General features: G+C 34.5%; 50 protein-coding genes (2 of these 50 running past the window's edge). 22 read left to right on the forward strand and 28 right to left on the reverse strand.

The features are described from left to right. A protein-coding gene (locus ACFO3N_RS13295; protein WP_379798427.1) for a succinylglutamate desuccinylase/aspartoacylase family protein crosses the window boundary here: on the reverse strand, positions 1 to 479 show its start. The gene continues 499 nt to the left of window position 1, outside the view; the window shows 479 of its 978 coding nt (coding positions 1-479); the start codon lies at positions 477 to 479; the stop codon falls past the left edge of the window. 137 nt (positions 480 to 616) lie between these two features. Between ACFO3N_RS13295 and uvrC the strand changes: the two genes are divergently transcribed. The 13 genes from uvrC to ACFO3N_RS13360 all read left to right on the forward strand — a co-directional run bounded on the left by uvrC (position 617) and on the right by ACFO3N_RS13360 (position 17,700). Continuing rightward, positions 617 to 2,410: an excinuclease ABC subunit UvrC gene (gene uvrC / locus ACFO3N_RS13300; protein WP_379798429.1), complete on the forward strand. Its 1,794-nt coding sequence runs from the start codon at positions 617 to 619 to the stop codon at positions 2,408 to 2,410. 7 nt (positions 2,411 to 2,417) lie between these two features. Further along, positions 2,418 to 4,688 carry a patatin-like phospholipase family protein gene (locus tag ACFO3N_RS13305; RefSeq protein WP_379798431.1) on the forward strand — a complete coding sequence of 757 codons (2,271 nt, stop codon included), beginning with the start codon at positions 2,418 to 2,420 and terminating at the stop codon, positions 4,686 to 4,688. Between the two features lie 317 nt (positions 4,689 to 5,005). Continuing rightward, positions 5,006 to 6,163, forward strand: coding sequence for a homogentisate 1,2-dioxygenase (locus ACFO3N_RS13310; protein ID WP_379798433.1), 1,158 nt, complete (start codon positions 5,006 to 5,008; stop codon positions 6,161 to 6,163). A gap of 173 nt (positions 6,164 to 6,336) precedes the next feature. After that, the gene (gene hppD / locus ACFO3N_RS13315; protein WP_198855313.1) at positions 6,337 to 7,497 is read left to right on the forward strand and encodes a 4-hydroxyphenylpyruvate dioxygenase; all 1,161 of its coding nucleotides are present in this window, start codon (positions 6,337 to 6,339) and stop codon (positions 7,495 to 7,497) included. 297 nt (positions 7,498 to 7,794) lie between these two features. Next, positions 7,795 to 8,565, forward strand: coding sequence for a DUF3108 domain-containing protein (locus tag ACFO3N_RS13320; protein WP_379798435.1), 771 nt, complete (start codon positions 7,795 to 7,797; stop codon positions 8,563 to 8,565). Next, on the forward strand, positions 8,565 to 9,506 hold the full coding sequence (locus tag ACFO3N_RS13325; RefSeq protein ID WP_095928425.1) for a tryptophan 2,3-dioxygenase family protein: 942 nt from the start codon (positions 8,565 to 8,567) through the stop codon (positions 9,504 to 9,506). Before ACFO3N_RS13320 ends, ACFO3N_RS13325 begins: the two co-directional genes overlap by 1 nt. A 26-nt stretch (positions 9,507 to 9,532) precedes the next feature. Next, positions 9,533 to 10,756: a M23 family metallopeptidase gene (locus ACFO3N_RS13330; RefSeq protein ID WP_379798437.1), complete on the forward strand. Its 1,224-nt coding sequence runs from the start codon at positions 9,533 to 9,535 to the stop codon at positions 10,754 to 10,756. Positions 10,757 to 10,791: 35 nt separating this feature from the next. Further along, positions 10,792 to 11,412: a hypothetical protein gene (locus tag ACFO3N_RS13335; protein WP_379798439.1), complete on the forward strand. Its 621-nt coding sequence runs from the start codon at positions 10,792 to 10,794 to the stop codon at positions 11,410 to 11,412. A gap of 28 nt (positions 11,413 to 11,440) precedes the next feature. Then, positions 11,441 to 11,773 (forward strand): hypothetical protein, encoded by a 333-nt coding sequence (locus ACFO3N_RS13340; protein WP_379798441.1) that lies wholly within the window; start codon positions 11,441 to 11,443, stop codon positions 11,771 to 11,773. A 112-nt stretch (positions 11,774 to 11,885) separates the two neighbouring features. Next, positions 11,886 to 13,529 (forward strand): glucose-6-phosphate isomerase, encoded by a 1,644-nt coding sequence (gene pgi, locus ACFO3N_RS13345; protein WP_379798443.1) that lies wholly within the window; start codon positions 11,886 to 11,888, stop codon positions 13,527 to 13,529. Positions 13,530 to 13,850: 321 nt separating this feature from the next. After that, positions 13,851 to 16,589 (forward strand): TonB-dependent receptor, encoded by a 2,739-nt coding sequence (locus ACFO3N_RS13350; RefSeq protein WP_379798445.1) that lies wholly within the window; start codon positions 13,851 to 13,853, stop codon positions 16,587 to 16,589. A 108-nt stretch (positions 16,590 to 16,697) separates the two neighbouring features. Beyond that, positions 16,698 to 17,120, forward strand: a complete 423-nt coding sequence (locus ACFO3N_RS13355) for a hypothetical protein (protein ID WP_248728595.1) — start codon at positions 16,698 to 16,700, stop codon at positions 17,118 to 17,120. A gap of 91 nt (positions 17,121 to 17,211) precedes the next feature. Beyond that, the gene (locus tag ACFO3N_RS13360; protein ID WP_379798447.1) at positions 17,212 to 17,700 is read left to right on the forward strand and encodes a septal ring lytic transglycosylase RlpA family protein; all 489 of its coding nucleotides are present in this window, start codon (positions 17,212 to 17,214) and stop codon (positions 17,698 to 17,700) included. A 29-nt stretch (positions 17,701 to 17,729) separates the two neighbouring features. On the opposite strand, the gene ACFO3N_RS13365 is transcribed toward ACFO3N_RS13360, so the two are convergent. Next, entirely contained in the window at positions 17,730 to 18,185 is a 456-nt protein-coding gene (locus ACFO3N_RS13365; RefSeq protein ID WP_379798449.1) for a DinB family protein, read from the reverse strand. Between the two features lie 78 nt (positions 18,186 to 18,263). Here ACFO3N_RS13365 and ACFO3N_RS13370 point away from each other — a divergent pair, with 78 nt between their 5' ends. The 5 genes from ACFO3N_RS13370 (at position 18,264) to nadD (ending at position 21,458) form a co-directional block, all read left to right on the forward strand. Then, positions 18,264 to 18,611: an arsenate reductase family protein gene (locus tag ACFO3N_RS13370; protein WP_095928433.1), complete on the forward strand. Its 348-nt coding sequence runs from the start codon at positions 18,264 to 18,266 to the stop codon at positions 18,609 to 18,611. 95 nt (positions 18,612 to 18,706) lie between these two features. Next, positions 18,707 to 19,567, forward strand: coding sequence for a YicC/YloC family endoribonuclease (locus ACFO3N_RS13375; protein ID WP_095928434.1), 861 nt, complete (start codon positions 18,707 to 18,709; stop codon positions 19,565 to 19,567). 2 nt (positions 19,568 to 19,569) lie between these two features. Beyond that, positions 19,570 to 20,166, forward strand: a complete 597-nt coding sequence (locus tag ACFO3N_RS13380; protein WP_379798452.1) for a hypothetical protein — start codon at positions 19,570 to 19,572, stop codon at positions 20,164 to 20,166. Positions 20,167 to 20,192: 26 nt separating this feature from the next. Beyond that, positions 20,193 to 20,765: a guanylate kinase gene (gene gmk / locus ACFO3N_RS13385; protein WP_250834881.1), complete on the forward strand. Its 573-nt coding sequence runs from the start codon at positions 20,193 to 20,195 to the stop codon at positions 20,763 to 20,765. 111 nt (positions 20,766 to 20,876) lie between these two features. Further along, entirely contained in the window at positions 20,877 to 21,458 is a 582-nt protein-coding gene (gene nadD / locus ACFO3N_RS13390) for a nicotinate (nicotinamide) nucleotide adenylyltransferase (RefSeq protein ID WP_250834880.1), read from the forward strand. A gap of 192 nt (positions 21,459 to 21,650) precedes the next feature. Here the strand turns inward: nadD and ACFO3N_RS13395 are convergent, their stop codons facing one another. The 13 genes from ACFO3N_RS13395 to ACFO3N_RS13455 form a co-directional block, all read right to left on the reverse strand. Next, the gene (locus ACFO3N_RS13395) at positions 21,651 to 23,120 is read right to left on the reverse strand and encodes a nicotinate phosphoribosyltransferase (protein ID WP_320495607.1); all 1,470 of its coding nucleotides are present in this window, start codon (positions 23,118 to 23,120) and stop codon (positions 21,651 to 21,653) included. Positions 23,121 to 23,131: 11 nt separating this feature from the next. Then, positions 23,132 to 24,067 carry an ADP-ribosylglycohydrolase family protein gene (locus ACFO3N_RS13400; protein WP_379798455.1) on the reverse strand — a complete coding sequence of 312 codons (936 nt, stop codon included), beginning with the start codon at positions 24,065 to 24,067 and terminating at the stop codon, positions 23,132 to 23,134. Between the two features lies 1 nt (position 24,068). Beyond that, positions 24,069 to 24,800 carry a metallophosphoesterase family protein gene (locus tag ACFO3N_RS13405; protein WP_379798457.1) on the reverse strand — a complete coding sequence of 244 codons (732 nt, stop codon included), beginning with the start codon at positions 24,798 to 24,800 and terminating at the stop codon, positions 24,069 to 24,071. A 2-nt stretch (positions 24,801 to 24,802) separates the two neighbouring features. Continuing rightward, positions 24,803 to 25,345, reverse strand: coding sequence for an RNA 2'-phosphotransferase (locus ACFO3N_RS13410; protein ID WP_379798459.1), 543 nt, complete (start codon positions 25,343 to 25,345; stop codon positions 24,803 to 24,805). Positions 25,346 to 25,397: 52 nt separating this feature from the next. Then, positions 25,398 to 25,925 carry an NADAR family protein gene (locus ACFO3N_RS13415; protein ID WP_379798461.1) on the reverse strand — a complete coding sequence of 176 codons (528 nt, stop codon included), beginning with the start codon at positions 25,923 to 25,925 and terminating at the stop codon, positions 25,398 to 25,400. A gap of 10 nt (positions 25,926 to 25,935) precedes the next feature. Beyond that, a complete protein-coding gene (locus ACFO3N_RS13420) occupies positions 25,936 to 27,018 on the reverse strand; it encodes an adenylosuccinate synthetase (protein WP_379798463.1) in 1,083 nt (360 codons plus the stop codon). A 193-nt stretch (positions 27,019 to 27,211) separates the two neighbouring features. Then, the gene (locus ACFO3N_RS13425) at positions 27,212 to 28,075 is read right to left on the reverse strand and encodes a hypothetical protein (protein WP_379798465.1); all 864 of its coding nucleotides are present in this window, start codon (positions 28,073 to 28,075) and stop codon (positions 27,212 to 27,214) included. 2 nt (positions 28,076 to 28,077) lie between these two features. Continuing rightward, the gene (locus ACFO3N_RS13430) at positions 28,078 to 28,413 is read right to left on the reverse strand and encodes a hypothetical protein (RefSeq protein WP_248728609.1); all 336 of its coding nucleotides are present in this window, start codon (positions 28,411 to 28,413) and stop codon (positions 28,078 to 28,080) included. 152 nt (positions 28,414 to 28,565) lie between these two features. Further along, positions 28,566 to 29,405: an ADP-ribosylglycohydrolase family protein gene (locus ACFO3N_RS13435; protein WP_379798467.1), complete on the reverse strand. Its 840-nt coding sequence runs from the start codon at positions 29,403 to 29,405 to the stop codon at positions 28,566 to 28,568. A gap of 17 nt (positions 29,406 to 29,422) precedes the next feature. Beyond that, the gene (gene prs / locus ACFO3N_RS13440) at positions 29,423 to 30,256 is read right to left on the reverse strand and encodes a ribose-phosphate diphosphokinase (RefSeq protein WP_379798469.1); all 834 of its coding nucleotides are present in this window, start codon (positions 30,254 to 30,256) and stop codon (positions 29,423 to 29,425) included. A gap of 74 nt (positions 30,257 to 30,330) precedes the next feature. Further along, positions 30,331 to 31,023 carry an NUDIX hydrolase gene (locus ACFO3N_RS13445; RefSeq protein ID WP_379798471.1) on the reverse strand — a complete coding sequence of 231 codons (693 nt, stop codon included), beginning with the start codon at positions 31,021 to 31,023 and terminating at the stop codon, positions 30,331 to 30,333. Between the two features lie 107 nt (positions 31,024 to 31,130). Further along, positions 31,131 to 31,487 (reverse strand): PKD domain-containing protein, encoded by a 357-nt coding sequence (locus ACFO3N_RS13450; RefSeq protein WP_379798473.1) that lies wholly within the window; start codon positions 31,485 to 31,487, stop codon positions 31,131 to 31,133. 67 nt (positions 31,488 to 31,554) lie between these two features. Continuing rightward, on the reverse strand, positions 31,555 to 32,460 hold the full coding sequence (locus ACFO3N_RS13455; RefSeq protein WP_379798475.1) for a LysR family transcriptional regulator: 906 nt from the start codon (positions 32,458 to 32,460) through the stop codon (positions 31,555 to 31,557). 86 nt (positions 32,461 to 32,546) lie between these two features. On the opposite strand from ACFO3N_RS13455, the gene ACFO3N_RS13460 reads away from it, so the two are divergent. The 3 genes from ACFO3N_RS13460 (at position 32,547) to ACFO3N_RS13470 (ending at position 36,011) form a co-directional block, all read left to right on the forward strand. Further along, a complete protein-coding gene (locus ACFO3N_RS13460; RefSeq protein WP_379798478.1) occupies positions 32,547 to 33,308 on the forward strand; it encodes a type 1 glutamine amidotransferase domain-containing protein in 762 nt (253 codons plus the stop codon). 178 nt (positions 33,309 to 33,486) lie between these two features. Continuing rightward, a complete protein-coding gene (locus ACFO3N_RS13465; protein ID WP_379798480.1) occupies positions 33,487 to 34,644 on the forward strand; it encodes an iron-containing alcohol dehydrogenase in 1,158 nt (385 codons plus the stop codon). Positions 34,645 to 35,015: 371 nt separating this feature from the next. After that, positions 35,016 to 36,011: an NAD(P)H-dependent glycerol-3-phosphate dehydrogenase gene (locus ACFO3N_RS13470; RefSeq protein WP_250834863.1), complete on the forward strand. Its 996-nt coding sequence runs from the start codon at positions 35,016 to 35,018 to the stop codon at positions 36,009 to 36,011. A 56-nt stretch (positions 36,012 to 36,067) separates the two neighbouring features. Here the strand turns inward: ACFO3N_RS13470 and ACFO3N_RS13475 are convergent, their stop codons facing one another. From ACFO3N_RS13475 to ACFO3N_RS13495, 5 genes are all read right to left on the reverse strand, one after another. Further along, positions 36,068 to 36,766: a hypothetical protein gene (locus ACFO3N_RS13475; protein WP_379798482.1), complete on the reverse strand. Its 699-nt coding sequence runs from the start codon at positions 36,764 to 36,766 to the stop codon at positions 36,068 to 36,070. 417 nt (positions 36,767 to 37,183) lie between these two features. After that, positions 37,184 to 37,591: a hypothetical protein gene (locus ACFO3N_RS13480; protein WP_320495590.1), complete on the reverse strand. Its 408-nt coding sequence runs from the start codon at positions 37,589 to 37,591 to the stop codon at positions 37,184 to 37,186. Positions 37,592 to 37,754: 163 nt separating this feature from the next. Next, positions 37,755 to 38,774: a phenylalanine--tRNA ligase subunit alpha gene (locus ACFO3N_RS13485; protein WP_248728619.1), complete on the reverse strand. Its 1,020-nt coding sequence runs from the start codon at positions 38,772 to 38,774 to the stop codon at positions 37,755 to 37,757. 84 nt (positions 38,775 to 38,858) lie between these two features. Then, positions 38,859 to 39,308, reverse strand: coding sequence for a hypothetical protein (locus ACFO3N_RS13490; protein ID WP_379798485.1), 450 nt, complete (start codon positions 39,306 to 39,308; stop codon positions 38,859 to 38,861). 171 nt (positions 39,309 to 39,479) lie between these two features. Then, positions 39,480 to 39,836, reverse strand: coding sequence for a hypothetical protein (locus ACFO3N_RS13495; RefSeq protein WP_095928457.1), 357 nt, complete (start codon positions 39,834 to 39,836; stop codon positions 39,480 to 39,482). A gap of 244 nt (positions 39,837 to 40,080) precedes the next feature. On the opposite strand from ACFO3N_RS13495, the gene ACFO3N_RS13500 reads away from it, so the two are divergent. Then, positions 40,081 to 40,632: a CvpA family protein gene (locus ACFO3N_RS13500; protein ID WP_379798487.1), complete on the forward strand. Its 552-nt coding sequence runs from the start codon at positions 40,081 to 40,083 to the stop codon at positions 40,630 to 40,632. A 185-nt stretch (positions 40,633 to 40,817) separates the two neighbouring features. Here the strand turns inward: ACFO3N_RS13500 and ACFO3N_RS13505 are convergent, their stop codons facing one another. The 8 genes from ACFO3N_RS13505 to ACFO3N_RS13540 form a co-directional block, all read right to left on the reverse strand. Further along, entirely contained in the window at positions 40,818 to 43,214 is a 2,397-nt protein-coding gene (locus ACFO3N_RS13505) for a glycoside hydrolase family 95 protein (protein ID WP_379798489.1), read from the reverse strand. Between the two features lie 291 nt (positions 43,215 to 43,505). Next, the gene (locus ACFO3N_RS13510) at positions 43,506 to 45,452 is read right to left on the reverse strand and encodes a sialate O-acetylesterase (protein ID WP_379798491.1); all 1,947 of its coding nucleotides are present in this window, start codon (positions 45,450 to 45,452) and stop codon (positions 43,506 to 43,508) included. Positions 45,453 to 45,567: 115 nt separating this feature from the next. Further along, on the reverse strand, positions 45,568 to 47,058 hold the full coding sequence (locus ACFO3N_RS13515; RefSeq protein ID WP_379798493.1) for a cellulase family glycosylhydrolase: 1,491 nt from the start codon (positions 47,056 to 47,058) through the stop codon (positions 45,568 to 45,570). Between the two features lie 95 nt (positions 47,059 to 47,153). Then, a complete protein-coding gene (locus ACFO3N_RS13520) occupies positions 47,154 to 49,391 on the reverse strand; it encodes a glycoside hydrolase family 3 C-terminal domain-containing protein (RefSeq protein ID WP_379798495.1) in 2,238 nt (745 codons plus the stop codon). Positions 49,392 to 49,489: 98 nt separating this feature from the next. Then, positions 49,490 to 51,055, reverse strand: a complete 1,566-nt coding sequence (locus ACFO3N_RS13525) for a GH39 family glycosyl hydrolase (protein WP_379798497.1) — start codon at positions 51,053 to 51,055, stop codon at positions 49,490 to 49,492. 391 nt (positions 51,056 to 51,446) lie between these two features. Continuing rightward, positions 51,447 to 53,453 carry a glycoside hydrolase family 97 protein gene (locus ACFO3N_RS13530; RefSeq protein WP_379798499.1) on the reverse strand — a complete coding sequence of 669 codons (2,007 nt, stop codon included), beginning with the start codon at positions 53,451 to 53,453 and terminating at the stop codon, positions 51,447 to 51,449. 443 nt (positions 53,454 to 53,896) lie between these two features. After that, entirely contained in the window at positions 53,897 to 56,296 is a 2,400-nt protein-coding gene (locus ACFO3N_RS13535) for a glycoside hydrolase family 31 protein (protein ID WP_379798501.1), read from the reverse strand. 134 nt (positions 56,297 to 56,430) lie between these two features. Beyond that, on the reverse strand, positions 56,431 to 57,671 hold the end of the coding sequence (locus ACFO3N_RS13540) for a glycoside hydrolase family 2 TIM barrel-domain containing protein (protein ID WP_379798503.1). Its footprint extends 1,246 nt past the window's final position; the window shows 1,241 of its 2,487 coding nt (coding positions 1,247-2,487); the start codon falls outside the window, past its right edge; the stop codon is at positions 56,431 to 56,433.

Raw genomic sequence — 57,671 nt, forward strand, 5'->3', positions numbered from 1 at the left:
TTTTCTGTGATTCTAATTTGCGGTGCGTTAAATCGGCTTGCTCCGCCCGCATGAAAATCGACTGCATAATCTAAAATTGGCAAAATTTCTTCGACAATATGATAGGCAAATCGGCTGGCAAGCGAACCTTTTTTACTTCCTGGAAAAACACGATTCAAGTCGCGCCCATCTGGAAACTCGCGAGATTTATTCACAAAACCATACATATTAATCACCGGAATGCAGATTATAGTACCGCGTGCAGGTCTGTTGATTTTTTTACTGATAATCTGACGAACAATTTCAACACCGTTAATTTCGTCTCCGTGTATTCCGGCAGAAAATAAAACAGTCGGACCTTCGTTCTTGGAACGACGAACAATAACAGGAATATTTAGTTTTGTTGTAGTATGAAGCCGAGCAATTTCGACGTTTATCGTTCTGTGTTCTCCCGGCAAAATCGATTCGCCAAAAATAACCAATGGAGTACTATTTTTCATGTAGAATTATAAAATCTAAATATAGAAATTATTCTTTTGATTTTGTAAATTTGAAACTAATTCAATGTTAAGCTTCATTTGGAAATCGGAATGGTTTTTGAAAAAAGCTTTTCGAGTATCTTCACACATAAAAAAGAATGCAAAAACCAGCCTTAGATCTTCAAATTTTAACTTTACCAGACAATCCTGGCGTCTATCAATATTATGATAAAGACGGGAAAATCTTGTATGTCGGCAAAGCTAAAAATTTAAAAAAAAGGGTTTCTTCTTATTTCAATAAAATTCACGATACTGCCAAGACAAATGTACTGGTAAAAAAAATCGTTACGATAAAACACATCGTAGTTCCAACAGAAACCGATGCGCTTTTATTAGAAAATAATTTAATTAAAACCCTACAGCCGCGATACAATGTACTTTTGCGTGATGACAAAACGTATCCGTGGATTTGTATTAAAAAAGAACCTTTTTCGAGAATATTTTCAACTCGAAACATGATCAAGGACGGCTCTGAATATTTTGGTCCCTACACCAGTTTCAAAACAGTACATACTATTTTAGATTTAATAAAAGAATTATATCCGCTGCGAACTTGCAATTATGACTTGAGCGCATCTAATATTAATTCAGGAAAATTTAAAGTTTGTCTAGAATATCATATTGGCAATTGCAAAGGCCCTTGCGAAGGTTTGGAGCCATTGGAAGAATACCAAAGACAGGTTAATGCGATTCGCGAAATCTTGAAAGGAAACTTCAAAGAAAGTTTAAAGGATTTCAAGAAAGTAATGAATACTTATGCGCAGAATTTACAATTTGAAGAAGCGCAAAAAATCAAAGAAAAGATTGAAGTTTTAGAGAATTATCAATCTAGGTCTACCATTATCAATCCGAAAATTACCAATATTGATGTTTTCTCTATTATTTCTGACGAAAGTGCGGCTTATGTCAACTTCCTTCAGATTTCTCATGGTTCAATTATTCGTTCGCACACTTTAGAAATGAAGAAAAAGCTGGATGAAAGTGATGAAGAATTATTAGAATTGGCGATTATAGAACTTCGCGAGCGTTTTCAGCTATTATCAAAAGAAATCATTGTTCCTTTTGAAATGGATTTGGGCGAAAACATTAAAATAACTGTTCCTCAGCTTGGAGATAAAAAACAGATTTTAGATTTGTCAATTCGAAATGCTAAATTTTATCGAATCGAACAATTAAAGCAATTACAGATTGTAGATCCAGATCGTCATGTGAACAGAATTATGGCGCAGATGCAGAAAGATTTACGTCTTCCTGTTGAACCAAGACATATAGAATGTTTTGATAACTCGAACATTCAGGGAACAAATCCTGTTGCGGCTTGCGTGGTTTTTAAAGACGGAAAACCAAGCAAAAAAGATTATCGCCATTTTAACGTTAAAACTGTTGAAGGCCCCGACGATTTTGCTTCGATGACCGAAATTGTTTATCGCCGTTACAAAAGATTATTAGACGAAAATCAGCCTTTGCCTCAGCTAATAATCATTGACGGTGGAAAAGGACAATTATCATCGGCTTTAAAAAGTATTGATGAATTAGGTTTACGCGGTAAAATTGCCATTATCGGAATCGCAAAACGTTTGGAAGAGCTTTTCTATCCTGGAGATTCGATTCCACTTTACTTGGATAAAAAATCGGAAACCTTAAAAGTCATTCAGCATTTAAGAAACGAAGCGCACCGATTTGGAATCACATTTCACAGAGACAAACGAAGCAAATCGGCACTTAATTCTTCTGTTGAAAGCATTCCTGGAATTGGCGAAAAAACCATGCTTGCTTTGATTCAGCATTTTAAAAGTGTTAAAAGATTAAAATTGGCTACAGAAAAAGAAATTTCAGACGTTATAGGTGTTTCTAAAGCCAAAAAAATTGTCGACTTTTACAAAACCAATTAAAGTTTTTATGCGTTCATTCCAACTGTACATTTCAAAAATTTGTTTCAAAGGAGCTTCTTCGTGCGCATTCTCATTTGTTTTATTGCTGACTTTTTTGTTTTCGTCCAAATCATTTTCGCAGGAAACAAAAAAAGATAGTGTCAAAAGACCCAAAATAGGATTAGTTTTAAGTGGCGGCGGCGCCAAAGGTTTTGCACATATTGGAGTTTTGAAAGTTTTGGAAGAAGCTGGAATCAAAATCGACTACATTGGCGGAACCAGTATGGGCTCTGTAATTGGCGGACTTTATGCTTCTGGCTACAATGCTTCTCAAATCGATTCTATTTTCAAACGAACCAACTTCGACGAATTAATAAACGATTATATTCCGCGTTCTTCTAAGAATTTTTATGGCAAGAAGAATGACGAGTTATATGCGATTGTCTTGCCTTTCAGTAATTTCAGAGTCGGCATTCCAGAAGCACTTTCAAAAGGAATGTACAATTATAATTTATTAAGCAGTTTAACAAGAAATGTACGTCACGTTCGCGATTTCAACAAACTGCCAACTCCTTTTTTATGTATTGGAACTAATATTGAAACGGGCGAAGAAGTTTTGCTCAACAAAGGAAATCTGGTTCAAGCCATGATGGCGAGTTCGGCTTTTCCTTCCCTATTTACACCAGTTGAAATTGACGGAAATTTGTTGGTTGATGGTGGCGTTGTCAATAATTATCCCATACAAGAAGTTCGCAATCTCGGCGCAGATATTATTATTGGTGTAGATGTTCAAGACGATTTGCTGAAAAGAAAAAACCTAAAAAATGCCACACGAATCTTGGTTCAGATTACCAATCTGCAATCCATCGAAAAAATGAAAAGCAAGATAAAGGACACAGATGTTTACATCAGACCTGATATTCGCGATTTTGGAGTTATTTCATTTGACCGAGGAGAAGAAATCATTAGAAAAGGAGAAGAAGCCGCTTTTGCAGTTTATGAAAAAATCAAAACTTTGAGCGATGAAAACCACTTTTACAAAAAGCCAAAATTAAAAGTTGAAACAGACACACTTCATATTCAAGACATAAATACTGATAAATTAGATAATTACACCAAAGAATATATTCGCGGTAAACTTCGTTTTAAACCAGGAAGCACCATAACTTATGATGGACTTAAAGCTGGGATAAACAACTTAAATGCAACACAAAACTTTAGCACTATCTCCTATTGCCTTCAGCCAGATGGCGATAAGGACGATTTGGATTTGGTTTTAAGAGAAAATCCAACACAAACGTATCTAAAACTTGGTCTTCATTATGATGGCCTTTACAAAAGTGCGGTTTTATTAAACCTAACTCATAAAAAGACTTTTTTAAAAAACGATGTTACTTCTTTGGATATAATTTTGGGTGATAATTTCAGATATGATTTTAACTATTATGTCGAAAATGGTTTTAACATCAGTTTTGGCTTCCGTTCGAGACTAAATCAATTTAATAGAAATGTAACAACTAGTTTGAGTGGTGTTCTTAAAGAGAATCCAAATTTCAACCTTATTAATGTTGACTTCATGGATATAACCAATCAGGCTTATTTTCAGACTATTTTTGTCCAGAAATTTTTAATGGGTGGTGGATTAGAATATAAGTATCTAAAAATTAACTCCCCGACACTTACCAACGAAGATAACATAATTGAAAAAAGCAATTATTTTAGTGCCTTTGCTTATTTAAAATACGATTCGCTAGACGAAAAATATTACCCAAGTTCTGGATTATATTTTTCTACAGATCTGCAAACCTATATGGCATCATCAGATTATACAAAGCAATTTAAACCTTTCTCGATTGCGAAAGCCGAAATATCAGTTGTTAGACCGCTATTTAGAAAAGCAACTATAAAATTTGGAGCCGATGCTGGTTTTAATATTGGCAGCGACAGTGTTCCGTTCTTTGATTTTATATTTGGTGGTTATGGCTACAACAAAATAAACAATTTCAATTATTTCTACGGATACGATTTTCTAAGCATTGCCGGCAACAGTTATATTAAAACTGATATTAATATTGATTACGAAATCTTCAAAAAAAATCACATTAATTTATCTGCTAATTTTGCCAACTTAGGAGATGATATTTTTTCTTCTGTCGATTGGGTCTCTATGCCAAAATATACAGGATACGCAATTGGTTATGGTTTAGAAACCATCATTGGACCTATCGAAGTAAAACAATCTTGGTCTCCAGAAATGTCAAAAAGCTTTACATGGTTTAGTATCGGGTTTCAATTTTAGTATTATAACCGAGAATACTTCAATAAAAACAGTGTATTTTTTTACATCATAAAAATTAAATCAAAAAAACTAAGTTATTTTATAGTTATAAATAATATAATTTTTATTTTTACTCCGAAAAAATTACGACATTTGTTATAATGAAAACAAATTGGACAGGTTTATTAGAGTATCTTCAATTTCTTATTAAGAGAAATCCAGAATAATGCTTCTATCGAATTGAGATAGTTAGTCAATTGGAAAAATTGAACTGATTATTCACTCTGCAATTCAAATTTTCGAATTATCTAATTTACTAATTATCTAATTGAAAAGCCATGCCATTATATCACAAACTCGGAGAATTTCCGCAAAAGCGACACACCCAATTTGAAAAACCAAACGGAGGTTTTTATTATGAACAATTGTTCGGAACCGAAGGTTTTCATGGACATTCGTCGCTATCTTATCACGTACACAGACCAACTCAGGTTAAAGAAATTTTAAACTCTTATTCGGTTGACCCTAAAATTGCAATCGGAAAAAATATAAAATCGCTTCTTTTTAAGGGTTTTGAATTAAAACCCGAAAATGATTTTCTGGACAGCCGAAAAGCAATGCTTGTCAATAAAGACTGTATTATTGGTTTGGCTGCGCCTAAAGAATCGCTTCGTAATTATTTTTATAAAAATGCCGATGCCGACGAAATGCTCTTCATACATAGAGGAAAAGGAAAATTAAGAACCATGTTAGGAAATATTCCGTTTGAATATGGTGACTATTTAATTATTCCACGCGGTATTATTTATCAGATCGATTTCGAAACAGAAGACAACCGATTATTTTATGTAGAATCTTATTCTCCTTTTTACACTCCAAAACGTTATAAAAACCAATCTGGACAGCATTTAGAACATTCTCCATTTTGTGAGCGTGATTTTATTTTGCCTAGCGAATTGGAAACTCATGACGAAAAAGGCGATTTTTTAATTAAAATCAAAAAGGAAGGAATGATTCATGAAGTGGTTTATGCCACACATCCGTTTGACGTTGTAGGCTGGGACGGCTACAATTTCCCATACGGATTTTCAATTCATAACTTCGAACCTATAACTGGACGTGTACACCAACCGCCTCCAGTACACCAAACTTTTGAAACGGCAACTTTTGTCGTTTGCTCATTCTGCCCAAGACTTTACGATTATCATCCGAAAGCCATTCCGGCGCCATACAATCACAGCAATATTGATTCTGACGAAGTTCTATATTATGTAGATGGCGATTTTATGAGTCGTAACAATATTGAGCAAGGTCATATTACTTTACACCCAAAAGGAATTCCGCATGGACCAGCGCCAGGCGCAATGGAACGAAGTATTGGTCATAAAGAAACTCAGGAATTGGCCGTAATGGTGGATACTTTCCGTCCATTAATGGTTACTGAAGAAGCTATGGGGCTTGATGATGGACAGTACTATAAATCTTGGGTTGAATAAATTTCACTTTCGATCTAACCGCAAAGTTCGCAAGGATTTTACGCAAAGATCGCTATAAAAAACTTTGCGAACCTTGCGATTTACTTAGCGCCTTTGCGGTAAAAAAACAAATTTTAAACACAACATTTCGGAAAAATCAATTAAACGATTAACCGATTAAACAAATAAACATCATGTCAAAAGAAGTAAAATCAGTAGAATACGGATTAGAGAAAATATTTGAAGGAGCGCAAGATTTCCTTCCATTATTAGGAACAGATTATGTAGAATTTTATGTGGGAAATGCCAAACAAGCTGCACATTATTATAAATCTGCATTCGGGTATCAGTCATTAGCTTACGCTGGATTAGAAACTGGAGTAAAAGACAGAGCGTCTTATGTTTTGAAACAAGATAAAATTAGAATTGTTTTGACTACGCCTTTAACAGCAGATTCTCCAATAAACGAACATTTGAAAAAACATGGTGATGGTGTAAAAGTGGCTGCTCTTTGGGTTGAAGACGCTACAAAATCGTACGAAGAAACCATGAAGCGTGGTGCCCGTTCTTTTATGGAACCAACGGTTGAAGAAGATGAATTTGGACAAGTAGTTCGTTCTGGAATTTATACTTACGGAGAAACGGTTCACATTTTTGTAGAAAGAAAAAATTATAATGGGGTTTTCTTGCCAGGTTATAAAGAATGGAAATCTGACTTTAACCCAGAATCAACTGGATTAAAATACATCGACCACATGGTTGGAAACGTGGGTTGGAACGAAATGAATACTTGGGTAAAATTCTACGAAGAAGTAATGGGATTCGTGAATTTCCTATCTTTTGATGACAAACAAATCACTACAGAGTATTCTGCTTTGATGAGTAAAGTAATGTCTAATGGAAACGGAAGAATTAAATTTCCAATCAACGAACCGGCAGAAGGAAAGAAAAAATCGCAGATTGAAGAATATTTAGATTTTTATGGCGGACCTGGAATTCAGCATATCGCCATTGCCACAGACGATATTATTAAAACGGTTTCACAACTTAGAGCACGTGGTGTTGAATTTTTATCGGCTCCTCCACACGCATATTACGAAGCAATTCCTGAAAGATTGGGTGTTCATATGGACATGATGAAAGAGGATTTGAACGAAATCGAAAAATTAGCAATCATGGTCGATGCCGACGAAGATGGTTACCTTTTACAAATTTTTACAAAGCCAGTTCAAGACAGACCGACGCTTTTCTTCGAAATTATTCAAAGAATGGGTGCAAAAGGGTTTGGTGCAGGTAACTTTAAAGCCCTTTTTGAGTCTATCGAAAGAGAGCAAGAATTGAGAGGAACGCTATAAAATGTTAATTTTGATGCACAAAATCACATAATTCGCCAAAAAACGATGCTTTTTTTGCAAATGTTATGTTAAACTTGACTTTTGCTATTTTATTTTTGAACTTTCTATCTATCTTTGCACCGCAAATCAGGAAGGGGTGGTTTCCTTCCGAATTGATATAAATTTCATAATTTATAGTTTTTTGGTTAGTTAATAGCATAAAAACTCAGTCATTTTTGACTGAGTTTTTTTGTTTTGGTACATTTGGAATAGAATTTGCATTTGTCTATCTTTATAATAAAATGTAAAGAATGTACTATGAAAAAGCTCTTCCTCACTATATTAGCACTAACAATACTCTCATTTGCGCCTCAAAAAGAAGATGCCTTCGATACTGGAGAATATTTCAAATTTAGAATACATTACGGAATTGTAAATGCGGGCTATGCTACTCTTGAAGTTAAAGATGCCACGATAAACAACAAAAAGGTATATCACTCTATTGGAAAAGGCTACACAACTGGAATGTCTAAATTTTTCTTTAAAGTAGAAGATTTATACGAAAGTTATTTCGACAAAGAAACAGGAAAACCCTATCGTTATGTTAGAAAAATTGACGAAGGCGGCTACACCAAAAATCAAGAAGGTTTTTTCAATCAAGCAGAAAATAGAGTTTTAGTAAAAGACTATAAAAGAAAATCAGAAAAAACGATTCTAGTATCAGAAGATGTACAAGATATTGTGTCTGCATTTTACTTTTTGAGAAACCATCCCAATATCGATAAACTTAAATCTGGCGAAGCCATTACAATCGATATGTTTTTTGATGAAGAAATCACAAAATTTAAGTTAAAATTTGTAGGCCGTCAAGATATTACGACTAAATTTGGAACCGTTTCTACGATGGTCTTTAAGCCATTGGTACAGACAGGTAGAGTATTTAAAGAAAAAGAGAGCTTAACACTCTGGATAACAGACGATGTAAACAAAGTTCCTATAAGAATTAAAGCAGATTTGGCCGTCGGATCGCTTAAGGCAGATCTTGATGATTATAAAGGATTACAAAGTCCACTTAAAGTAAAAAAATAATGAACCCTACAGATAATTCTGAAGCACTTTTAAAAGAAATTGATCTTAAATTTCAAGCCATAAATCAAAAAACTGATGTTCAATTAGAAGGATTGCTTTGGGCTAAACCTATCACATATTGGGATTATATTCAGACCGATGCCCTTTTAAATCTGCAAATTCAACGCACCACACTTCCTGACGAAATGGTATTTATCATGTACCATCAGGTAAACGAATTGATTTTTAAAATGATTCTGTGGGAAATTGATCAGATTGCCGAAACAGAAAACATTCAAGTTGATTTTTTTAGCGAAAGACTATCAAGAATCACAAGATATTTTGACATGCTTACCAACTCTTTCAGTATTATGGAAAATGGTATGGAAGTAGATCAATACATGAAATTTAGAAATACGCTTACTCCTGCCAGCGGATTCCAGAGCGCTCAATATAGAATGATCGAATTTGCTTCGACTGATGTGATCAATTTGACAGACCGCAGATACAAAGCAAACTTTGACGAAAATACCGATTTAGAAACTAGCTTCGAACATCTTTATTGGCAAGCTGCCGGAAAAGATTATCATACTGGCGAAAAATCATATTTGCTAAATGAGTTTGAGAAAAAGTACAAAGAGCAGTTTTTAAGACAAATGGCTTCCTTTAAAACCAAAAACCTTTGGCAAAAATTCATCCAATTACCTATTGAAGACCAACAAAATACAGAACTAATTGCAGCAATGCGCCATTACGACAAAACGGTAAACATTACTTGGGTAATGCAGCACCTTAATACGGCTAGAAAATACATTTTAGAAAGCGGAAAAGGTAACGGAGAAGCTACTGGAGGAAGTGATTGGCAAAAATATATGCACCCAAAATACCAAAGACGCATCTTTTTTCCTAAATTGTGGACCGAAGAAGAATTGTCCAATTGGGGAAATGAAACCGAAGTTTAATTTCACCACAAAAAAATATTAAAAGTTTGAAAAAAGCAGTCGTAATTTTAATTGTCTTGTTTTCTATTTTTTCATGTAAAAAAGCAGAAGAAAAAGTAGAAACAAAAATTACTAAACCAGCAGCAACCAAAAAAATAGAATTCGGTTTTAATTACGCAGACTTTAATGTTGTTAATGATACTATTTCAAAAGGAGATTCTTTTGGCTCCATACTCCAAAGTCAAAATATTGGAGATAAAAAAGTACATGATATTGTAGAACAGGTAAAAGATTCGTTCAATGTCAGAAGCATTCGTTATGGCAAACCCTTTACTTTACTTCGTTCTAAAAACAAAACGAATAATCTTCAAGTTTTTGTTTATCAGCCAGACGCCTTAAGTTATTATGTTATTGATTTAAGAGATAGCGTTGCAAAAGCATATAAAAAAGTAAAACCTGTTTCTCTAAAAAGAAAAATGATTGGTGGCGTTCTTAAAAGTTCATTATCAGAAACTTTAGGAAACGAAAGTGTTGAAACAGCTTTGGCCAGCAGAATCACAAAAGTATTTTCTTGGTCTATTGACTTTTTTAAACTTAAAAAAGGAGATCGTTACGGATTAATTTTCACTGAAAGATTTATCAACGGAAAAACGTATGATGGTGTTGAAGATCTTGAGGCTGCATTTTTTGAATATAAAGGTAAAATCATTTACGCCTTCCCTTTTGCAAGAGACACCACTTCTGGTAAAGTTGAATATTATGATGATGAAGGAAAAACACTTAAAAACTTTTTTCTAAAAACTCCAATTAAATTCAGCCGAATCACTTCAAGATTCACCATGAACAGATATCATCCCGTTCAACATACTTGGAAAGCGCATAAAGGAACAGACTACGCAGCTCCAACAGGAACACCAATTTCTACAACCGCATCTGGAGTTGTTGAAGCTACAGGATATACTGCAGGAAATGGAAACTTTGTAAAAGTAAAACACAACGGAACCTACTCTACCCAATATTTACATATGTCTAAAATCTTGGTTCGCCGCGGACAGCGCGTTACTCAAGGTCAGACAATTGGTTTGGTAGGAAGTACAGGTCTAGCTTCTGGTCCTCACGTTTGTTACCGTTTTTGGAAAAATGGAGTACAAGTAGATGCTCTTAGACTGAATCTTCCAACTGGAGAATCTTTGACAGGAAACGACAGAACTCGTTTCATGAAACAGATGGAGCCTTTAAAAAGAGAATTGGATAGCATTGGAAATCTGTAAACAATTCGTTTTTATAATCTTTTTGATTTAAAGTCATGAAAAATGAACGTCTTAAAGCCATGTATCATGAAACTTTTTCTGGTTTAAAATTATTTTACAGAGACGCAAATCTTCCTGAAAATCTAATTTTAAATTATAAAGTCGGACAGATTATTCAGGAAAAAGGTTTTACTGATATGAGTTCGATTGGCGGAGGACTTTCGAGCAACCTTAGATATTTAATCGCAAGTGCTCACGCAAAAGATTTATCAAAATTCAATCCTGACTCATCAAAAATTGGTCATTTTCTATTAGATTCAATTGCTTATTTTAAAGTATTAGACATTCAGAAGATTGGAGATAAAACTCAAATTTTTCTTTTGAATATTCCAGACAATTCAATTTCGCTTTTCAAAAATTCATCTTCAAACTTAGAGGAAGAAATTATAGAAAAAGCTCAAAAACGCTTTCGCGAAAAAATAGATTTATCTTTAGTTTCAGAATTACAAACCGAAGAATGGAAAGAAAGAACAAAATCTCCTCTCGGAATGGACGAAAGCGGAAAATTATTTTTTGACGATTCTAAAATTAAAACCGAATCTCCAAAAAGAATAGATGTTGATGTCTCCAAGAAAATTATAGAAATTAACAAAAAGCCTTGGTGGAAATTCTGGTAAAAATTTTTTCTTAAACTCTTATTTATTCATGCAAAAATCCTTTCTGATATTTTTATCATTATTAGCCGTAGGATGCTCCAATCCAAAAGTTTTTATTTTAAATGAAAAAGAAGAAAGCAAATATTTTGTACAGCAACTAGTTAGCACTGCCTTCGAAAAAGATTTAATTGGAGAATCGCCTTTGATTGTAATAAACGGAATTCCATTTAAATACAACAAAAAACAAGACACCATCTTCTTGCCACTTAAAAAACTGGACATTATTACTTTAGACTTTATAAACAAAAACAGCAGCCGTATAATTTATAATGAAAAGGAAAACGATGGAGCTATCATTATAACTTCCAAAAATCAAAAGTGATAATTCATAAAACGTTTTCGTAACTAATTGTTATATAATCGCAAACCGCTCCCCTTTTAAAAGTTATTTCAGTATTTTTGTGTTTCAGAAAACAAACTCAATTATAGATAAAATGGCTTTAAACACAACAAACCCAACTGGGACTGAAGCGTGGAAAAATCTACAAAACCACTATAACGCAATTCACGAAACCACAATACAAGAATTGTTTCAACAAGATAGTGCCCGTGCTGAAAAATTCAATTTACAATGGAATGATTTTTTAGTAGATTACTCAAAGAACAATATTAGTCAGGAAACTGTTTCTCTTTTATTAGAATTGGCAAACTCGATCGGACTGAAAGATGCAATCGCACAATATTTTGGAGGAGAATTAATCAATCAGACAGAAAATCGCGCTGTTTTACATACTGCATTACGTGCTCCAGAATCGGCAGTCATTAAGGTTGATGGAGAAAATGTAATTCCAGAAGTTTACGAAGTAAAAAATAAAATCAAAAACTTTACAGAAGAAGTAATCTCTGGGCAAAGAAAAGGATATACAGGAAAAGCTTTTACTGATGTTGTAAATATTGGTATTGGAGGTTCTGATCTTGGTCCAGTAATGGCGGTTGAAGCTTTACAATTTTATAAAAATCACCTAAACACACATTTCGTTTCAAATGTTGATGGTGACCACGTAAATGAAGTTATCAAAAAACTAAATCCTGAAACGACACTTTTCGTGATTGTTTCTAAAACTTTTACTACTCAGGAAACACTTTCGAATTCAGAAACTATTAAAGAATGGTTTTTGAAATCGGCTACTCAGGAAGATATTGCGAAACACTTTGCAGCAGTTTCTACAAACATTAAAAATGTAACAGAATTCGGAATTAATCCGGACAACGTTTTCCCAATGTGGGACTGGGTTGGAGGAAGATTTTCTCTTTGGAGCGCAGTTGGTTTAAGCATTGCATTAGCAATTGGTTTTGACAATTACAATCAATTGTTAGTTGGAGCAAATGAAATGGACGAGCATTTCAAATCGGCAGAATTCGACGAAAACATTCCAGTTATTTTGGCTTTATTAAGCGTTTGGTACAATAATTTTTATGGTGCTGAAAGCGAAGCTTTGATTCCATACACACAATATTTACACAAACTTGCTCCTTATTTACAGCAAGCTTTTATGGAAAGCAATGGAAAAAGTGTTGGCCGTGATGGCAAATCTGTGAACTATCAAACTGGAACAATCATTTGGGGAGAGCCAGGAACAAACTCACAACACGCTTTCTTCCAATTAATTCACCAAGGAACAAAAAGAATTCCAACAGACTTTATCGGATTTGTAAAACCTCTTTACGGCAATGAAGATCACCATGATAAATTGATGTCTAATTTCTTTGCTCAAACAGAAGCTTTAATGAATGGTAAAACTCCAGCTCAAGTTCAAGCAGAATTTGACAAACAAGGACTTGCTGCTGAAAAAGCATCTTACTTATTACCATTTAAAGTTTTTACAGGAAACAAACCAACTAATACAATTTTAATTCAAAAACTTACTCCAAAAAGCTTAGGATCCTTAATCGCATTATATGAGCACAAAATATTTGTTCAAGGTGTGATCTGGAACATCTTTAGTTTTGATCAATGGGGAGTTGAATTAGGCAAGCAATTAGCAAATTCAATCTTAGACGAGATCAATTCTAAGACTGTTAAAAATCACGACAGTTCGACTACATTTTTGTTAAATCATTTCTTAAAAAACAAATAGAAACATTATCTTAAGTATTCTATAACTTTTGAAACGTCCTAATTACTAGTAAAATTAGGACGTTTTTTGTATAAAATTCCGACAAAAGACAGAAAAATCCGCTAATTTACATTTTTAACATTGCTTAACTATGGAAATAATTACAGTTTTAACAAAAAAGCATTGCATAAATTCAACAAATCAATATTTTTTTTAATAAAAAGAGAAAAATTCATTTTAATGCGCAGCACAAAAAGCAAAACTTGTTTTTCTTAACATTTCGATAACATTATCTGAGTTATTTGTTATAATTTTGCCAAAAACAATAAACTCAATAACAAAATGAAGAAAATGAAAAATTGGTTACTGACCGGACTATTCTTTATGATAGTTTCAACCGTATTTTCTCAAGGAAAAGTTACTGGTAAAATTACCGACGGAACAGGTGGATTACCAGGAGCAAATGTAGTGATCAAAGGATCTACTACAGCAACTTCAACAGATTTTGATGGTAAATTTACTCTTACTTCAACATCAAGCACAGGAGAGATTGTTATCTCTTTCTTAGGTTATGACAACCAAACTGTGAAATTTAATGTGTCTAACGGCGCAACTACAAACTTAGGAACTATCACTTTGGTTTCTAACTCAAACGAATTGAGCGAGATCGTAGTTAAAAGTAGCACAGTAGATATTGCAAAAGACAGAAAAACTCCTGTTGCAGTATCAACAATTAAAGCTGCTGAAATTCAGGCAAAACTAGGAAACCAAGAACTTCCTGAAATGTTAAAAAGCACTCCATCTGTTTATGTAACTAAATCTGGTGGTGGATTTGGAGATTCTAGAATCACAATTCGTGGATTTAGCCAAAACAACATTGCGGTAATGGTTAACGGTATGCCAGTTAACGACATGGAAAACGGTGCTGTTTACTGGAGTAACTGGGCTGGTTTATCTGACGTTACTTCTTTCATTCAAGTACAAAGAGGTTTAGGTTCTTCTAAATTAGCTATTGCTTCTGTTGGAGGTACTATGAACTACGTAACTAAAGCTTCAGATTTGAAACAAGGTGGTACAGTTGGTACTTCTTTTGGTAACGATAATTTCTTCAAATCTAACGTTGCTTACAACACAGGAAAATTAGATAGCGGATTCTCTGCTTCTGTATTATACAGCCACACTCAAGGTGACGGATATGTAGATGGAACTCAATTTAACGGAGATAACTACTATGTAGCTCTTGGTTATACTACAAAAAATAACAAACACGATTTCCAATTTACAGTTACTGGTGCTCCACAATGGCACGATCAAAGATCTACATTTATCACTATTGCACAGTATCAACAATATGGTTCAGTATCTGATCCAAACATTAGATATAACTCTGATTGGGGATACAAAGATGGTCAGGCTTTCAACATGGTAAGAAACTACTACCACAAACCTGTTACTTCATTAAACTATGATTTCCAAATTAATGAAACATCTAAATTATCTGCTGTTGCTTACGCTTCTTTCGGACGTGGAGGAGGATCTAGAGGAACTGGATTTATTAAAGGATTAAATTATGCTAACGCTGCATTTAGAACTGCAAACGGTTTAGTTGATTATGACAAAATCGTAGCTTATAATTCAGGTGAAACGGTAATGATCAATGGAGCTGCTTCTACTCGTACAACAACAGGTACGACTGGTCAATACCAAAATACTTCACTTACTGGAAACAATACTACAAATGGTATTTCTCAAATTTCATCTGTTAACTCTCACAACTGGTATGGAGCAATTGTTAACTTCAACAAAAAATTCACAGAAAATTTAACTTGGGATTTAGGAGTTGACGTAAGAGGATACAAAGGTCTTCACTACCAAAACGTAAACAACCTTCTAGGAGCAGATGCATTCGCTGACAATTTTGATGTAAACAACCCAAATAGAGTTTTATACGGGACATATTCTACATACCCAGCTTGGAATGTATTCAAAAGCACTGACAAAGAAGAAAAAATCAACTTCAACAATGACGGTGACGTAAGATGGTACGGAGGATTTACTCAATTAGAGTATACTTCTGATAAATTTACTGCATTCGTTCAAGGTGCACTTTCTCAACAAGGATTCAAAAGAGTTGACTATTTCAAATATGCAGCTGGAACTCCATTAGCAAGTACAGATTACGAAAACATCTTAGGTGGTAACGTAAAAGGTGGTGTTAACTACAACATCAACGAGCACCATAATGTTTTTGTTAACTCAGGATACTACTCAAAACAACCATTCTTTAATGCAGTTTACCCAAACAACAGTTCAATTGTAGCTGGTAACTTAACAAACGAAAAAATCTTTGCTGTTGAAGCTGGATATGGTTTACGTACAAGTAAATTTACTGCAAATGTTAACTTATACAGAACTTCTTGGAAAGACAGATACCAAAGATCTAATGATGGTGCTGCTGATAATCCAGGTGGTTACTTTGATTTCGCTGGAATTACAGAAATCCACTCAGGTATTGAGATTGATGGTACTGCTAAAGTGCTTGACAAACTTACTATTACAGGTATGCTATCTCTTGGAGATTGGAAATATGAAGGAACAAGTACAAGTAACCGTTACGATTCAGCTAACAATCAAATTGGAACTGGTTCAACATTATTCCTTGACGGTGTAAGAGTTGGTGATGCTGCTCAAACAACTGCTGCTTTAGGAGCAACTTATGAAATCTTACCTCGTTTTACTGTAGATGCAAACTACAACTATGTTGACAAATTGTATGCTGCTATCTCTCCAGGAAACTTTACTAAAGAAGATAACAGAGGTGCATTACAATTACCATCTTACGGTACTGCTGATGCTGGTTTATCATACAAATTGTTAGTAGGTAGAAACAAAAGCAACTCAGTAGGTTTCAGATTAAATGTAAACAACCTTTTTGATTACACTTACATTGCTGAAGCAAAAACAAATATATTTGCTGCTGATGTTCCTACTGTTACAACTTACAAAGGTATTGCTACTACAAACCAAGTATACTTTGGTTTCGGTAGAACTTGGAACTTCGCATTACGTTACGATTTCTAAGAATTTAGAATCTAAATAAATAATAAAAACGGCATTGACTTTTAAGTTTAATGCCGTTTTTTTATAGCCTTTTTTGTTATATTTGTTTTTGAACAAAAAACACAGTTTATGTATAATTTTCTACAAAAATTTCACTCTGGCTGGGCGTACTTAGCATTGCTTCTTTTAGTAATTGCAGTTGTTAACGCTATTATCGGAGTAACTTCAAAAAAAGAATTTACTGGTAAGGATCGTAAAATTGCTTTATTTGCTTTAATTGGTACACACACTCAATTATTGATTGGTTTAATCTTATATTTTGTTTCTCCTCTTGGAAAAGCAGCATTTGGACAAATGTCTAATGCAGAATTAAGATTAACATCATTAGAACACCCTCTAATTAATATTATTGCTATCATCTTGATAACTATCGGATGGTCTAAACATAAAAAATTAATCAATAGCGAAGCTAAATTTAAAACCTTTGCTATTTTTTACGGATTAGGATTATTGCTTATTTTAAGTAGAATTCCATGGAACCTTTGGTTCTAAAAAATACCAATTAAAAGCCCTTAATGAGGGCTTTTTTTATCTCGGCATATTATTTGTACAAACTCCCCCCAAGTCTGAAAAAGAATAACCCATGAGAAATAAAAAAAACATTTTATTCGCCACAATCGCTTTAACCTTAATTAGCGGCTTTACGTATGTCATAAGCCAAACCAAACCTACAACAGAACCTAAAATCATTCAAGATACTGTTAAAAATGTAAAACCAGTTATTATTCCGTTGCCGGATTCTGTTTTTACCGATAAAGGTTTAAAACTAAGACCATACAAGAAAAACGCTCATGCTTCCTACTACGCAGATCGTTTTAATGGAAAAAGAACCGCTAATGGAAGCAGATTTAACAACAACAACTATACTGCAGCTCATAAAAAACTTCCCTTTGGAACAAGAGTTAAAGTAACCAATGAAGCCAATGGAAAATTCGTTATTGTAAAAATTACAGATCGCGGACCTTTTGTAAAGACTCGTGAAATCGATTTGTCTAAAAGAGCTTTTATGGATATTACAAAACACAAAGGTGCCGGAGCTATGAAGGTTACCATTGAAACCATAATTGAATAAAAAAAGTCCCGCTTAAAGCGGGACTTTTTTTAAACCAATTTTCTTAATGCCATTGCGACTCCACTATGAAGCCCTTCGTGGTAATTATTAAAATCCAAGGCTCCTTGAACATGACGAAGCGTGAAACCGATACTAGTAGTATATTCGTGGTAATCAACAAAAAGTCCGCTCTCAAAATCATTTTTTGTTTTTTCTAATGTTGTAGAAAGCAATGTTCGAATCTCATCAACTTCAGCTTGAGAAACATCTCCTTCTGGTTTGGTTCCTTTTCTGTATTTGTTAATGAAATCTTCAGAAACCATCGTCGGAAGGCCCGATAATTTATAAACCAAAACCTGCTGCGACGAAATACAATGCCCTATATTCCAAATAATATTGTTGCTAAAACCATCTGGAACTTTGTTTAATTGTTCTAACGAATGACTGTCTAAGATTTTCAAGAGAATTTCTCTAATAGTTTTCTGTACATCAAAAACTGAACTCATAATTTTATTTTTTTTCTAAAATTAATCATTTTTAAGCTTCAAATGGATTTTCTTTGTATTCTAACAAATTCACAAATAATGAACAAAATATATTACTTAGCATCCTGTGATACTTGTCGTAAAATCATTAAAAGTCTTCCAGAAAACAATTTAGTTTTTCAAGACATTAGACAAGATCCAATTACAGAAGAACAACTGGAAGAAATGTATAAACTTTCTGGAAGTTATGAAGCGTTATTTAGCAAAAAGGCTCAATTATACAAGTCAATGGGATTAAAAGAAAAATCTTTGACTGAAGCCGATTTTAAAAAATACATTTTAGAGCATTATACTTTCTTAAGCCGTCCGGTTTTTATTATTGACGGAAAAATTTACATTGGCAACAGCCAAAAAAATGTAGCCGAAGTTATAAATGCACTAACGTAAGAATAACCGCAAATTTTGATCTATAAAACTGATTCACAATTTACAACGTAACACATCAAACTTTTATTTATCTTTGCGCCTTTATACTCAATTATATGATACAATCTATGACAGGGTTTGGCAAAGCTTCTTTGCAATTGCCTACAAAAAAAATCACCGTTGAAGTAAAATCTCTAAACTCTAAAGGTTTAGATTTAAATGTAAGAATGCCATCGGTTTACCGTGAGATGGAACTTGGATTGCGAACTCTTATTTCGACTAAGTTGGAAAGAGGAAAAATTGATTTTGCAATCTATGTAGAAAGTACTGCAGAACAAACTTCAACTAAAGTAAATGTACCTGTCGTAAAAAATTATATTGCGCAGTTAAAAGAAGTAAATCCAAATGCTGATGAAACTGAATTAATGAAAATGGCTGTTCGTATGCCTGACACATTAAAAACAGAACGCGAAGAAATTGATGAGAATGACTGGGAGCAGATTCAGGTTATTATTGATGAGGCACTTCAAAACATTTTAAACTTCCGTAAAGACGAAGGTGAATCTCTTGAAAAAGAATTCAATTTAAGAATTGGAAACATTCGTCAATTCATGAATGATACCTTGGCACTTGATCCAGAACGCGTACAAGCAATTAAAGATCGTCTGCAGACTGCAATTTCAGAATTACAGGTTAACGTTGACGAAAACCGTTTTGAGCAGGAATTAATCTATTATTTAGAGAAACTGGATATTACCGAAGAAAAAGTTCGTTTAGGCAATCATTTGGATTACTTTATAGAAACCCTTAATGGAACTGAAGCTAATGGACGAAAACTTGGTTTTATCACTCAGGAAATGGGACGTGAAATCAACACAATGGGATCTAAATCAAATCATGCTCAAATGCAGAAATTGGTGGTGATGATGAAAGATGAATTGGAGAAGATTAAAGAGCAAGTATTGAATGTGCTCTAAATATGAGATCTTATTTAATCTTTTTCTTTTTCATAATTCTCAAATGTTTTGGTCAAGAAGTATCTGAAATAAATAAGGTTTTAGAAATACCAGATAATTTAGAATATCAACAAGAAATACGTATTTACGAAGATTATTCTATTGGAAATAGAATTGTTCTCTTTAGAATGTTCAATGATAAAGCGGATGGGTGGATAGTTCAGAAATTTTGGTATCAAAAAGATTTCAAAAGTGTAACCAAAATTGACCAATCAAGTTTTCCAAAGGAAAGCAGTGGAAAGCTAAAACCAGTAAATGCAGATTTAATTTGGCTTAAGATACTAATTACAAATGTTGAATTTCTTCCAAATATGGAAGACATCAGATATAAATTTGGAAAGCCTGAAATTACATCCTATAAAGGAGAATTTGAAATTAAAACTCGTAAAAAAATTGCTTTAGACGGAATTGGCTATAAAGTATATATTAGGAACGGAAAGAGTAAAAACAGTTTTTTCTTTGATAATCCAGAAATATACTTAAAAGATTATCCAACTGTCGATGAATTAATTTCATACAATGAATTACTATCTGTCTTAAAAAAAGAATTAGATTTCTAAAATGACAGATCACACATAAACACACAATGAACAAAGGAAAATTAATTGTTTTTTCGGCACCGTCTGGATCTGGAAAGACAACTATCGTAAAACATTTATTAGGTCAAGAAGATTTAAATCTTGAATTTTCGATTTCGGCAGCATCACGTGCACCACGTGGTGAAGAAGTAGACGGAAAGGATTATTATTTTATTTCGTTGGAAGAATTCAAAAAACACATCAAAGCTGAAGATTTCTTGGAATGGGAAGAAGTGTATCGCGACAACTTCTACGGAACTTTAAAATCGGAAATTGAAAGAATCTGGGCTTTAGGAAAAAATGTCATTTTTGATATTGACGTGGTTGGTGGCCTTCGTATTAAACACAAATTTCCAGAAGAAACTTTGGCTGTTTTTGTTAAACCTCCAAGTGTTGACGAATTAAAACGTCGATTAAAACAACGTTCTACAGAAAGCGAAGATAAAATCAATATGCGCATCGCAAAAGCTTCTGTAGAATTGGCAACAGCGCCTCAGTTCGACGTGATTATCAAAAACTATGATTTATCAGTTGCTCTTGAAGAAGCACATCAACTGGTAAAAGATTTCATAAACAAGTAATTTTATTCCACAGAGATACACAAAGAAAAAACACAGAGATTCGCAAAAGTATTATTTTAAACTTTGCGAATCTTTGTGCTATCTTAGCGACTCTCTGTGAAACTATAAAAAATGAAAATAGGTCTTTACTTCGGAACATACAACCCTATACATGTTGGTCATTTAATCATTGCGAATCACATGGCCGAGTTTGCAGATTTAGATCAGATTTGGATGGTTGTTACGCCTCATAATCCGTTAAAAAAGAAATCGACTTTATTAGACGACCAACAGCGTCTGCAAATGGTTTTTCTGGCCACAGAAGATTACACAAAGATAAAACCGTCTGACATCGAATTTAAATTACCTCAGCCGAGTTATACCGTTATCACGCTCGCTCATTTACAAGAGAAATATCCAACCCATGAATTTTCATTAATTATGGGCGAAGACAATCTGAAAACGCTTCATAAATGGAAAAACTATGAAGTGATACTGGAAAATCATGATATTTATGTATACCCAAGAATTTCTGATGAACCTGAAAATGTCGAGCTAAAATCGCATCCCAAAATTCATGTAATCGATGCGCCAATTGTAGAGATTTCTTCGACTTTTATTCGAAACAGCATTAAAGAAGGTAAAAACATTCAACCTTTATTGCCTCCAAAGGTTTGGGAATATATTGATCATAATAATTTTTATAAGAAGTAATTCCCCGAACAGTTTACATAATCTTGTCATTTCGACCAAAGGGAGAAATCACACAAGAAACTCCGCAAAGGGCATCCTATCTTTGTCGATTTACGAGTGTGATTTCTCCCTTTGGTCGAAATGACAAACAGAACGTAAAAATTCAAATCACAAAAAAAAGCCTGAATTTAAAATTCAGGCTTTCGTTTATAATTAAGCTTCGATACTTACTTCACTTTTTACTCTCGTTCTGATTTCACTCAGCGATTGATCAACCAAAAGTTTTCCATCTCTAAAAACTTCTTTCAATTCGCCTTGTTTTTCTTCTTCCCAAGAAACATTATCTGTTAAATGATACTTGCCATCGATTAAATCGATTTTCATCAATCCTTTAGCCGATTTTTTAGTTCCGTCATCTGTAATCGGATCTTTGAAGATGGCTCTTCCTTCTCCGTTTACTTCTCCGTAAGTTGCTTTCATCGCAAATCCGAACGTATCTCTGGTGTTGTATTGATACGTGAAAGAACCAATTCCAAGAACAACATTCGTAGAAGCAAATCCTTTTTCTTTTAATCTTTCGCAGATTTGAGTTGCTCTTGCTACTGTAATACTGTCTCCGTAAATAGCTCCGATTTGCGGAACCAATTCTTTAAATCCTTTAGCATTTGTAGTTCCTCCAAAAACATCCCAAAGTAATTCGATAACGCCTTTTTTCTCTTGTTCTGTTTTTCCGTTCGGATTTCCGCAGATAATATCAACTGGATCACCGCTGTCAGGACGAATTACGACTTTACCTTCTCTTGAAACGATTTCTTCTTTTAATCTTGGAAGATAATCCGTTAAAACTTTCCATAAATCCCAAGTATCTGAAACGATAGAAACAATTCCTTTTGGATATACTTCTGTAATTAACCTTTTGAAAGTTTCGTACTCCCCTTCTGTTGTTCCCATACACATAACAGAATGTTCTGTTGCTGCTACTGAACCTGCAACCAATTCTTGATCTGAATTGGCATTATAATATTCTTCTAAGAAATCAATTGCAGGAATCGTGTCAGATCCTGTAAAGCTTAATAAATGTCCAGCTGCAGAAGTCAGAGCTGCTTCTATTCCGCCCATTCCTCTCATTGAGAAATCATGCGCCTGCCAATCTACAAATTCTGGAACAGAAGAAGTTTCTGCCGCATATTTGTCCAATACTTTTCTGTATTCTTTCGCGATGGTTGCTGAATTACAAGGTAACCAAACTACTGCAGAAAGTAACGTTTCGAAATAATTCGTCAACCAGAAAAATTCTGGAATCGTATTATACATCGTAAACATTGGAACTCTCAACGGAACGCTTGCGCCTTCTGGCAAAGCTTTGAACACCATCGGAATATATCCTAAATCGTGTAAATCTTCTATATGTTTAGTTCCAACTAAATTTTCGCCTAAGTAATTATTGATTCTGCGAGAATATTTTTTAATCACTTCTTCTTTTGGCTTTTTGAAGAAATCCTCTTCGAAGTCATGAATGATATATTTTTTAATGAAATACTGCAATCCAAAAAAGATTACCTCATCAACTGTTTCAATTCTTGATTTTCTTGGTGTCCAGTTAGAATATACAATTGTGGTTCCGTCTGGGTATTGTCTTCTGTGGTCAACTTTGTAACCGTCAGTTAATAGTAGTGGGTTCATATATAAGTTATTTATATTTTATTTGATAAGCGTTCTGCTAAATCTTTTATATCGTTTGTTCGTACTAAATTCTCAATCCATTTTTGCGGAATATTCTCGATTCCGTAATAAATTCCTGCCAATCCTCCTGCAATTGCACCGGTTGTATCTGTATCTTGCCCTAAATTAACTGCTTTTAAAACAGTTTCTTCATAAGAATTCGAATTTAGAAAACACCAGATACTCGCTTCTAAACTATGAAGCACATAACCCGAAGAATGAATTTCGTTTTCATTGTATTTTGAAATATCATTTTTCAAAATTCTATCAAATAATACGATTTCAACAGGATTAAAACTTTTATCTTCCAGAAATTTAGAAAGAACAAGTTGGGTATTTTTATAAGCTTCGAATTTATCTTTATCTTTTAAGATTTCCAAACAATAAACCACGCAAATAAAACAAGCAAATACAGATCTGAAATGCGCGTGTGTTATAGATGAAACTTCTTTTACTTTTTGATAAATAACTTCAATATTATTTTCTTTTTGAAGATAAAAAACCAATGGTAAAATACGCATTAAGGAACCATTTCCGTTATCGCTTTCAGAAAATCCTCCGCATAAATCGGGCTGATGTCCTTTTGCTATATTTAAAATTGCATTTCTGGTTGCTATTCCAATATCAAAAACCTGTCCATGTGGTGTCCATAATTCTGCGCTATACCATTTTACAAAGTTCCTTGCAATATCATTCAAGTCATAGCCTGAACATAAACTCTCCGCTAAACAAAAAGCAAGTGAACTATCATCGCTCCAAGTTCCAATTGGCTGATGATGCGTTCCAAAACCAAACATTTCTGTAACTGGATTTTGTTTTAAATAAGCTCGAGATTGAAATTCAACCGGAACTCCCAAAGCATCACCAACAGCCAGGCCAAATAAACCAGATTCTATTCTATTTTTCATTTTATTTATTTCTTCCTTTCTCGTTAGGATACAAGGTTTGCACGACATCACTCTGCCAGAATTCTTTTGATTCTATATCAATACAAGAAAGTTTTCCGTAAAAACCTGCTCCAGTATCAATATTCCAAACATTACAACCTTGCATTGGGATTTCTACATCGTAATGAAGCGTTGGCGTATGGCCTATGTAGATTTCATTAAAAAGCAATAATCTTTTTGGATATAAAAGTGAATCTTTTTTGATTCGCTTATCCATTGTCAGCGCCATTTCCCATAATGTTCTGTCCCACGAAAAATTGGTTTGGTAATGTTCTTTTTCTGGTCCATGCATAGAGGAGAATCCAGCGTGAATAAAAAGATTGTTGTTTTCATCCACAAAATAATCTTTCATTTGATTAAAGAATTCCTGATGTTGCTGCTTTTCTGAAAGATCAACATTCTGATAACTTTCTATTGTCGATTTTCCTCCATGAAGAAACCAAATATCATTTACAACATCGTTCATCAACCATTCTTGACACCAAGCATCGTGATTTCCTTTTATAAAAATACATTCGTACTTTTTGGATAAATCCATCAGAAAATCAATAACCTGTGCCGATTCGCTCCATCCATCTACATAATCTCCCAAAAAAATTAATCTTTCATTTTCAGATATAGCAATTCTGTCCATTAATTGAACCAAAGCTTTTAATCCTCCATGGATATCTCCAAAAACAAATGTTCTATTCATTTTTAAAACTCAATATACTTCGCTGGAACCTCATCAGTCAACCAAACATTGTTTTCAGATAAATAAAATTTGAATCCGTCTCTATGCATCGCGCCGCTTCTAATGGTTAAAATTTGTGGCACTCCTCTTCGGCTTCCTACTTTTGTTGCCGTTTCTTTGTCTTTGCTTAAATGCACGTGTTGACGGTTCATTTTCTTCAAACCTTCTGCACGAATGTTTTCCATAAACTTACCGACCGTTCCGTGGTACAGATATTCCAAAGGTTCTGTTTCTGCTAGATTTAATTCAACCGAAATTGAATGTCCCTGACTTGCACGGATTTTGGTTTTATCTTCGTTATAAGCAAAACGCTTTTTATCGTTATTTTCTACAACGTAATCTAAAAGTTCTGCGTCCATGCGTTGTCCTTTTTTATTACATTTTGTAATTAATTCTTCAACATCAGCCCAACCGTTTTCATCTAATTTTAATCCGATTTTTTCCGGCGAATGTCTAAGCACCAGACTTAAAAACTTGCTGACGCTTTTTGCTATATTTTCATTCATTATTACCTATGATATGTTCCTACGGAACATCTTTCTTTTTTATAATTTCTAATTATCTCAATTCATCCCTAACTTCCATCAAAGCAAAACCTAAAAGATTCAATCCTTTCCAAACTTCTGGTTTTAGAACATCTTTATGATCTTCTGCCATTCCGATTCCCCAAATTGGATCAACTGGACTTGCTTCTACAATAACACGTTCTTTAGTGTTTAGTAAAAACGTTTTCAAATCGGCATTTTGGCTGAATTTGTAAAAGTTTCCTTGTTTTACAATTTCGTATCGATTTTCTAGCCAAACCGTATCAACATAATTTTTGACTTCTCTACCCAATTTTTTAGCTTCGGCAGGAGAATCAGCTTCAAGGATTTTTTCTAAAATTTCTTGATCGTTGAATAATTCGGCTTTCTTGGCCATCATCCAATGTTCTGCAGTTTTATAAGTTACTTTATCTACTTTAAAAGAACTCAACCACCATTGGCTGAAACAGGTTTTAAGAATTTTTCCGTCTTTACTCGGTTGATGACCCCAGAAAAATACAAACTTACTCTCTGGAACTATGGTATCTATATTGTATTTCATTTTTTCTATTTTATTGAAACAAAGAAGTAATGTTTTTAAAATCTTTTGAATCGGGTGAAAATGATCCATAGATTTCATTGAACGTTGTTGTGAGACTTTCAAACTCATAATTCTGATCCAACTGATCCATACAGGTTACAACCAAATTTCGTTTTGCCAATGGGCTGTAAGCGGCATCGAGTTTTAGAGCATAATTCAGAAGTTCGTAATTCAGACTTCCAAAACGTAAATGTTTTTGGTACTCGTTAAAAACACAAGTTTCTTCTTCGTTGTTTTTTAATTTAATTTCTCCTTCGTTAGCCATCCAGCCGTGTCCGTGGCGGGTTGCATAACTTCGGGTTACGTAATAAATGGCTACATCTTCAATCTTTAGTTTATTACAAATTTCAATTGCATTTTTTGAAGTGGTATTCGCATAGGTTACATTCGGAAAAACACCATGATCCATATCCAGCAGAATTCCCTGACTGCCTTCAAAAATCAGATTTTCGTATTTTGAAAGAAATGTATAATCAACAATATTCCATTTTATTTTGTCGACTGCTTCCAAATATCGATTGACTTCTTCGTCGATTTCGCTTTCGTTTAAAAAACCATAATAATAGGCGATTTGGTTTAGTTTTTCTAGGAGCATTTCTCGAGGCGCAATCAAATCTATAGCAAATAATTTATATGGTCCTTCGTTTCTTTTCATGGTTGAACCAATGCCTTTTCCGCAGGTTCCGTGATCAATATTCCTAGCATTTCCTCTGTTGTGCCAGACATCAAACGGAGTGGTGACTTTTGCTAAAGGATGAATGTACAAATCCATATTAGCCTCTTTCTCTTTCAATTCTTCTCTTTCGTTGTATAAAAAAAGTGGATGAATCGTACAGTGTTCGCTATAATAAGATGGAAGACCGCGAAGTGCTCCGCTTGCAAAGCTCGAATGCACGTGTTTTCTATTTCCAATCATGACGGTATGAGCGGCCTGCTGTCCTCCTGAAAAGCGAATAACTATAGATTCAGGATTTTGTTTTGCTAGAAAATCTGTGGTTATGCCTTTTCCTTCATCACCAAATCCTAAACCTATAACTATTTTCGCTGTTTTCATTTTGTTTTTATTTTAATCTCGCAAAGGCGCAGAGTCGCAAAGTTTTTTTTATATATTCTTTAAGTAAGCTGAATTCAACAAATCTTTAAACTAACATTTCTGTAAAAATCTTAGCGCCTTTGCGTCTTTGCGAGCAAATTTGTCATTGCTGAGAAAAAAACTTTACATTTTAATATCGGAAACTCAGAAAATTTTAAAGCATTTCTATATTATCTAAACCTCCTGAAACCGAACTTGTTCCTAAACCTGCAACAGAACTTTTATGTTTATCGCAAATGATCTTTTTAATTACGTTTGGAATTTCTCTGTGATCTTCGATAGACAAACAGTTTTGCCCCAGTAATTCCTTCCATTCTACATCGGCATTGATGGCTTGTCCTGAATGCAATACACTAATATGATAGACATCGTATTTTTTTTGTGCTTCTGCTAATAATTCAAGATGCGTATAAGTCTGTTGTCCCTGACCCATAATTTCTTTAATTGCTGAAGCTGGAAGTGTTTTCAAACCTGGCTCATCACCAACAGTAAACAACAATCCTTTTTGTCCTCTTTTTTCAAAAGCATCCGTTTTGGTGTGAAAAGCCGCAAAATACCATGCTAAAAGATAACTTTCACCAGCGTTTCCTCCTCCTCCACCTTCAATATATGTTCTTGTCAACCACATGTCCAATTCTTCGTCACCAGATTCAAACTGTCCAACTTGAAGCGGATATCTGTCGCATTCGTGATCGCCAATTCCTAAGAATAAAAGCGCTGGATCTGGAACACCACCCTGAATAATTCCTCCCATTAATTTTGGAAGTCCTTCTTTTATCAATTCATGTGGAATATGTCCCATACTTCCGGTAACATCCAATCCTAAAATAATCGGAACTGTATTGGGATGCACATCTGAATCTCTTGCTTCTCTAAAAATCACTCCGTTTGGGTTCATCGATTCATGAGCCATTCGTAATGCATTCTGTGTAAAAATCTCGCTAGCTGATTTACTAGCATAACCTACTTTTTTTGCTCTACTCTCGCGAGCGCCGAAATCATATCTTGTACCTCCCATGACTAATATTTTTTACCAAATAAATATTCAAATCTCTTTTTTGTAACCTCAAACTGGATGTTTAAATTTCTAATGGTCAGCGAAATTTCCATGTCCTTCTGAACAAAAGCTTCTGGCTGAAAATCGGCAAAAGTCAAACTGTTTTTATCTAGCGGACTAATATCAATCAATCCTTCTTGTTCTCTTTCGAGTCTTTTGATTTTTAATTCGATATCTTCGACTCTTCTTCTGTATATTAATTCTGAATCCTCACCAATCACTTTGGCTCTGTCTTCTCTTATCTGATCATTGTTTCTTTTTAAAGATTCAATAAATCTTGGTTTTAAATCGTCGCTCATAATATTTTGGTTGTTTTTGTTTCAAGTTTAAAGTTTCAAGTTGTATGCTGGGCCTGAAATTTGGTTTTAAACTTGAAAAAGTTAATAGTATTTTTTTGTTTCATGTCTCACACTCGCAACAACTTGAAACCTGAAACGTGAAACTTCTTATCTCAATGAAACTTCTCTTTCAATTTAAGATCTAAACCGATTAGAAAATCTTTTCCGTATGTGCCGTTTTCTAATTCATCATATAAAAACTTTGGCAGTGTTTTTTCGCAATTCTCTTTCTGACTTAAAATCGCCATGCACAAAGCTGCAACGGTATCTGTATCACCACCATAATCGATTCCTGTTTTTAAACAATCCTGCATAGAATCTGCTTCAGAAACCATTTTGATAACAGCTTGAGTTGTAAAATACCCGTGCATATCAATTGGCGATGTTATTTTGTATACTTCTTTTTCCTTTAAAGTATCATTTACAAAATCTATCAGAGAGCTTTTGTCTCCCAATTTATATTTATAAAAATGAACTGCCAAAGCTATTCTTTTAGCACAGCTAATTCCTTCTGCAGTGAAGTGAGATGTTTTTGCCTGAATTTCACAAAAATCCAATAACTGATTAACATCTTTTATAAGTCCGATGGAGTAAGCTCGCATGGCCGATCCATTTCCACTGCTTCTATTATCGATAATTTTTAAAAAATCAGTTCCGTTTTTACTAGCGTCTAATGCATTATAAACTCTATCTGAATAACCTCTTCTTTTATCTCTGTGAAAAACTTCAACAAACTTATCGGCAACTTTTACTTCATTCCAATTATCATCTTCCAATAAAAGTTCTGTTATTGCAATGGCCATTTGTGTATCGTCAGTATATCTTTTATAGATTTCTGTATACAAACCATGTTTATGATATTGCGTTAAATGATTGTTTTTAATGATATAATCTAACTCCTGAAATTCAAATCCTGCTCCGTAAGCGTCTCCTATTGCTGCTTCTAGTATCATTTTTTACGATTCAAAAGTTAAACTAATTGATCTAATCCAATCACTTGAACACTTTCCCCTTCAAAATCTTTAAAAGAATTGGTTGTAAAAATGCCATCAAAGCAATTTAAAACTTCAAAACCTTTATTGAAAATTCCGTGGCTTACTGCTAAATACAGTTTTCCTGCGTTTTTCTTTTTTAGCTCTTCAGCTAATCCTACAAAAGTCCCTCCTCCGTCGCAGATATCATCTACAATTAAGCAATCCATTCCTTGCAAATCCTCATTGTAAACTTTAAAACCAGATAATTTCCCTGTTTTTACGTCACGGCTTTTACTGCATTCTACAACTTCAACACCGCCTAAAAACTCAGATACTTTGTAAATTTTTTTCAAAGCGCCACCGTCTGGAGAAATCAGTTTTACGTTTTCGCCAATTCTATTCAAAACTTCTTTGATAAAAGTGTAATTCGGAATTACGGTACTATTATTCAACAAAGCTGGAGTTACTTCTGAATGCGCATCAAAAACAAAAACTTTGTTCAATTGCATTGCATTAATAATATCGGCGTATACTTTTACAGACAATGGCTCGCCAGGAATCATAACACGGTCTTGTCGCGCAGCTGGGAAATACGGAATAAAAAGATCAATGATTTTAACATCCATTCTTCTTAGCGCATCAACTGTAACGCATAACAAACCTAAATCGTTGAATGAATTCAATCGATGTGTAATGGTAACTTTTCTATTTGGATCAAAATCTGGAGCGATTTTGATGTGTGGTTCTCCTCCTGAGAAAGTAAAACTTTGAAATTTGATTTCTTCCTGATTTTGAAATGGAGCGAATTTTGGGTCGAGATTTAGTATCATAGTTTTTTAGTTTGCGTTAATTATACGCAAATGTAGAATTTAATTTTAAATAAACAATTTATTTTGTGTAAAAATTACGCAAACTTTATTTCGAAGTGAAAGCCTTTATCAATTAACTCATTGTATTTTAGCTTATTGAACTTAAATAATTTTGCTGGTCTTCCGCTTCTTATTGGAGAAAAATTATCGGTTTCTTCTAAAAAACCATAGCTCAGTATTTTTTTTCTGAAGTTTCGGCGATCTATTTCTTTTTCTAAAATCGTGCAATAAAGATTTTCGAGGTCTGAGAACAAGAATTCCTCGGGAAGTAAATCGAAACCAATTGGTTCGTAAGTCAGTTTGGCTTTTAATCTTTCTATTCCTTTCTTTAAAATCAAATTATGATCGAAAGCCAAAGACGGAATTTCATCAATCTTAAACCATTGCACTCTTTCTGCATCTGTATCTGCTTTAATTTCTAAGTTGGAAGCATCAACCAAAGCGTAATAAGCCACCGAAATAACACGGTTTCTGGAATCTCTGTAAATATCATCTCCAAAAGTGTACAATTGTTCCATAAACGTTAATTGCACATTGGTTTCTTCGTGCAATTCACGAATAACAGCATCACTCAAAGATTCGTCGTTTTGGACTAAACCACCAGGTAGTGCCCAATATTTATCTGCAGAACCAAACTTTTGTTCAATCAATAAAACATATAAACCATTGTTTTTATAACCAAAAACAATCGCATCAACCGCAATTCTAATATTTTGTAACTTTTCCATATTCATAAATCATATCAAACAAATATAACGAATGAGAGTCAACTTTATAATCTATGCTCTTGCATTAAACTATAAAATTGACTCTCATCAATATCTCTTAACTTTTCTTAGTTAACTGTCACAGTTCTTTTAGGTATAGAAGTACATTCTGCACCATCTTTTTTAACCGTAACTTCAGCCTTAGCCTCATATGTACCTGCAGCCGCATAAGTATGTGTTACCGCCGTACCAGTTCCTGTAGATCCGTCACCAAAAGTCCATTTTACAGAAACCAAAGTTCCTGTTCCTGTATACTCAGCTGAGTAATTCATCAACTTCGGATTAGTAGCATCAGTTGAATTATGTATTTTAACAAAAATTGATTCTGCTAAACAATCTACTATCGCTTCATCGTCGCTTTTACTGCACGAATTACTTATAAGTACAGCTGCAAATAGGATTAACACTGTTGCAATCTTTTTCATTTTTGAAAATTTTAGTGGTTTACTTATCAAAATTAAACTTTTAAAACACACGAACACATGATTGAAATCACAATCGATTTCCAAAAAACAGCTTTAATTCTTTCTCAATAATATCAAAAAACGATTTCAAATTATTGTTTTTAGGCATCAGTAAATACACAAATTCTTCTGGAACATGAAAGCTATTCCAAACTAACTGCAATTTATTCTCCTTAATATAATTTCTGGCGTTGCAATTCCAAGTTGCTGCGATTCCTTCATTTTTAGCCAAAAGCCTAAGCATTTCTGATTCTGAAGGTATAATGTAATTTGGAACCATCGACGGTCTCTTTTTATTGAAAGCATGCAACCAGAATAATTTTATATGCGGAATTCTAGCATCGTGACTGTACCATTTTTGTGCATTGAGCCACTGCTCTATCTCAGTAAAATTATCTGATTTTAATTTCTGACGGAACTCTGTTATATCTAAACTTGTTGGAGCAACTAAAATCAGTTTGATTTTTCCAACAATTTCATAAGTGGTATCAAAAGTGTCAAATCTTTTTGTTGTAATAGCAAAGTCAAGTTTTTTTGCGTCGACTAAAGCAAAAAGTTCGTCGTTTTCTGCAAAGGTAAAATCGATTAAATCAAACTTTGAAATTAAAAGATTACCAACACAGTCAAAAAGATGTTTTGAAATTCCAACAGAAATTAATCGATTAGCATCTTCTGCTTTAGCCCGGAAACTAGTTTCGACACTTTCGAGCCTGTCAAGAGCGTCTATAATCAAATTATTCAGTAACTTAGCATATTCGGTTGGTTCAACTCCTTTTGATTTCCGATTAAATAATTTATTTCCAACGTGCGCTTCAAGCATTGAAATCTGCTGACTAACGGCAGGCTGACTCATAAACAACTCTTTTGCAGCGATCGAAAAATTACCATTTTTATAAACCGCTTTAAATGTTCTGTACCATTCTAGATTTACCATGATATAAATTTAATAATAACAAACATAGTTTATTTTATTTTTACTGATATCACTTTCTCCGTAAATTTGTTCAAAATTTAATATTTATGAAGAAAATAGCACTATTCGCAATAACTGCATTTACAGCTGTAAGCATTTCTGCTGAAGCTCAAAAATCAAACAAGAAAAGTATGAAAAAAGTATTATTTGTTGTAACCAGCAATGATAAACTGGGCAATACAGGAGAAAAAACAGGATTTTGGTCAGAAGAATTTGCTGCACCTTACTACGAATTACTAGATCAAGGTGTTGAAATTACAATTGCGTCTCCACTTGGAGGACAACCGCCAATTGATCCAAAAAGTGCCGATCCAGCTTCGGCAACGGAAGACACCAAACGTTTTGATGCTGATAAAGTTTTACAGGAAAAATTAAAAAACACTTTAAAGCTTTCTACAGTTAACCAAAAAGATTACGACGCTGTATTTTATCCAGGAGGTCACGGTCCGCTTTGGGATTTGGTTGAAGATAGAAGTTCAATTGCTTTAATCGAATCTTTTTACACGCACAATAAACCAGTCGCATTTGTATGTCACGCGCCTGCTGTCTTGAAAAATGTAAAAGTAAAAGGTGAATATCTAGTAAAAGGCAAAAAAGTAACCGGATTTACCAATGAGGAAGAAGAAGCTGTTGGATTAACAAAAGTAGTTCCGTTTTTATTAGAAGATGCTTTATCATCCAACGGAGCAATTTTTTCTAAAGGTCCAAACTGGCAACCATATGCAGTTGCAGACGGACTTTTGATTACAGGACAAAACCCAGCTTCATCTAAATTGGTAGCTGCAAAATTGTTACAAGAGTTAAAATAAAGGGTCTAAGGGACTGAGGCTCTAAGATGCTAAGGTTTTCTTTTAGAAATCTAAAAACTCAATCTCTTATTCACTAAATGGGAAAATAAAAATTAATAAATCACAATGTTAAGTTTCTGAGAATTTATGTTCTAAAGCAAAAAAATCAGAAACTTAGCATCTTAGAAACGCTAAAAAAATGCTCAACTTTGAATTATATAATCCGACGAATTTAGTTTTCGGAAAAGGACAAATTGAAAAACTTTCGACTTTAGTTCCAAAAGGTGCAAAAGTGCTTTTGGCTTATGGCGGTGGAAGTATTTTTAAAAACGGAATTTACGATCAAGTAATCAACAACCTTAAAGTTTTTGAAATTGTAGAATTTGGAGGAATCGAACCAAATCCGAGATTTGAAACTTTGATGAAAGCTGTTGATGTGATCAAAGCAGAAAAAATCGATTTTATTTTGGCTGTTGGTGGCGGATCTGTAATTGATGGCGTGAAGTTTATTTCGGCAGCAGTAAACTTTGAAGGAAATCCGATTGACATTCTTCAAAAAAGAATTTTAATTAAAGAAAATGCAATGCCATTTGGAACAGTTTTAACGCTACCGGCAACAGGAAGCGAAATGAATTCTGGATATGTGGTAACAATTGAAGCAACTCAAGAAAAATTATCTTCTGGCGGAAGTGCTTTATTTCCTCTATTTTCAATCTGTGATCCTACAGTGATTTCGTCTTTACCAAAAAGACAAATCGAAAATGGTGTTGTAGATGCGTACACGCACGTTATGGAACAATATTTAACGTATCCTACGGATGCATTTCTTCAGGATAGAATTGCAGAAGGTGTTCTACAGACTTTAATTGAAGTTGGTCCCGGAATCGTAGCAAACCCAACTGATTATACTTTGGCTTCTAATTTTATGTGGAGCTGTACAATGGCTTTAAACGGATTAATTCAGAAAGGTGTTCCAAGTGATTGGGCAACGCACATGATTGGTCACGAATTAACAGCACTTTACGAAATTGATCATGCTAGAACTTTGGCGATAATTGGACCAAGTTTGTATCATGTTATGTTTGAAACTAAAAAAGCAAAACTAGCACAATACGGAAGAAGAATCTTCAACTTAACTGGTTCTGATGAAGAAGTTGCAAAAGAAGCCATTAACAAAACGGTTGAATTTTTCCATAAAATGGGAATGGACACTAAACTTTCTCAATATACAGAAGACTATTCTAAAACTGCCGATTTTATCGTAAATCGATTTGAGGAAAGAGGCTGGAAAGGTTTAGGAGAAAATCAATTAGTAACTTTAGATAAAGTAAAATCTATTGTGGAACTTAGTTACTAAGGGGTAAATTCCAAATTTTTAAAATTCCAAATTACAATCTTAGACGTATTGGAATTTGGAATTTTCTATTGGGATTTTTTAAAATTTGGAATTTCATTAAAAAAGGCGTTCTTAACAAGTTTAGGAACGCCTTTTCAAAATACTAAAACAAAACTAACTAACTCAATTTTTTTTAAATTCATTAAAATTCTAATTTATAATTTGTTATAACGTAAGTCAGATAGTTTTATTGTTTGAACATTAAAAAATTTTTTTTTGTTCTTAAACTTCTTGAAAGTCATTGCAATTAAAGCTTGTTTTCAAAATTTCTTAAAACAGATTTTGCTTTATTAGCACATTATTAAGTACTTTTGTTTTAAATTATTAAAATAATGAGCGAAAACTTAAAATTTGCAGTGATTGGTGGAGGAAGCTGGGCAACGGCAATTGCAAAAATGTTATGTGTAAATCTTTCTGAAATTTCGTGGTACATGCGCAATGATGCTGCTATTGAGCATATCGAGAAATTCAAGCACAATCCGAACTACTTAAGTTCTGTTGAATTTGATACTAAAAAACTCAAATTAACCAACAATATAAATGAAGCGATAGAATATGCAGATTACATTATTTTTGCAATTCCATCTGCTTTCTTAGATGCCGAGTTAAAAAACATGACGGTTTCTTTATCAGATAAAATCATTTTTTCTGCTATTAAAGGAATTGTTCCAGAAACGAGTTTAATTGTCGGCGAACATTTCCACATTGAATACGACATTCCATATTACAATATTGGCGTTATTACAGGACCTTGCCACGCAGAAGAAGTAGCTTTAGAAAGGCTTTCTTACTTGACAATTGCTTGCGGCGATCCGGATAAAGCTAAAATTGTAGCCAAAACACTTTCTGGAAATTATATTAAAGCCAAAATTTCAGACGACATCATCGGAACTGAATATGCTGCAATGCTGAAAAACATTTACTCCATTGCTGCCGGAATTGCGCATGGTTTAGGTTATGGCGACAACTTCCAATCGGTTCTTATGAGTAATGCGATTCGCGAAATGAAGAAATTCATTAGAAAAGTACACCGAATGAAACGTAACATTAACGATTCGGCTTATCTGGGCGATTTGTTGGTTACAGGATATTCTGTTTTCTCTAGAAATAGAATGTTCGGAAATATGATCGGAAAAGGGTACACCGTAAAAAGTGCCATGATGGAAATGAGCATGGTTGCCGAAGGTTATTACGCAACAAAAAGTGCCTATAAACTAAATCAAGGTTACGGTGCGAAAACGCCAATTATAGATGCTGTTTATGCTGTTTTATACGAAGGAAAAGACGCTAAAACGGTTTTCAAGAAATTGACCGAGTCTTTGGATTAAAAATATACTTTTAAAAAATCAGGTATCTGCGCAATACCTGATTTTTTTTTTTAAAACTATTGTAATCTAACAATACAATCAACAGGATCTACTGCCATTGCAGCTTCAAAATTTTCAGTCCACGCTCTACTCCAAGTATAAACAATTGCTTCTAAAACAATATAATGATTCTTTCCGTCATGGAATACGCGATCATTAGCTGACATGAAAGCAATATTTGATGGGCGATAGCCATTTGGACTATCCTTACCCGCCAATAAAAGAATCATTGGATCCATATTATAAGGACAGCTATTATCTATGAGAAAATCCATTGATTCTTGCGTCATAAGACCATCACAAATTGTTTGTTCTCCATATACATGAAAAGTCGCACCTGGACCATCATTATCATCAAATAAAGCTTTACCTGTATTTAACGAATTATTTTCGCCTCCTTTTCTAATCAAAAAACCATTAGAATTAGTGTAAATACTTTTATCATTATTTTCGCCTTCATTGCTTAAACCATATTTTTCAGGATTGGCAAATATATCTTTAATTAAATCGAGATTTTCCTTATGAGAATAGAAATCTTTTTTTGATAAATCTTTATAATATAAAGTATCTTTTGTGGAAGGAATTAAAAGATAAACATCTCCTTTTCTTTCAATCTCTTTGTTAGCAATAATATTTTCTTCATAAGCACTTGTTGTGCTACATGACCAAGTAAAAAACAAACTGCTGACTAATAACAATGTAATTCTTGTTTTCATAATTTAATTTATAGGATTATACATATTTATAAAATAAAAATATAACATTATTTTTAAACAGACTAAATAATATTAGTTGAATATTTTCAAATTTACTAGGGTGTTTTTTCCAAAAACATCAAAACTGATTAAAAAACTAGATCGTCATGCCTCTGAATTAACCACTTTAGGAAGATTTTATTATGAGTTTATCAAACCGGATCTTATAGAATGATACCGTCTGTTTTACCACAGTTAGTTTTCAGTCTCAGTTTTTAGTGATCAGTTACAATAAAATAAAAAAGTCCGAAAAAATATTTTTTCGGACTTTTTTATTTTAAGGCTTAATTTCAATTTTAAACTGAATACCGCGACTGCGACTGATCACTAAAAACTGACCACTAAAAAACTGATCACTAAAAACCTGACCACTGAACACTACTTCACCATAATCCCTTCAACAAACAAAATTGGCACTTCTTCCGTATTGTTTTCGTCAAGCGAATTGGCTTTAAAAATGAATTTCTTATCGTATAAAGTATTTCCGATGAAGAAAGTTACCATAAACTCATTATTAAGCGGTAAAAGGCTTTTTTCTACTAATTCTATTTTCACAACAGAAACCGAAGGAACCTCAACGAATGCATGACGCAAGATTGAAGTCTTTTTCATTTCTCCATCAATAGTTCCAAATGCTTTTGAAACTACCATTACGCTGTCTAAATTAAAATCACTGTCATTAACCAAATAAGCGTACCACACTTTTTCCATAAAATCGTCGCTCCATTCCTGCACTGCTGCTAGAAATACGTTTTCAACTTCTGGAATTATTATATCTTTTTTCATCTATTAAATTTTAAAAAACCTTTGTCAAAGCTTGAAGCTTCAACAAAGGTTTGTTTATTGTAAAGGTAATTTATAACGTAAAGCCCTAGCCCTGATGGAAGCGGCATCCTTTTGTTTTTTTCTTTAAAAAACAAAAGATACAGCGGACAGCAGGAAATAGCTCCTAAATATTTGATTTGAACTGCTCTAAGAAACGAACATCGTTTTCATAGAACATACGGATATCTCCAATTTGGTATAAAAGCATTGCAATACGCTCTACTCCCATTCCAAAAGCAAATCCGTTGTATTCATCTGGATTGATATCACAGTTTTTCAAAACGTTTGGATCTACCATTCCGCAACCTCCAATTTCTAACCAACCCGTTCCTTTTGTGATTCTGTAATCAGTTTCCGTTTTTAATCCCCAATAGATATCAATCTCAGCGCTTGGCTCTGTAAATGGGAAATAAGACGGACGAAGACGAATCTTAGATTTACCGAACATTTCTTTTGTGAAATAAAGTAACGTCTGTTTCAAATCGGCAAAAGAAACATCTTTGTCAATGTATAATCCTTCCACTTGATGGAAAATACAGTGCGAACGAGAAGAAATCGCTTCATTACGGAAAACACGTCCTGGAGAAATCGTACGAATTGGCGGTTTATGATTTTCCATGTAACGTACCTGAACAGATGATGTATGCGTACGTAACAAAACATCTGGATTTGTCTGAATGAAAAACGTATCCTGCATATCACGCGCTGGGTGATATTCTGGCAAGTTCAATGCTGTAAAGTTATGCCAGTCGTCTTCAATTTCTGGTCCTTCAGAAACATTGAATCCGATATTAGCAAAAATATCTATAATCTGATTCTTAACGATAGAAATTGGGTGGCGCGAACCAATAATTACAGGTTCTGCCGCACGTGTTAAATCTCCAAAAATTCCTTTAGACTCTTCTTTACTTTCCAGCTCTTCCTGAATAACTCTTACTTTTTCTTCAGCAACCGCTTTTAAAGTATTGATTACTTGTCCAAAATCTTTTTTCTGGTCGTTTGGTATATTTTTAAATTCAGTAAAAAGTTCTTTCAGCAAACCTTTACTTCCTAAATATTTAATACGGAATTGTTCTAACGATTCTTTATTTTTCTCATTAAAGGCTTTAGCTTCCTCTATATGTTGTTTTATCTTATCTATCATTTTCCTTCGATAATTGAGAGTACAAATTTAGTGTTTTTAGTTGAAAGTGTGCGGTCACCGTCGCAGTTTTAGGTTTTCTGTAAATTATTTTATCAGATTTAACTTTTCTTCAACTTGTTTAATCTTTACATGCCAATAATCTAAACCTTCTTGATTGGTTACTATTTCCTTTTTGTAATTAGGAGAAATACTGCTTAATTTATGCCAGTTTTTATTTAAATCTCGTTCTTTTTCTTGTTTATTAGTTGGTTCGATTCTAGTGCGCCAAAAGCCCATATTTTCAAGATATCTTTTTTTTATCCCTTCAAAATACTCCACTAATTTTTCTTTTGAATTCGGAATATAGCCCGGCCCGCTACAACCGCAGGAGTGAAACGTAATACCCGCAGAAAATAAACTTTTAATATGTTCCCACTTTTTGACATCGTCTTTTTTAGGCGATTCAAAATCTAGCCCCATATTGGCCATAAATTCACCGCATTGCGGGCATTTGGCTTCAAAAACCGATGTTTCTCCTTTTTTTACATCAACCATCAATCTTCTTTTAAAGGTCTTTCGACAATTAAAACAAGCATAATGAGGCTTATAAGATGTCATTGCGTATCTGCACATTTTTTTAGTGTTCAGTGGTCAGGTTTTTAGTGGTCAGTATTCCGTTTACAGCGCTGAACACTTCCTAACTGAATACTGAACACTAAAAAAAATCTATTCAATAAGTTTTCTTTCTAAAAAATAACTTACAATCGCTTCTTTCATTAAAACCGATTGTTCACCGGCCTTTAACGGCGGCAAATTTTCTTTTACTTTATAATGAGGCCAACCTTCTTCGTCAAAATATTCGAATTCATAAAATCCGTATGGTTCTAACAATCGACAGATTGCAATGTGCATTAAATTCAGTTTTTCGTCTTTTTTGTATTCGCGGTGCACTTTTCCGTATTCTTGAACTCCGATTAGGTAAATTATGGCATCCAAATCTAAATCTTCGCCTTGCGAAAATTGATTGGAAAGTATATCAACGAGCTTTTCCCAGCGCTCTTTTAATTGTGTATCTCTAGACATTATATGATTTTAGATTGTTGATTTTAGATATTAGATCGCTCAAAAATTCAATTCTGAAGGGGGCAGAATTACAATCTGTACTCTAAATTTGATTTGCAAAGATACAGAGTTCGAACGCAATGTGCCTAAAAAAAATTAAACACTAAAATTACATCTCTCACACAACCTTTGAACCTTTGCTTCTCTGCACCTTTGAACCTTAAAAAAAACATATCTTTGCGCCTTTATTAAACACCCGTAAAACATGAGTTTTTTTGATATTATTGTAGCCGCGCTTTTAGGATACAGTTTGTATAAAGGCATTAAAAATGGACTTTTTGTAGAAGTTGCCTCTTTCATTTCTTTACTATTAGGAATTTATCTTGCGATTAAATTTTCTTCGTTAATGACGGTAATGATTTCAAAACACGTTTCTTGGAATCCGACCAATATTCAAATTACCGCTTTTATCCTAACGTTTATTCTAGTTGTGATTGGCGTTTATTTTTTAGCCAAAATTTTAACTGGAATTGCCGATTTTGCCATGTTAGGCTGGATGAACAAACTCGGAGGCGGATTTTTCAGAGTTTTAAAAACCATTCTTATTCTGAGTATTTTTATTGCTTTGTTCGAAAAGATAAATTTCAATAATACTTTCGCTAAAGAGGAAACTTTAGATAGTTACATTTTTTATAATCCGGTGAAAAAAGTTGCTGCTTTTGTTTATCCGTCTATTGAAAAGTGGTACGAGACTTTTAAAAAAGAACATACTCAAAAAGATAAAGAAAAAGAAACTTCTGAATCTGAAAAAAAATAAATTCAAATATAAAAAAGCTTCGGAGAAGCGAAATATTTATAGAAAAAAAACAAGCGTTCAAGATATAAAAGAGCTCCAGCGGAGCGACATATAAATTATTTAAAATCTAAATATGTCGCTCCGCTGGAGCTCTTTTTGGTTTGATTATTAAATTTCTATAAATATTTCGCTTCTCCGAAGCTTTTCTAAAACTTGATTTCTATACTTTCTCCTTTTTGCAAAACAATCTCTTGTTTTTTATCGCCAAAAATCAAAGTTGTTTTTCCTCCATTTTTAGAAGAAACAATTACTTTTTCAGGTTTTTTATCACTCCAAGTCATTTCAATTTCAAATCCGCCTCTTGCGCAAATCCCTTTTACAGAACCTTCTGACCAAGCGTCTGGTAAAGCAGGCAATAATCTGATTTCGTTTTCATTTGATTGAACCAACATTTCGGCAACGGCAGCTGCGCCACCAAAATTACCATCAATTTGAAATGGCGGATGCGCATCGAATAAATTTGGATACGTTCCTCCTCCTCTTCTTGGCTTTTCTGTTTTCTTTCCGTCGGGATCTACGTAGCGAAGCAATTCACGATACATTTTATAAGCACGATTCCCGTCCCAAAGTCTTGCCCAAAGATTAATTCGCCAGCCTTTTGACCAGCCTGTGGTTTCGTCGCCTTTTATTTCTAATGTCTTTTTTGAAGCTTCCGCTAAATCTGGAGTTTTTAAAGGCGTAATATGATCGCCAGGGAAAAGTCCGAATAAGTGCGATTGATGACGGTGTTTCGGATCATTATCTTCCCAATCAAAATACCATTCTTGCAGATTTCCTTTTTTACCAATTTGATACGGATATAATTTTGAAAGCGCTGTTTCCAGTTTTTTTCTAAAATCAGCATCCGTATTCAATACTTTTGAAGCTTTTATAGTTTTTTCAAAACATTCGCGAATCATGGCTAAATCGGCAGTTCCTCCGTACAATGTCGCACCTACAAAACCATCTGCCAGTTTATATTGATTTTCTGGCGAAGTCGAAGGCGATGTAATTAAATTTCCGTTCTTATCGGTAACCATCCAACCTAAACAAAATTCGGCTGCGCCTTTCATTAACGGATATCCTTCTTTTTTCAAATAAACTACATCTTGCGTAAAAGTATAATGTTCCCAAATATGTGTGCTTAACCAAGCTTGCGCCATTGGCCAGCACGCCCACATCGGATCTTCTTTTCCGAATTGTCCAACTGGATTTGTCATGGCCCAGATATCTGAATTATGAGCCGCCGCCCAGCCTTTATCAACTCCATAAAAAGTCTTCGCTGTAACTTTTCCCGTTACAGAAAGATTTTTAATGAAACTCAAAAGTGACGAATGCATTTCGGATAGATTGGTGTTTTCTGCCAGCCAGTAATTTTCTTCCAAATTGATATTCATCGTATAATTACTGCTCCAAGGCGGACTCAAATGCGGATTCCAAAGTCCTTGTAAATTGGCCGGAACGCCCAAAGTTCTTGACGAACTGATTAATAAATAACGTCCAAAATTGAAATATAGAATTTCTAGATTTTTATCTTCTTTTCCGTCAGCATAACGCAATAAACGTTCGTCTGTCGGTAAATCTGGAGCGGTTGTTTTTCCTAAATCTAAATTGACACGACTGAAGAATTTCTGATAATCGGCAATGTGAGATTCTTTTAGTTTATCGAATGGTTTTGCGTATGCACTATTCAGATTTTGCAAGGCGATCGACACCTCGTCCAATCCTTCTGATGCTGGATTTTTGTCAAAACCATTAAAGCTTGTTGCCACAGAAACGTAAATAACCGCTTCAGTTGCATCTGTTAGCGTTAAAGCTTCTCGAGAACTTGTAATTTTTCCGTCTGTTTTTTTGATTTGGACTAAACCTGTAAATCGTGTTCCTCTTTCTTTTAAGCTCAAATATTTTGGAGAAACATTGTACCCTGCGTTTTCATGAATTGGCGCAGAACCTTTTAATACCAAAATATTGTTTCGCACTTCGACAGTTGATTTTAAAAGGCTTTTTAGATTTATATCAAAGTTTAAGGCTCCTTTTTGATCGGCTGTCAGTTTGATAATCATAACTTTATCTGGAGCCGAAACGAAATATTCTCGTGTATATTTGATACCCGCCATTTCGTAACTTACTTTAGAAATAGCGTTCGAAAGATCCAATTCACGATGATAATTAACTGCTTTCCCTTTTTCAGAATTATTGATTTCTAAAGTTCCTAAAGGCGCATACGATTCGGAGTTTTTTCCCTGAACTTTTTTATTTAGCTCTTCGGCTAACTTATAGTTTTCGTTTTTTAACGCTTCGCGAATTGCGGGAATGTTTTTGTAGGCTTCTGGACTCATATTGGCATTTACGGGTTCGCCCGACCAAAGCGTAATGTCATTCAAATAAATTTTGTCTGAATTGGCGCCTCCAAAAACCGTTGCTCCCATTTTTCCGTTTCCTAAAACCAAGCTTTCTTCAAAGAATTCTGCGGGTTGTTTGTACCATAAAACATTCTTGGATTGCGCCGAAATGTTTGCACAATAAGACGTGAAAAGTAAAATGAGAAATGTTTTTTTAATCATATTTGGTTATATTATCCTAACAGGTTTTAAAAACCTGTTAGGTATTTATTTTTTATCTAAACTAATAAAAAAATCTAGTGATACCTAACAGGTTTTTAAAACCTGTTAGGATAAAAACCGGTAACAAATCAGATGTTCCTACGGAACATTTTTTTGTTATATACATTTTATTCAACGGATTTCATCCGTTGCTACCGATGAAATTTCTACCGACGAAATGTTCCTAGCGGAACATATATAGTTGTGTGTTATCTAGCTCTTTACTAGGGGCTAATCACTAACGCCTAATAACTATTTACTCACTTTATATTTCTCATTCGCCGTTAGCATTTCCCAATTATCCGTTCTGAAAGGCGATGCAGGAAATTTTTCTTTATTGAAAAGATTAATTGCCGTATCGTCATCTGCCCAACCGTAATGAACTGCTACAGGATTTTGAACTTTATCGCTTGAAACGATTATTTTGTTGTCTTTGATTATCGCTTTCGCGGAATGAAAAACTTTGTCTACACCAGCAATTTCGAAACCTTTTAATTCATCGTTATTTGGCGTTGATAATCCGCTGCCAATATTATCGAAAGTAAGAATAATTTCGTTTCCTTTTATTGTTTGAGATTTATAAGTTGGTCCGCTATGAACTTGTTTTTTACCGTAAATATTGTTCATCGCAATAGCTACTAAACGCAAACCAATATCTTGTTTGTTGGTTGGGTGAATGTCTTTTGCATTTCCAATATCGGTTGTAACCGCCATTCCAGTGTTTGGTAATTTTAAAGTTTCAGATTGTGCTTCGCGAAGTTCTGCCCAACGGCTTCCCTTTTGGCTGTTGCCTCCGAATTCATCAAAAGTGGACAATTGAACGAAATAAAAAGGGAAATTTCCTTGTTTGAATTTTGTTCTCCAATCGTTAATCATTAACGGAAATGACTTTTTGTATTCTGCTGCTCTCCAAACATTGGCTTCACCTTGATACCATAAAACGCCTTGCATCGCATAAGGCACTAATGGATTTACCATTGCATTGTACAATAATGATGGATAACTGTTTGGCGAAACTTCAATCCTCACTTTTATGACGTTGAATTTCCAAAGTCCTTCTAAAGGTAAATTTGAATCTTTAAAATCGATTTTTAAATCTTGCGGATCGCCATAAATTCCACCACCGCCGCTGTAATCTGTAATTCTTACGGCTATTACGTTTGTTCCTTCTTTTAAAACGTTTGACGGAATTTTGTAAACTCTTTTAGCATCCCAAAGATTGTTAGTTCCAACTTCAACACCATTCACATAAGTTTTGTCTTCGTCATCAACTTTTGCTAAATGTAAAACAGCTTCTTTTTTGGCCTGTTCTGCAGTTAAAACAATGGTTTTTCTCATCCATACAATTCCGTCGATATTGCCAATCTGCTGATTTTCCCAAAGTGATGGCACTTTTATTTCTGGCCAATTTTTATCTTGTAAGTTTGGGTTTTTAAATTGCTCTTCGTTTTCCATCGAAACATCAAAACCCTGCACTTTTTTCAAGTTGTCTAAAACCGATTTTTTATAGGTTTCAAAAATAGCATTGATATCTACGGTTGGAACATCGGCAATCATGGCTTTAAAATCTGGACTGTTTTCGAAAGCTTCACGGCTTGTCCAAGCCTCTACATTGGTTCCGCCCCAAGAAGTATTGATGATTCCGATTGGAATTTTTAATTCAGCATATAATTTTCTAGCGAAATAATATCCGACTGCTGTAAAATTACCAACGCTTTCTTTGTTAGCGACTTCCCATTTCCCTTGTTTTAAATCATCTTTTGGAGTACCGCTTAAATCTTGCGCCACACCAAAATGACGAATCATTGGATAATCTGCACTGCTAATTTCTTTTTCAGAATTCATGGTTTTAAAAACCTGAAATTCCATATTCGATTGTCCGCTGCAAATCCAAACTTCTCCAACCAAAACATTTTTGATGGTGATTTTATTTTTTCCGATAATTGTCAATTCGAAAGGTCCTCCGGCTTTTTCAGCATTTAAATTTACCGTCCATTTTCCGTTTTTATCGGCTTGCGTTTTCTTAATTTGTTTATTGAAATGGACTTCTACACTTTCATTCGCATCTGCAAAACCCCAAATCGGAATTTGTTTGTCTCTTTGAAGCACCATTCCGTCAGAGAATATTAAAGGCATTCTCACATTAGCATTAGCTAAAACACTAATTAACAGAAAAATAAATATTACACTCTTTTTCATTTTTTCAATTTAAATATTTTTTTGAACCACATAAGTGATATAAGATAATTTGAATTTTTATTTAGCATTGCGCTTAAATTTACTTATATCACTTATATGGTTTTAACCTGTTTTTTTACTTTAATCCGTCTATTAAAGCGTTTAAAGCTTGTGTATCGAAGACGGTATTATTGGTTCTATTCATGATTCCGAAACCGTTGTTTCCTAGACTTCCTTCGTCCCAATAAAAAGGTAATAATCCGTTTGCTTTTGCTGTTTTGACTACCGTTTTTAAATAATAGGCTCTTGAGTTTAAATGCAAAGTCAGCGCGTCTCCTGTTAAAGTTGTTCTTCTAATTGCTCCAAATTCTCCCAATAAAACCGGAATTCCTTTGTCTACAAATTGGGTTTTCATCAATTTGAAATTCTTTTCTAAATCGGCTTCTTCTCCCCAAGTTGCATTTCGTTCTGTATCGGTCGCAGAATGGAAACCTGTTCCCCAATAGTAGAACATTTTACCCCAAGTTTCGTCTTTGGTTAAACCAGCAAAATTCCACGGTGAATAATAATGCACTTCGACCATCATTCTGCCTGTAACTTTATCTACTGGCAATGTAGTCATTAATTTGTTCGTTTTTTCGATATCTGTCGTTGGTCCCTGAACGACTAAAACACGCGTTGTATTTTTACCTCCTGTAGAACGAACCGCATCAATAAAAGTCTGGTGATACGAAGTTAAAACGGCCATTTGTGTTGCATCTTCAACAGCTGGTTCATTGGCGCTTGCAAAAAGTAAATGTTCGTCAAAACCTCGTAAATGCGTTGCGATTTGCTCCCAAAACGCTTTTTGTTTGGCATTATTTTCTACTTTTTTAGCTTCGGTAATATTATTTTCCAGCCAGCCGCCGTCCCAGTGAATGTTTACAACAACGTACATATCATTATCTACGCAATATTGCACTACTTCTTTAACACGATTTAACCAATCCACTTTGATTTTTGCTGTTGCAGCATTTTCCAAATTCTGATTCCAAGAACACGGAATTCTGATCGCATTAAATCCGTTTGCTTTTACAGCATCAATTAAAGCTTTAGTTACTTTTGGATTTCCCCAAGCAGTTTCTCCTCCAGTTGCTTCCAATGTATTTCCAATATTCCATCCTAATTTGATTTTTGCTGCCAATTCAACAGCAGAACTTCCCATTCCTGAGGCATCTGCCGCAATTGGATTGGTATTGTAACTTGGATATAAACTTCCTCCGGCCTGAGAAACTGAAATTGTTGCAGACGGCACTTCGGTGCTTGTCAAAGTAATCACAGCATTTCGCAAAGCTGTAGTCGTGTTTTCTAAAGCGGTAATTTTTACCACTGTACTTCCTGAAGTTCCTGTAGTCTGACTTACTTTTATCCAGCTTACAGGATTACTCAATGTCCAAGTAACCCCATTGGAATTAATCGTTACTTCAATTGAATTCTCTTTGCTTTCAAAATCGATTTTACTCGTACTCGCAGTAAGCGTTTTTATACTTACTGGAGCTTCTTCTTTATCTGAACTGCAAGCTAAAACTCCTAAGAAAGCAAAACATAGAATAAAAGACAAGAGGTAATCTTTGATTGATTTTTTCATTTGGTTTAGTTTAAGTTAAGTGTAAGTTTTTAAAATCAACGCCAGCTTTTAATGGGCTGGCGTTGGTGGTTTGGTTATTTTATAGCAATAACAATTTATTTAACTGTTACTTGAATTTCTTTTTTAATGTCTCTTGAAGAAGTTCCTAACTTAATAGTATATTTTCCTGGTTCAACTGTCCATTTTTTAGCAGCAACATCGTAGTAAGCCAATTCTTTTACTGGTACTTTGATCGTTACTTTTTCTGAACTTCCCGCTTTTACTTCGGCTTTTTTGAAACCTTTTAATTCTTGCGCTGCACGAGTAATTTTAGAATCAGATTTTGAAGTATACAATTGAACTACTTCTTTTCCGTCTACTTTTCCAGTGTTTTTAACGTCAACTGTAACTTCAATTACGTCGTTTTGAGCGTACGAATCTTTATTTGCTTTTGCATTATCAAGCGCGAAAGTTGTGTATGATAATCCGTAACCGAAAGGATATAACGGCGCAACATTTTTAGTATCAAACCAACGGTAACCAATTAAGATTCCTTCAGCATAATTTACAGCTTTGTCTCCAGGGAAACTGTTTGTGGCATGCGCAGGAGAATCTTTCAATTGTTTAGGCATTGTCCAAGGTAATTTTCCTGATGGATTTACTTTTCCTAAAATTACATCAGCTAAAGCATTTCCACCTTCAGAACCGTTGAACCAGCTCCAAACTAAAGCAGAAGATTTCTGGCTAACTTCATTAATATCAAAAGGAGCACCGGCAATCATTACCACGATAGTTTTTGGATTTGCAGCTGTTACTTTTCTAATTAATTCTTCTTGTCCAAAAGGCAAGTGCAAATCTCTACGGTCTGAAGCTTCTGTTTCGTAATCACGGTTGGATCCCGCAAAAATAATTGCAACATCAGAATTTTTAGCTGCTTCTACTGCTTCTTGAACTTTTGCAGGATCTAATGCATCAATTGTAACTGGACCATTAGCCGTGATATTTCCTAAATTTCCTTTGTTTTTCTCATCGTAACGCTCTAAATATCCTTCTGCGTAATTGATTTTGATTGATGAAGGCAATCTGTTTTTAAGACCTTCCAGAGGCGTAACTTCTCTTTTTGTTTTTACTCCCGCTCCAAATCCGCCAAGAGCATTTTTCTTTGTTGCATTGTTTCCAATTACAGCGATAGATTTTACTCCGTCTAGTTTTAAAGGCAATGCATTGTTTTCATTCTTCAACAATACAATTGCTTCTGCCGCAATTTTGTAAGCGTCTTGGTAATGTGCTTCGGTTGCGATGCTTCCTTTTGCACGTGTTCCGCCGCCCATTGCTTTTACCTGAAACAATGTTCTTAAAATACGTTTTACATGAAGATCGATTTCTTTTTCTGAAACTTCTCCCGATTTAACGGCAGCAATTAATTTATCGGCTAAGAAAAATTCATTGAAAGGTTTTGGTGTTCCCATTTCAATATCTAAACCATTTTTCAATGCTTTAGCTGTAGAATGCAGCGCTGCCCAGTCAGAAACTACAATACCTTTAAATCCCCATTCGTCACGAAGGATTTTATTCAGCATATAATCGTTCTCACATAAATATTCGCCTCTGAATTTATTGTAAGCTCCCATTATACTGTATGCTTTTGCCTCTTTTACTGAAGCTTCAAAAGCTGGAAGATAAATTTCGCGAAGTGTACGCTCGTCAATTTGTACATCTACAAAATCACGATTTGTTTCCTGATTGTTTGCTGCGTAATGTTTTACACACGCCATTACATCTTTTTCTTGTAAACCAACAATCAAAGGCACCGCGATTTTTTTATTCAAAAATGGGTCTTCAGACATATATTCGTACGTTCTTCCTCCAAGTGGCGTTCTTACCATATTGATGGCTGGCGAAAGTAACATGTCTTTATCTCTTGCACGTAATTCTTCTCCTAAACTGGTTCCGAAAGTATGCGCCATTTCTGCGTTCCAAGTTGCGGCCAAAGCACCTCCTGCTGGATAATACGTTGCAAAATCGTTTGTCCATCCTGCTGGAGCCCAATTGTCGCGTGAGATTTCTTCACGAACTCCCAATGGACCATCGGCCATTTTTAATTCTGGAATTCCTAAACGTTTTACACCTGCATTGGCAAACATACTGTTCCCGTGAAGCATTCCGATTTTTTCTTCTAATGTCATTTGCGAAATCAATTTGTCGATTTCAGCATCGTGATCTGTGCTTATTTCTTTTCCAACGTATTCTTCGGTTTGTGCCGAATTTGAAGCTAAAGTTTGCGCATCATTTTTACATGAAGTAAAGAATGCAAAAACTAGAGCTGATGAAAGGAATATCATTTTGTTTTTCATAGATAGTTAGGTGTTTTTTGATTTAAAGATTTTTGATTCCTCACACATCATCTTTAAATACCGTTAATACTATTTTTATGTTTGTGGTTTTCTCTTTATTATTGTTTGATTAAATTCAGCATAACAACATCATTTTCGTTGATTTTGAATTCTCTGCTGAAAGTTCCTTTTGAGTCAATTGTAATTTTTTCTGTTGAAATTGGCGCTCCGTTATTTTTCTCTTTTATGGAATTTACCTGCTGACGAGTTAATTGACTCGGCTTATTCATCGCCAAATAATCCGCGTAAGCGTCATTTACTTTATAGCCGACTTTATATATTTCTAAAAGATATTTTCCTTTCTGAATGCCATCAATCTCCACTTTGACTTTTCCTTTTTCTTTTGATGGAAGATCCTGAATGTAATAGGTTTGGTTCCAAACTTTCTCTCCAGGATGTGTATTTGTAAAATCCCATAATAAAACTTGTACATCCCCTTTTGCATTTTTGGAAGTCCAAGAAGCTTTATCGCTGTTTTGAAGTTCTGTTTCTCCTAATTTATTCATTAAATAATAAGAGAAATAAGCTGGTTTTTTAATTCCCTGCGTATTCAACAATCCGAAACCGCCGTGGAAAGGTGTAAATCTTGGTCCTGGTTCTTCAAAAATATCGGTAAAAACCCAATATGACATAGAGTTTGCCGCATTACCAACTTGCTTTAATTTTTGTAAAATATAAGATGCCGAATGATAACTATCGTGAATTGGATCTGCTGGCGTATAAGAAGAACTCCACTCTGTATAATGCAGTTCTAAATTAGGTTTAGCTGAATTGGTAATCTGCTTACGCGAATTAATAACATCTCCGTTTACACTGTTTACATCTGGACTCAAAACTGTTCCAGAAGTTCCGAATTCGTCCAAATATCCTTGGTTTACACCATAGGTATGTGTTGAAATAAAATCTAGGGGCACATTATTTTTGGCACAAAAATCAATTGTTTCTGGAACCCATCCTGCGCCTGCCGTTGCTGGGCCACCAACTTTATATGCAGGATTTACGGCTTTTACGCCACGGGCTGCATAATCGTATAGTTTAAAATATTCTTGCTGCGTTCCTGTCCAAAAACCTGGGGATAAATTCGGTTCGTTCCAAACTTCAAAGTACCAAGTTTTTACTTCTTCATCTCCGTAACGTTCCTTAAAATGCTGGGTTAAATTTCGAACTAAATCTTCCCATTTTTTATAATCTTTTGGAGGGGTTACATTTCCCTTCCACCAAAAAATAGTTTCTTTTCCGCTTGCCAATGCATTCGGCATAAAACCTAACTCTACAAACGGTTTCATTTTCAGACTTACAATATAATCGAACAAAACGTCTACGTATTGATAGTTGTATTCTGGATTTCCTTTGTTGTCTTCACGATAAACCGCCATATCATCTGACAATAAACCATGAAAACGGATGTATTTAAAATCGCATTCTTTTTTCACCAATGCCAATTGCTGCTGCCAGTCGGCTCTCAAACCTTCATTTGCTCTTCCAGCTCCAATGCATTCTTTAAACATGGTGTTTAATTTTCCTGCTTCTTTTTTATAATCAACTTTTATGATTCGATTTTCATTTTGCCCAAACGAATAAATTGAACTAAATAAAACTCCTGCTAGTATTAAAAGTTTTTTCATCTGAAAATGGTTTTGTTTATTTTTTGCCACAGATTAAAAGGATTCTAAGGATTTTTTTCTTTTCTCTCGCAGATTTAGCAGATTAGGGAGATTTAAATCTTTTTAAGCTCTGTCTATATTTTATTTATACAGATTGGAATAAAAAATCTGCATTATCTGCTAAATCTGCGAGAACATAAAAATCATTTTAATCATTTAATCTGTGGCTAAATATTTATTTTCTAACTATATGTTAGACGCACTGCAGTGCGTCTCTACAGATTACATTGTGTATAATCGTTGTGTTGAGTAAACCCGATAGGTTTTTAAAACCTGTTGGGTTTAACATCTAACATTTAACTTCTAACTCTTAACTTCTAACTCTTAACTTCTAACTCTTAACTTCTAACAATTACAATTTTTTAAATCTCACGGCTCCACCGCCAGCTCCTCCTAATTTCAATTGTAATTTATCTGAAGCTTTTACTGTTTTCTTAGAAATTGCTACTGCTTCTGGATTATGCGTTTGATCTGTTCCTTCAGCATCTACATAAATCTGTGCTTCGTAAGTTGCATTTGGATCTAAGAATGACAATGAAACTTCTACATTTCTTGGTTTTTCATTTGTTAAAGTTCCTAAATACCAATCAGCGCTATTTCTGTCTTTTCTTGCTGTGGTGATGTATTCTCCAATTTTCCCTTCTAAGATTTTAGTGTCTTCCCAATCTGTTGGAACATCTTTTAAGAATTGTAAAGCTGGTTTTCCTTCGTAATTTTCTGGAAGATCTGCTAACATTTGAATTGGAGAATAAATCGTAACGTACAATGCCAATTGCTGTCCAACTGTTCCCTGAATTCTTTTTCCTGGATAACCTTGTTTTACTTCAACATCAAAAATTCCAGGCGTGAAATCCATTGGTCCAGAAAGTAATCTTGTAAACGGAATAATACTTAAATGGTTTGGCGGATTTCCTTCACTCCAAGCGTTATATTCTTGTCCACGCGCTGCTTCTCTCGAAACCATGTTTGGGAAAGTTCTTCTTTCTCCTGTATCTTTTATTGATTCGTGGTATAAAACCGCTAAATCGTATTGCGCCGCTTTTTCTAAAATGTATCTGAAATAATTTACTCCAAACTGCCCAAAGTGCATTTGTTTCATATTTAATTTAGAACCTACGTGACCGATTTTCACGGTATGAATTCCAAGTCTTTTGTATAAAGCAAAACCTTCATCAACTTCTTTTAAGTAGTTAATTAAGTTTGAACCTGTTTCGTGATATCCGATTAATTCAATGTTCTTTTTCTTTCCGTATTCAACCACTTTTTCTAAGTCGAAATTGTCTGCACTTTTCGTGAAGCTAAACATGTGCATACGGTTTTCATACCAACCCGGCGTCCAGCCTTTGTTCCAGCCTTCGATCAATAAATGGTGGAAACCTTCTTTTGCTGTAAAGTCGATATACGTTTCAGCATTTTTAGTTGTCGCACCTTGTTTGTCGCTTTCCCAGAAAGTGTATTTTCCAATATGCATTCCCCACCAGATTCCTAAATATTTGTATGGTTTGAAATAGCTGTTTGTATTCTTTAATTTGTTTGGTTCGTTTAGGTTTAAAACCAAATAAGAAGTAATCAATTCTCCTGGATTTTCTCCAATTTGAAGCGTTCTCCAAGAAGAAGTAAAGGTATCTTTTACACGAACTTTTACTCCATCAGCCCACGGCACTAAATCAGATTTTAGCTCTGTTCCTTTAGTGTTTACCAAAGTCATACTTGCAAAATCGATCAGGTTTGCTTCGTGAAAACTTAACGCTAATCCGCTTTTGCTTTCGATTGTTAATGGAGTCAAAACCGTATCCAAAGTACTAACCGGCGCATCTTTGAAAAGATACTCGTCACGGTTTTCTCTGTTTGCCGGAATCCACCATGCTTTTCCGTCTTCTTTAAGGTTAAAAGTAGTTTTTTCATCCATGATGAAAATACTGTCTTTTACATTTTGTTTCGGATAAACATATCTAAAAGCCACTCCGTCATCGAAAGCACGAAACTGAATTTGTAATTTTCTTTTGTTTCCAGTTTTTTGCTGTAAATCAACAACCAATTGATTGTAGTGATTTCTGATGTTTTTCTTTTCTCCCCAAACTTGTTCCCAAGTTTCGTCAAACGTAGAAGTTTTTGCTCCTTTTATTTCAAAGTTTGAACTTAAGTCTTCGTTTCCTTTTAATACAAATCCCATCTCTGACGGAGAAATTACTTCTGTCTTTCCGTGAGAAACAGCATATTTTGGCGCATTTTTTACAAGCTCAAATTTAATTTTGTTTTTTCCGTTTGGCGATGCCAATTCGTAAGCGTTCTTGTTTTTCTGACTGTAGCCAACTGCAACTGAAAACAGTACAGCTGGGAGAATTAGGTAGTTTTTCATGTTTTTTGGTATTATATTTTTTTTGCCACTGATTTAAAGGATTAGGAAGGATTTTTCTTCATGATTTTTTCACGCAGATTCTGCAGATTTTTGCAGATTTATTTTAATCTTTTTAATCCTTTAATCTGTGGCTTAAACTTTTTTAAACACATATAATCATAGTTCATTGGTAACTTAAAAAAAGCGTTTCACTTGTTTAAACAAACATAGTTTCTATGTGTGAGAAACTAGTTTCTTTCTAACTTCTTTTATTCATAAATAAAAACCTATGTTTCTATGTGTTTAAATATTTTTCTCGCAGATTTTGCAGATCAAGCAGATTTTTAATTTTTAATTCTCAATTTTTAATCTGTGCAATCTGTGGCTATATTCTTTTACCGCAAATTCCGCAAATTATCACAAATTCAATTCGTGGTAATTCGTGTAATTTGTGTTTAACTTTTTTATTTAATCCACTCTGTTTTAAAAGTGGTTTTTCCGTTTAACGGATTTGTAGCTACTTCAAAATTGTTTCCAGTTTTGTTCACTTTTATTTCTTGCACTGCGTCACCTTCTGGTAAAAATACTTTGGCTGTTGCCGAAGTGGTTTTATCGCTTGCGTACACTTTTAATGTCAATTTGCTCCAATCCATATCTTTTGTAGACTGCGCTAAACCGATGTGTGGAATTGCAGTTCCGTCTTTAATTAAAACGATAATTGGCACTTCGCCCGCTTTGATTTTATGCCAGCCCGATTGGTATACTTTTTTAGTTTGATAATCGATCCAAGTTCCTTCTGGAAGATAAACGTCTCTTTCTTCAACCTCTTCAAAAAGTGGTGCAACCAACATACTTGAACCAAATAAATATTGATTATCTACCAACCAAGCTCCCGGATCGTTTGGATATTCTACAAATAAAGCACGCATCATTGGCAAACCTTTTTGAGAACTTTCTTTTGCCTGAGCGTAGATATATGGCATTAATTCGTAACGCATATTATCTGCTTTTCTAAATCCTTCTAAGAAATCTTTACTATACAACCAAGGTTCGCGAGGCGGTTCTCCGTGGCTTCTTACGTGTGAAGTCAACATTCCGAATGGTGTCCATCTTCTGTAAATATTCTCAGGAGATTTTGTTGCAAATCCTCCAACATCATGACTCCAAAAACTGAATCCACTTAAACCTAATGAAAGTCCGCCACGTAATTCTGCCGACATTGCTCCGTTGCTAGTTTCTGAATCTCCTCCCCAATGTAAAGGGTAACGTTGTGATCCAGCCCAAGTACTTCTTGCCCAGATTAAAGTATATCCTTTTTCTTTTTGAGTGATTTCTGCAACTGCTTTGTTGTATCTCAATGGATATAAATTATGCTCATAGAAACCAGTTCTTCCAGAATGGTAAATTCCGTCTGGCGGAGCTGCTTCTCCAAAATCTACTTTGAAAACTGCTACACCTTCATCAAATAACTTTTTCAATTTTCCTTGATACCATGTTACTGTTTCTGGATTTGAGAAATCTAGAACCGCATCTTCATAAGGAAGATTTCCTTTTCTGTCTCTTACGGCTAAGTTTTTATCCATAATTTCAGGGAACAAAGTATTCTTTGGCGTGAAATAAGGCAATTGCCAAAGACAAACTTGGAAACCATCTTTCTTTAAATCAGACATCATTTTTGTAGCATCTGGGAAACGAGATTTTGCAAACTCGTAATTGTTTCTCCAATCTACATCAAACCAGCCTGTATCAAAGTGAATAACATCGGTTGGGATTTTGTATTTACGTAAATCTCTTGCTACTTCTCTTCCTTCTTTTTCAGAGAAATAAGTGATTCTACTCATCCAGAAACCGAATGACCAAAGTGGTGGCATCGCTGCTTTTCCAGTCAAATTCGTGTATTGATCTAAAATGTCTTTTGGTTCTCCGATAAAGAAAAATAAATCGGCTTCATCATCTCCAATGTACATTTCGTTAGCACTTGAAAAGTATTTCCCGAAATCCACTGTAATTGGTGTAGAATGGTGCATGAAAACTCCGTAACCGCGGCTGCTCATGTAAAACGGAATCGGTTTGTACATCGTTTCATTTTGGATTCCGTTGGCATCATCCGTCCATAGAACTACTTTTTGCCCGCGTTTGTTGAATTGTGTGAAAGATTCTCCACAACCAAATATTTTTTCGTCTGGTTCTAAACTAAAAGCCGCCCCCATACTTCTTGAATAATCGCTATTTCTGCGAACATAAGAAAACGGAAGTGTTGGTGTGTATGTATTTTTAAAATCAGTATCATGAAGTGTGCTTGTCAGCAGTTTTCCCTTTTCATCATAGATTTTTACGTGCCAAGGTTTAGTCAAAATTTCAACTTTTCCGTGTTTGCTTGTGTAACTGTGACCGCCTTCGATTTTAGCATATTTCCATAATTCAGGATGATTTGGCGCAACGCCGTCAACCAACATTAAAGACTCTTTTTGTGGATGAAATTGCGGGCCAGAAGTTGTTTTGATACGAACTGTTCGATCTGAAACAAACTGAATTTCGAACGGCAAAACAGGAGATTCTGCATATTCTGTTGTTGGAAATTCGTTTGCTTTTTCCACATCTGGTTTCATCATCATGTTGTTGAAAGCCTGACGCGTTTTATAATTGTATCGCAGATACTTTATAGTTCCTTTTCCCGTTGCAGGATCAAAAGAAGCCAATTCGTCTGCAAAATAAAAAGTATTCAGATAGTTCTGAAAATCTTTACTGATATCTATTGGAGCATTTAATACATCTGCATTTTGGATTTGAGCATTAGCATTTGGAACTGCTAAAAATCCAAACATAAGAGCAGAAAATAATGCGGTTAGTTTTGAGTTTTTCATTGGTTAATAATCTAGATGTTAGTTTATCCTAACAGGTTTCCAAAACCTGTTAGGTATTTATTTTTTTTTAATATCTTAATTAAATATATTGATACCTAACAGGTTTTGGAAACCTGTTAGGATAGCGCAACTTATTATTCGGTTGTAATTACAATTGTGGATTGTTTCAATCCGTTTGCACTTGCGGTTAATTCCAATCTTCCAGATTGATCTCCAGACTGTACAATAATCAAACATTTTCCTGCCAAAGCGGTGTGTTTATTTCCTTTATACGATTCGTGGCTAACTGGATCTCCGCTACAAACCCCAACGATTTTTCCATTTCCTTTTAAAGAGAAATTAATTTCGTTATTCGCATTTGGTGCAATCGTTCCTTTATCATCTAAAATATCAACTGTGATAAATGACAAATCGTTTTTATCTGCTTTGATGGTGCTTCTGTCTGCAGTCAATTTTAATTGCGAAGGATTTCCAGCAGTTTTAATTTCTTTTTCTAAAACCACTTTTCCGTCTTTACGAGATATGGCTTTTAAAGTTCCCGCTTCAAAAGGAATTCTCCACATTACGTGTAAATCGTCTCCTTTTTTGCTTCTTTTTCCAACTGATTTTCCGTTTACAAAAAGTTCAACCTCATCGGCTTTATTGTAGTATGCCCAAACATCAACTGTTTGTCCTGGTTTCCAGTTCCAATGCGGGAAAATGTGCAAAACCGTTTTGTCTGTCCATTCGCTTTGGTACATATAATACACGTCTTTCGGGAAACCGGCTAAATCAACAATTCCGAAATACGAACTTACCGATGGCCATTCGTACGGCGTTGGTTCTCCGATATAATCGAAACCTGTCCAAACGTACATTCCTGCTAAGAAATCATGCTTTTTTATGATTTTCCAAGTCGCTTCGTGTGTAGATCCCCAAGGTGTCTGAACCTGATCGTAAGCCGAAACGGTATTTCCTGGATTTCCTTCTGTAAATTTAAGATCCCATCTTACTGGCCATTTTTTGATAGTGTCCGAAACGGCATCGTAATATCCTCTTGTCTGTAAACCCGAAGTGGTTTCAGTTGCGATGAATGGAGTATTTGGGAAATTCTTCAGATGATGTTCGAATGTTTGATGCGCATAATTGTATCCGATTAAATCTAAAACTCCAGATCCTGCAAGCGGATTAATCGATACCTCTTTTTTCTCAAATTGTAAAGTCACGGCATCAATATTCATATTTACTGGCGGATTCATTCCTGCAGTCAACGGACGTGTTTTGTCATATTGACGTGTAATTGCAGCCAATTCTTTAGCAATTTCAACACCCGTCTCACTCCATTGTTCTGGAATTTCATTTCCGATACTCCACATAAAAATACTCGCATGATTTC

This window comes from Flavobacterium chungangensis (assembly GCF_042654045.1).
Taxonomy (GTDB): domain Bacteria; phylum Bacteroidota; class Bacteroidia; order Flavobacteriales; family Flavobacteriaceae; genus Flavobacterium; species Flavobacterium chungangensis.

Excerpts from the sequence above, each read along its gene's own strand:
- uvrC (WP_379798429.1), top strand. The coding sequence starts at position 617 with ATGCAAAAACCAGCCTTAGATCTTCAAATTTTAACTTTACCAGACAAT.
- ACFO3N_RS13305 (WP_379798431.1), top strand. The coding sequence starts at position 2,418 with ATGCGTTCATTCCAACTGTACATTTCAAAAATTTGTTTCAAAGGAGCT.
- ACFO3N_RS13310 (WP_379798433.1), top strand. The coding sequence starts at position 5,006 with ATGCCATTATATCACAAACTCGGAGAATTTCCGCAAAAGCGACACACC.
- hppD (WP_198855313.1), top strand. The coding sequence starts at position 6,337 with ATGTCAAAAGAAGTAAAATCAGTAGAATACGGATTAGAGAAAATATTT.
- ACFO3N_RS13320 (WP_379798435.1), top strand. The coding sequence starts at position 7,795 with ATGAAAAAGCTCTTCCTCACTATATTAGCACTAACAATACTCTCATTT.
- ACFO3N_RS13325 (WP_095928425.1), top strand. The coding sequence starts at position 8,565 with ATGAACCCTACAGATAATTCTGAAGCACTTTTAAAAGAAATTGATCTT.
- ACFO3N_RS13335 (WP_379798439.1), top strand. The coding sequence starts at position 10,792 with ATGAAAAATGAACGTCTTAAAGCCATGTATCATGAAACTTTTTCTGGT.
- ACFO3N_RS13340 (WP_379798441.1), top strand. The coding sequence starts at position 11,441 with ATGCAAAAATCCTTTCTGATATTTTTATCATTATTAGCCGTAGGATGC.
- pgi (WP_379798443.1), top strand. The coding sequence starts at position 11,886 with ATGGCTTTAAACACAACAAACCCAACTGGGACTGAAGCGTGGAAAAAT.
- ACFO3N_RS13350 (WP_379798445.1), top strand. The coding sequence starts at position 13,851 with ATGAAGAAAATGAAAAATTGGTTACTGACCGGACTATTCTTTATGATA.
- ACFO3N_RS13355 (WP_248728595.1), top strand. The coding sequence starts at position 16,698 with ATGTATAATTTTCTACAAAAATTTCACTCTGGCTGGGCGTACTTAGCA.
- ACFO3N_RS13360 (WP_379798447.1), top strand. The coding sequence starts at position 17,212 with ATGAGAAATAAAAAAAACATTTTATTCGCCACAATCGCTTTAACCTTA.
- ACFO3N_RS13365 (WP_379798449.1), bottom strand. The coding sequence starts at position 18,185 with ATGAGTTCAGTTTTTGATGTACAGAAAACTATTAGAGAAATTCTCTTG.
- ACFO3N_RS13370 (WP_095928433.1), top strand. The coding sequence starts at position 18,264 with ATGAACAAAATATATTACTTAGCATCCTGTGATACTTGTCGTAAAATC.
- ACFO3N_RS13375 (WP_095928434.1), top strand. The coding sequence starts at position 18,707 with ATGATACAATCTATGACAGGGTTTGGCAAAGCTTCTTTGCAATTGCCT.
- ACFO3N_RS13380 (WP_379798452.1), top strand. The coding sequence starts at position 19,570 with ATGAGATCTTATTTAATCTTTTTCTTTTTCATAATTCTCAAATGTTTT.
- gmk (WP_250834881.1), top strand. The coding sequence starts at position 20,193 with ATGAACAAAGGAAAATTAATTGTTTTTTCGGCACCGTCTGGATCTGGA.
- nadD (WP_250834880.1), top strand. The coding sequence starts at position 20,877 with ATGAAAATAGGTCTTTACTTCGGAACATACAACCCTATACATGTTGGT.
- ACFO3N_RS13395 (WP_320495607.1), bottom strand. The coding sequence starts at position 23,120 with ATGAACCCACTACTATTAACTGACGGTTACAAAGTTGACCACAGAAGA.
- ACFO3N_RS13400 (WP_379798455.1), bottom strand. The coding sequence starts at position 24,067 with ATGAAAAATAGAATAGAATCTGGTTTATTTGGCCTGGCTGTTGGTGAT.
- ACFO3N_RS13405 (WP_379798457.1), bottom strand. The coding sequence starts at position 24,800 with ATGAATAGAACATTTGTTTTTGGAGATATCCATGGAGGATTAAAAGCT.
- ACFO3N_RS13410 (WP_379798459.1), bottom strand. The coding sequence starts at position 25,345 with ATGAATGAAAATATAGCAAAAAGCGTCAGCAAGTTTTTAAGTCTGGTG.
- ACFO3N_RS13415 (WP_379798461.1), bottom strand. The coding sequence starts at position 25,925 with ATGAAATACAATATAGATACCATAGTTCCAGAGAGTAAGTTTGTATTT.
- ACFO3N_RS13420 (WP_379798463.1), bottom strand. The coding sequence starts at position 27,018 with ATGAAAACAGCGAAAATAGTTATAGGTTTAGGATTTGGTGATGAAGGA.
- ACFO3N_RS13425 (WP_379798465.1), bottom strand. The coding sequence starts at position 28,075 with ATGGGAGGTACAAGATATGATTTCGGCGCTCGCGAGAGTAGAGCAAAA.
- ACFO3N_RS13430 (WP_248728609.1), bottom strand. The coding sequence starts at position 28,413 with ATGAGCGACGATTTAAAACCAAGATTTATTGAATCTTTAAAAAGAAAC.
- ACFO3N_RS13435 (WP_379798467.1), bottom strand. The coding sequence starts at position 29,405 with ATGATACTAGAAGCAGCAATAGGAGACGCTTACGGAGCAGGATTTGAA.
- prs (WP_379798469.1), bottom strand. The coding sequence starts at position 30,256 with ATGATACTAAATCTCGACCCAAAATTCGCTCCATTTCAAAATCAGGAA.
- ACFO3N_RS13445 (WP_379798471.1), bottom strand. The coding sequence starts at position 31,023 with ATGGAAAAGTTACAAAATATTAGAATTGCGGTTGATGCGATTGTTTTT.
- ACFO3N_RS13450 (WP_379798473.1), bottom strand. The coding sequence starts at position 31,487 with ATGAAAAAGATTGCAACAGTGTTAATCCTATTTGCAGCTGTACTTATA.
- ACFO3N_RS13455 (WP_379798475.1), bottom strand. The coding sequence starts at position 32,460 with ATGGTAAATCTAGAATGGTACAGAACATTTAAAGCGGTTTATAAAAAT.
- ACFO3N_RS13460 (WP_379798478.1), top strand. The coding sequence starts at position 32,547 with ATGAAGAAAATAGCACTATTCGCAATAACTGCATTTACAGCTGTAAGC.
- ACFO3N_RS13465 (WP_379798480.1), top strand. The coding sequence starts at position 33,487 with ATGCTCAACTTTGAATTATATAATCCGACGAATTTAGTTTTCGGAAAA.
- ACFO3N_RS13470 (WP_250834863.1), top strand. The coding sequence starts at position 35,016 with ATGAGCGAAAACTTAAAATTTGCAGTGATTGGTGGAGGAAGCTGGGCA.
- ACFO3N_RS13475 (WP_379798482.1), bottom strand. The coding sequence starts at position 36,766 with ATGAAAACAAGAATTACATTGTTATTAGTCAGCAGTTTGTTTTTTACT.
- ACFO3N_RS13480 (WP_320495590.1), bottom strand. The coding sequence starts at position 37,591 with ATGAAAAAAGATATAATAATTCCAGAAGTTGAAAACGTATTTCTAGCA.
- ACFO3N_RS13485 (WP_248728619.1), bottom strand. The coding sequence starts at position 38,774 with ATGATAGATAAGATAAAACAACATATAGAGGAAGCTAAAGCCTTTAAT.
- ACFO3N_RS13490 (WP_379798485.1), bottom strand. The coding sequence starts at position 39,308 with ATGGTTGATGTAAAAAAAGGAGAAACATCGGTTTTTGAAGCCAAATGC.
- ACFO3N_RS13495 (WP_095928457.1), bottom strand. The coding sequence starts at position 39,836 with ATGTCTAGAGATACACAATTAAAAGAGCGCTGGGAAAAGCTCGTTGAT.
- ACFO3N_RS13500 (WP_379798487.1), top strand. The coding sequence starts at position 40,081 with ATGAGTTTTTTTGATATTATTGTAGCCGCGCTTTTAGGATACAGTTTG.
- ACFO3N_RS13505 (WP_379798489.1), bottom strand. The coding sequence starts at position 43,214 with ATGATTAAAAAAACATTTCTCATTTTACTTTTCACGTCTTATTGTGCA.
- ACFO3N_RS13510 (WP_379798491.1), bottom strand. The coding sequence starts at position 45,452 with ATGAAAAAGAGTGTAATATTTATTTTTCTGTTAATTAGTGTTTTAGCT.
- ACFO3N_RS13515 (WP_379798493.1), bottom strand. The coding sequence starts at position 47,058 with ATGAAAAAATCAATCAAAGATTACCTCTTGTCTTTTATTCTATGTTTT.
- ACFO3N_RS13520 (WP_379798495.1), bottom strand. The coding sequence starts at position 49,391 with ATGAAAAACAAAATGATATTCCTTTCATCAGCTCTAGTTTTTGCATTC.
- ACFO3N_RS13525 (WP_379798497.1), bottom strand. The coding sequence starts at position 51,055 with ATGAAAAAACTTTTAATACTAGCAGGAGTTTTATTTAGTTCAATTTAT.
- ACFO3N_RS13530 (WP_379798499.1), bottom strand. The coding sequence starts at position 53,453 with ATGAAAAACTACCTAATTCTCCCAGCTGTACTGTTTTCAGTTGCAGTT.
- ACFO3N_RS13535 (WP_379798501.1), bottom strand. The coding sequence starts at position 56,296 with ATGAAAAACTCAAAACTAACCGCATTATTTTCTGCTCTTATGTTTGGA.